This is a genomic window from Pseudomonas sp. (assembly GCF_050739655.1).
Lineage (GTDB): Bacteria > Pseudomonadota > Gammaproteobacteria > Pseudomonadales > Pseudomonadaceae > Aquipseudomonas.
Genome location: NZ_JBOIBY010000701.1, coordinates 1 through 53,515, shown reverse-complemented (window position 1 = coordinate 53,515; position 53,515 = coordinate 1). Strand labels below are relative to the sequence as shown.

65 protein-coding genes, 1 tRNA gene and 1 pseudogene (1 of these 67 cut by a window edge) are annotated in these 53,515 nt (G+C 57.6%); 18 read left to right on the top strand and 49 right to left on the bottom strand.

Annotation, left to right across the window (positions count from 1 at the left end; genetic code table 11):
- The 5 genes from ACRESJ_RS33430 to ACRESJ_RS33410 form a co-directional block, all read right to left on the bottom strand.
- Positions 1-828, bottom strand: partial view of a LysR family transcriptional regulator gene (locus ACRESJ_RS33430; RefSeq protein ID WP_431761697.1) — the 5' portion only. 99 nt of this gene lie to the left of the window's left edge; the window shows 828 of its 927 coding nt (coding positions 1-828); the start codon lies at positions 826-828; its stop codon lies beyond the left edge, outside the window.
- 477 nt (positions 829-1,305) lie between these two features.
- Complete coding sequence (locus ACRESJ_RS33425; protein ID WP_431761696.1) at positions 1,306-2,601, bottom strand: hypothetical protein; 1,296 nt, start codon at positions 2,599-2,601, stop codon at positions 1,306-1,308.
- Positions 2,598-3,674 carry a nucleoid-associated protein gene (locus ACRESJ_RS33420; RefSeq protein ID WP_431761695.1) on the bottom strand — a complete coding sequence of 359 codons (1,077 nt, stop codon included), beginning with the start codon at positions 3,672-3,674 and terminating at the stop codon, positions 2,598-2,600. The genes ACRESJ_RS33425 and ACRESJ_RS33420 overlap by 4 nt, the downstream gene beginning before the upstream one ends.
- 81 nt (positions 3,675-3,755) lie before the next feature.
- Positions 3,756-5,033 carry a translesion error-prone DNA polymerase V subunit UmuC gene (gene umuC / locus ACRESJ_RS33415; RefSeq protein ID WP_431761694.1) on the bottom strand — a complete coding sequence of 426 codons (1,278 nt, stop codon included), beginning with the start codon at positions 5,031-5,033 and terminating at the stop codon, positions 3,756-3,758.
- Entirely contained in the window at positions 5,026-5,451 is a 426-nt protein-coding gene (locus ACRESJ_RS33410) for a LexA family protein (RefSeq protein WP_431761693.1), read from the bottom strand. The genes umuC and ACRESJ_RS33410 overlap by 8 nt, the downstream gene beginning before the upstream one ends.
- Positions 5,452-5,544: 93 nt before the next feature.
- Between ACRESJ_RS33410 and ACRESJ_RS33405 the strand changes: the two are divergent.
- Positions 5,545-6,220: pseudogene (locus ACRESJ_RS33405) on the top strand (SOS response-associated peptidase family protein).
- A 650-nt stretch (positions 6,221-6,870) separates the two neighbouring features.
- Here the strand turns inward: ACRESJ_RS33405 and ACRESJ_RS33400 are convergent.
- The 28 genes from ACRESJ_RS33400 to ACRESJ_RS33265 form a co-directional block, all read right to left on the bottom strand.
- A complete protein-coding gene (locus tag ACRESJ_RS33400; protein WP_431761692.1) occupies positions 6,871-7,665 on the bottom strand; it encodes a DNA adenine methylase in 795 nt (264 codons plus the stop codon).
- 150 nt (positions 7,666-7,815) lie between these two features.
- A complete protein-coding gene (locus ACRESJ_RS33395) occupies positions 7,816-8,358 on the bottom strand; it encodes a lysis protein (protein ID WP_431761691.1) in 543 nt (180 codons plus the stop codon).
- The gene (locus tag ACRESJ_RS33390) at positions 8,340-8,903 is read right to left on the bottom strand and encodes a glycoside hydrolase family 19 protein (RefSeq protein WP_431761690.1); all 564 of its coding nucleotides are present in this window, start codon (positions 8,901-8,903) and stop codon (positions 8,340-8,342) included. The genes ACRESJ_RS33395 and ACRESJ_RS33390 overlap by 19 nt, the downstream gene beginning before the upstream one ends.
- A 54-nt stretch (positions 8,904-8,957) precedes the next feature.
- Positions 8,958-10,004 (bottom strand): phage late control D family protein, encoded by a 1,047-nt coding sequence (locus tag ACRESJ_RS33385; protein ID WP_431761689.1) that lies wholly within the window; start codon positions 10,002-10,004, stop codon positions 8,958-8,960.
- Between the two features lie 82 nt (positions 10,005-10,086).
- Positions 10,087-10,293 (bottom strand): tail protein X, encoded by a 207-nt coding sequence (locus ACRESJ_RS33380; RefSeq protein WP_431761688.1) that lies wholly within the window; start codon positions 10,291-10,293, stop codon positions 10,087-10,089.
- Entirely contained in the window at positions 10,268-11,113 is an 846-nt protein-coding gene (locus ACRESJ_RS33375) for a phage tail protein (RefSeq protein ID WP_431761687.1), read from the bottom strand. The genes ACRESJ_RS33380 and ACRESJ_RS33375 overlap by 26 nt, the downstream gene beginning before the upstream one ends.
- Positions 11,114-11,125: 12 nt before the next feature.
- Positions 11,126-13,585, bottom strand: a complete 2,460-nt coding sequence (locus ACRESJ_RS33370; protein ID WP_431761686.1) for a phage tail tape measure protein — start codon at positions 13,583-13,585, stop codon at positions 11,126-11,128.
- A 151-nt stretch (positions 13,586-13,736) separates the two neighbouring features.
- Positions 13,737-14,042, bottom strand: a complete 306-nt coding sequence (locus tag ACRESJ_RS33365; RefSeq protein ID WP_431761685.1) for a phage tail assembly protein — start codon at positions 14,040-14,042, stop codon at positions 13,737-13,739.
- Between the two features lie 12 nt (positions 14,043-14,054).
- On the bottom strand, positions 14,055-14,558 hold the full coding sequence (locus ACRESJ_RS33360) for a phage major tail tube protein (protein WP_248693294.1): 504 nt from the start codon (positions 14,556-14,558) through the stop codon (positions 14,055-14,057).
- Positions 14,559-14,570: 12 nt separating this feature from the next.
- Positions 14,571-15,734, bottom strand: a complete 1,164-nt coding sequence (locus ACRESJ_RS33355) for a phage tail sheath subtilisin-like domain-containing protein (protein WP_431761684.1) — start codon at positions 15,732-15,734, stop codon at positions 14,571-14,573.
- Positions 15,735-15,835: 101 nt separating this feature from the next.
- Positions 15,836-16,246: a phage tail assembly chaperone gene (locus tag ACRESJ_RS33350; RefSeq protein WP_431761683.1), complete on the bottom strand. Its 411-nt coding sequence runs from the start codon at positions 16,244-16,246 to the stop codon at positions 15,836-15,838.
- On the bottom strand, positions 16,240-17,808 hold the full coding sequence (locus ACRESJ_RS33345; protein ID WP_431761682.1) for a phage tail protein: 1,569 nt from the start codon (positions 17,806-17,808) through the stop codon (positions 16,240-16,242). The genes ACRESJ_RS33350 and ACRESJ_RS33345 overlap by 7 nt, the downstream gene beginning before the upstream one ends.
- A complete protein-coding gene (locus ACRESJ_RS33340; RefSeq protein WP_431761681.1) occupies positions 17,801-18,409 on the bottom strand; it encodes a phage tail protein I in 609 nt (202 codons plus the stop codon). The genes ACRESJ_RS33345 and ACRESJ_RS33340 overlap by 8 nt, the downstream gene beginning before the upstream one ends.
- Positions 18,406-19,296, bottom strand: a complete 891-nt coding sequence (locus ACRESJ_RS33335; RefSeq protein ID WP_431761680.1) for a baseplate assembly protein — start codon at positions 19,294-19,296, stop codon at positions 18,406-18,408. The genes ACRESJ_RS33340 and ACRESJ_RS33335 overlap by 4 nt, the downstream gene beginning before the upstream one ends.
- Positions 19,293-19,619 carry a GPW/gp25 family protein gene (locus tag ACRESJ_RS33330; RefSeq protein ID WP_217871497.1) on the bottom strand — a complete coding sequence of 109 codons (327 nt, stop codon included), beginning with the start codon at positions 19,617-19,619 and terminating at the stop codon, positions 19,293-19,295. The genes ACRESJ_RS33335 and ACRESJ_RS33330 overlap by 4 nt, the downstream gene beginning before the upstream one ends.
- A 5-nt stretch (positions 19,620-19,624) precedes the next feature.
- A complete protein-coding gene (locus ACRESJ_RS33325) occupies positions 19,625-19,843 on the bottom strand; it encodes a hypothetical protein (protein WP_431761679.1) in 219 nt (72 codons plus the stop codon).
- 52 nt (positions 19,844-19,895) lie between these two features.
- Positions 19,896-20,489, bottom strand: coding sequence for a phage baseplate assembly protein V (locus ACRESJ_RS33320; protein WP_431761678.1), 594 nt, complete (start codon positions 20,487-20,489; stop codon positions 19,896-19,898).
- The gene (locus ACRESJ_RS33315; RefSeq protein WP_431761677.1) at positions 20,486-20,995 is read right to left on the bottom strand and encodes a hypothetical protein; all 510 of its coding nucleotides are present in this window, start codon (positions 20,993-20,995) and stop codon (positions 20,486-20,488) included. Before ACRESJ_RS33315 ends, ACRESJ_RS33320 begins: the two co-directional genes overlap by 4 nt.
- Positions 20,988-21,653 (bottom strand): hypothetical protein, encoded by a 666-nt coding sequence (locus ACRESJ_RS33310; protein WP_431761676.1) that lies wholly within the window; start codon positions 21,651-21,653, stop codon positions 20,988-20,990. The genes ACRESJ_RS33315 and ACRESJ_RS33310 overlap by 8 nt, the downstream gene beginning before the upstream one ends.
- On the bottom strand, positions 21,650-21,970 hold the full coding sequence (locus ACRESJ_RS33305; protein WP_431761675.1) for a head-tail joining protein: 321 nt from the start codon (positions 21,968-21,970) through the stop codon (positions 21,650-21,652). Before ACRESJ_RS33305 ends, ACRESJ_RS33310 begins: the two co-directional genes overlap by 4 nt.
- Before the next feature lie 2 nt (positions 21,971-21,972).
- Positions 21,973-22,968, bottom strand: coding sequence for a major capsid protein (locus tag ACRESJ_RS33300; protein ID WP_074877060.1), 996 nt, complete (start codon positions 22,966-22,968; stop codon positions 21,973-21,975).
- 62 nt (positions 22,969-23,030) lie between these two features.
- A complete protein-coding gene (locus ACRESJ_RS33295; RefSeq protein WP_431761674.1) occupies positions 23,031-23,375 on the bottom strand; it encodes a head decoration protein in 345 nt (114 codons plus the stop codon).
- Positions 23,372-24,526 carry a head maturation protease, ClpP-related gene (locus tag ACRESJ_RS33290; protein WP_431761673.1) on the bottom strand — a complete coding sequence of 385 codons (1,155 nt, stop codon included), beginning with the start codon at positions 24,524-24,526 and terminating at the stop codon, positions 23,372-23,374. The genes ACRESJ_RS33295 and ACRESJ_RS33290 overlap by 4 nt, the downstream gene beginning before the upstream one ends.
- Positions 24,523-26,004 carry a phage portal protein gene (locus tag ACRESJ_RS33285; RefSeq protein WP_431761672.1) on the bottom strand — a complete coding sequence of 494 codons (1,482 nt, stop codon included), beginning with the start codon at positions 26,002-26,004 and terminating at the stop codon, positions 24,523-24,525. The genes ACRESJ_RS33290 and ACRESJ_RS33285 overlap by 4 nt, the downstream gene beginning before the upstream one ends.
- Positions 26,004-26,210: a phage head-tail joining protein gene (locus ACRESJ_RS33280; RefSeq protein ID WP_217871482.1), complete on the bottom strand. Its 207-nt coding sequence runs from the start codon at positions 26,208-26,210 to the stop codon at positions 26,004-26,006. Before ACRESJ_RS33280 ends, ACRESJ_RS33285 begins: the two co-directional genes overlap by 1 nt.
- A 1-nt stretch (position 26,211) precedes the next feature.
- Positions 26,212-28,224, bottom strand: coding sequence for a phage terminase large subunit family protein (locus tag ACRESJ_RS33275; protein ID WP_431761671.1), 2,013 nt, complete (start codon positions 28,222-28,224; stop codon positions 26,212-26,214).
- A gap of 4 nt (positions 28,225-28,228) precedes the next feature.
- A complete protein-coding gene (locus tag ACRESJ_RS33270) occupies positions 28,229-28,831 on the bottom strand; it encodes a terminase small subunit (protein WP_431761670.1) in 603 nt (200 codons plus the stop codon).
- Between the two features lie 168 nt (positions 28,832-28,999).
- Positions 29,000-29,344 (bottom strand): phage holin family protein, encoded by a 345-nt coding sequence (locus tag ACRESJ_RS33265; protein WP_431761669.1) that lies wholly within the window; start codon positions 29,342-29,344, stop codon positions 29,000-29,002.
- A gap of 134 nt (positions 29,345-29,478) precedes the next feature.
- Here ACRESJ_RS33265 and ACRESJ_RS33260 point away from each other — a divergent pair, with 134 nt between their 5' ends.
- Positions 29,479-29,775 carry a hypothetical protein gene (locus ACRESJ_RS33260; RefSeq protein ID WP_431761668.1) on the top strand — a complete coding sequence of 99 codons (297 nt, stop codon included), beginning with the start codon at positions 29,479-29,481 and terminating at the stop codon, positions 29,773-29,775.
- A 150-nt stretch (positions 29,776-29,925) separates the two neighbouring features.
- Here the strand turns inward: ACRESJ_RS33260 and ACRESJ_RS33255 are convergent, their stop codons facing one another.
- The 5 genes from ACRESJ_RS33255 to ACRESJ_RS33235 all read right to left on the bottom strand — a co-directional run bounded on the left by ACRESJ_RS33255 (position 29,926) and on the right by ACRESJ_RS33235 (position 34,486).
- Positions 29,926-30,408, bottom strand: coding sequence for a hypothetical protein (locus tag ACRESJ_RS33255; protein ID WP_431761667.1), 483 nt, complete (start codon positions 30,406-30,408; stop codon positions 29,926-29,928).
- Between the two features lie 328 nt (positions 30,409-30,736).
- The gene (locus ACRESJ_RS33250; protein WP_431761666.1) at positions 30,737-33,436 is read right to left on the bottom strand and encodes a DUF5906 domain-containing protein; all 2,700 of its coding nucleotides are present in this window, start codon (positions 33,434-33,436) and stop codon (positions 30,737-30,739) included.
- Entirely contained in the window at positions 33,433-33,639 is a 207-nt protein-coding gene (locus ACRESJ_RS33245) for a TraR/DksA C4-type zinc finger protein (protein ID WP_431761665.1), read from the bottom strand. Before ACRESJ_RS33245 ends, ACRESJ_RS33250 begins: the two co-directional genes overlap by 4 nt.
- Positions 33,632-34,120 (bottom strand): phage regulatory CII family protein, encoded by a 489-nt coding sequence (locus tag ACRESJ_RS33240; RefSeq protein ID WP_431761664.1) that lies wholly within the window; start codon positions 34,118-34,120, stop codon positions 33,632-33,634. The genes ACRESJ_RS33245 and ACRESJ_RS33240 overlap by 8 nt, the downstream gene beginning before the upstream one ends.
- Before the next feature lie 138 nt (positions 34,121-34,258).
- A complete protein-coding gene (locus tag ACRESJ_RS33235) occupies positions 34,259-34,486 on the bottom strand; it encodes a YdaS family helix-turn-helix protein (RefSeq protein ID WP_431761663.1) in 228 nt (75 codons plus the stop codon).
- A 99-nt stretch (positions 34,487-34,585) separates the two neighbouring features.
- Here ACRESJ_RS33235 and ACRESJ_RS33230 point away from each other — a divergent pair, with 99 nt between their 5' ends.
- The 13 genes from ACRESJ_RS33230 to ACRESJ_RS33170 all read left to right on the top strand — a co-directional run bounded on the left by ACRESJ_RS33230 (position 34,586) and on the right by ACRESJ_RS33170 (position 41,700).
- The gene (locus ACRESJ_RS33230) at positions 34,586-35,335 is read left to right on the top strand and encodes a LexA family transcriptional regulator (RefSeq protein ID WP_431761662.1); all 750 of its coding nucleotides are present in this window, start codon (positions 34,586-34,588) and stop codon (positions 35,333-35,335) included.
- Positions 35,336-35,471: 136 nt separating this feature from the next.
- A complete protein-coding gene (locus ACRESJ_RS33225; RefSeq protein WP_431761661.1) occupies positions 35,472-35,678 on the top strand; it encodes a hypothetical protein in 207 nt (68 codons plus the stop codon).
- Positions 35,675-36,052: a hypothetical protein gene (locus ACRESJ_RS33220; protein WP_431761660.1), complete on the top strand. Its 378-nt coding sequence runs from the start codon at positions 35,675-35,677 to the stop codon at positions 36,050-36,052. Before ACRESJ_RS33225 ends, ACRESJ_RS33220 begins: the two co-directional genes overlap by 4 nt.
- Positions 36,053-36,062: 10 nt before the next feature.
- A complete protein-coding gene (locus ACRESJ_RS33215; protein ID WP_431761659.1) occupies positions 36,063-36,338 on the top strand; it encodes a hypothetical protein in 276 nt (91 codons plus the stop codon).
- Positions 36,335-36,718, top strand: coding sequence for a hypothetical protein (locus tag ACRESJ_RS33210; RefSeq protein WP_431761658.1), 384 nt, complete (start codon positions 36,335-36,337; stop codon positions 36,716-36,718). Before ACRESJ_RS33215 ends, ACRESJ_RS33210 begins: the two co-directional genes overlap by 4 nt.
- Positions 36,715-36,957, top strand: coding sequence for a pyocin activator PrtN family protein (locus ACRESJ_RS33205; protein ID WP_431761657.1), 243 nt, complete (start codon positions 36,715-36,717; stop codon positions 36,955-36,957). Before ACRESJ_RS33210 ends, ACRESJ_RS33205 begins: the two co-directional genes overlap by 4 nt.
- Positions 36,958-37,016: 59 nt before the next feature.
- Positions 37,017-37,367 carry a hypothetical protein gene (locus tag ACRESJ_RS33200; RefSeq protein ID WP_431761656.1) on the top strand — a complete coding sequence of 117 codons (351 nt, stop codon included), beginning with the start codon at positions 37,017-37,019 and terminating at the stop codon, positions 37,365-37,367.
- Between the two features lie 43 nt (positions 37,368-37,410).
- Positions 37,411-38,223, top strand: coding sequence for a DUF2303 family protein (locus ACRESJ_RS33195; protein WP_431761655.1), 813 nt, complete (start codon positions 37,411-37,413; stop codon positions 38,221-38,223).
- A 74-nt stretch (positions 38,224-38,297) separates the two neighbouring features.
- Complete coding sequence (locus ACRESJ_RS33190) at positions 38,298-38,813, top strand: hypothetical protein (protein WP_431761654.1); 516 nt, start codon at positions 38,298-38,300, stop codon at positions 38,811-38,813.
- Complete coding sequence (locus ACRESJ_RS33185; RefSeq protein ID WP_431761653.1) at positions 38,810-39,355, top strand: phosphohydrolase; 546 nt, start codon at positions 38,810-38,812, stop codon at positions 39,353-39,355. The genes ACRESJ_RS33190 and ACRESJ_RS33185 overlap by 4 nt, the downstream gene beginning before the upstream one ends.
- A 166-nt stretch (positions 39,356-39,521) precedes the next feature.
- Positions 39,522-39,737, top strand: coding sequence for an excisionase family protein (gene xisR, locus ACRESJ_RS33180; protein ID WP_431761652.1), 216 nt, complete (start codon positions 39,522-39,524; stop codon positions 39,735-39,737).
- A complete protein-coding gene (locus ACRESJ_RS33175; RefSeq protein WP_431761651.1) occupies positions 39,734-40,960 on the top strand; it encodes an Arm DNA-binding domain-containing protein in 1,227 nt (408 codons plus the stop codon). Before xisR ends, ACRESJ_RS33175 begins: the two co-directional genes overlap by 4 nt.
- Before the next feature lie 113 nt (positions 40,961-41,073).
- On the top strand, positions 41,074-41,700 hold the full coding sequence (locus ACRESJ_RS33170) for a hypothetical protein (protein ID WP_431761650.1): 627 nt from the start codon (positions 41,074-41,076) through the stop codon (positions 41,698-41,700).
- A 90-nt stretch (positions 41,701-41,790) separates the two neighbouring features.
- On the opposite strand, the gene ACRESJ_RS33165 is transcribed toward ACRESJ_RS33170, so the two are convergent.
- The 6 genes from ACRESJ_RS33165 to dapA all read right to left on the bottom strand — a co-directional run bounded on the left by ACRESJ_RS33165 (position 41,791) and on the right by dapA (position 46,268).
- Positions 41,791-42,486 carry a hypothetical protein gene (locus ACRESJ_RS33165; protein WP_431761649.1) on the bottom strand — a complete coding sequence of 232 codons (696 nt, stop codon included), beginning with the start codon at positions 42,484-42,486 and terminating at the stop codon, positions 41,791-41,793.
- A 91-nt stretch (positions 42,487-42,577) separates the two neighbouring features.
- A tRNA-Ser gene (locus ACRESJ_RS33160) sits at positions 42,578-42,667 on the bottom strand.
- 84 nt (positions 42,668-42,751) lie between these two features.
- Positions 42,752-43,465: a phosphoribosylaminoimidazolesuccinocarboxamide synthase gene (purC, locus tag ACRESJ_RS33155; protein WP_060541247.1), complete on the bottom strand. Its 714-nt coding sequence runs from the start codon at positions 43,463-43,465 to the stop codon at positions 42,752-42,754.
- A 28-nt stretch (positions 43,466-43,493) separates the two neighbouring features.
- On the bottom strand, positions 43,494-44,252 hold the full coding sequence (locus ACRESJ_RS33150) for an MBL fold metallo-hydrolase (RefSeq protein ID WP_431761648.1): 759 nt from the start codon (positions 44,250-44,252) through the stop codon (positions 43,494-43,496).
- Between the two features lie 4 nt (positions 44,253-44,256).
- Positions 44,257-45,372 (bottom strand): outer membrane protein assembly factor BamC, encoded by a 1,116-nt coding sequence (gene bamC, locus ACRESJ_RS33145; RefSeq protein ID WP_431761647.1) that lies wholly within the window; start codon positions 45,370-45,372, stop codon positions 44,257-44,259.
- 17 nt (positions 45,373-45,389) lie between these two features.
- Entirely contained in the window at positions 45,390-46,268 is an 879-nt protein-coding gene (gene dapA, locus ACRESJ_RS33140; protein WP_431761646.1) for a 4-hydroxy-tetrahydrodipicolinate synthase, read from the bottom strand.
- A gap of 328 nt (positions 46,269-46,596) precedes the next feature.
- On the opposite strand from dapA, the gene ACRESJ_RS33135 reads away from it, so the two are divergent.
- Both ACRESJ_RS33135 and ACRESJ_RS33130 read left to right on the top strand, forming a co-directional pair.
- Entirely contained in the window at positions 46,597-47,157 is a 561-nt protein-coding gene (locus ACRESJ_RS33135) for a glycine cleavage system protein R (RefSeq protein WP_431761645.1), read from the top strand.
- 10 nt (positions 47,158-47,167) lie between these two features.
- Positions 47,168-47,641, top strand: a complete 474-nt coding sequence (locus tag ACRESJ_RS33130) for a peroxiredoxin (RefSeq protein WP_008034924.1) — start codon at positions 47,168-47,170, stop codon at positions 47,639-47,641.
- A gap of 89 nt (positions 47,642-47,730) precedes the next feature.
- Here ACRESJ_RS33130 and ACRESJ_RS33125 read toward each other — a convergent pair whose 3' ends face one another.
- Together ACRESJ_RS33125 and ACRESJ_RS33120 are read right to left on the bottom strand one after the other, a co-directional pair.
- Complete coding sequence (locus tag ACRESJ_RS33125; RefSeq protein WP_431761644.1) at positions 47,731-48,801, bottom strand: AI-2E family transporter; 1,071 nt, start codon at positions 48,799-48,801, stop codon at positions 47,731-47,733.
- A gap of 31 nt (positions 48,802-48,832) precedes the next feature.
- A complete protein-coding gene (locus tag ACRESJ_RS33120) occupies positions 48,833-49,072 on the bottom strand; it encodes a sulfurtransferase TusA family protein (protein WP_431761643.1) in 240 nt (79 codons plus the stop codon).
- Positions 49,073-49,170: 98 nt separating this feature from the next.
- On the opposite strand from ACRESJ_RS33120, the gene ACRESJ_RS33115 reads away from it, so the two are divergent.
- A complete protein-coding gene (locus ACRESJ_RS33115) occupies positions 49,171-50,604 on the top strand; it encodes a M48 family metalloprotease (protein WP_431761642.1) in 1,434 nt (477 codons plus the stop codon).
- Between the two features lie 60 nt (positions 50,605-50,664).
- Here ACRESJ_RS33115 and ACRESJ_RS33110 read toward each other — a convergent pair whose 3' ends face one another.
- The 3 genes from ACRESJ_RS33110 to ACRESJ_RS33100 form a co-directional block, all read right to left on the bottom strand.
- Positions 50,665-52,092 (bottom strand): DegQ family serine endoprotease, encoded by a 1,428-nt coding sequence (locus ACRESJ_RS33110; RefSeq protein WP_431761641.1) that lies wholly within the window; start codon positions 52,090-52,092, stop codon positions 50,665-50,667.
- A gap of 178 nt (positions 52,093-52,270) precedes the next feature.
- Complete coding sequence (locus ACRESJ_RS33105; RefSeq protein ID WP_431761640.1) at positions 52,271-53,230, bottom strand: MucB/RseB C-terminal domain-containing protein; 960 nt, start codon at positions 53,228-53,230, stop codon at positions 52,271-52,273.
- A gap of 8 nt (positions 53,231-53,238) precedes the next feature.
- Positions 53,239-53,515 (bottom strand): anti sigma-E factor RseA C-terminal domain-containing protein (locus ACRESJ_RS33100; protein WP_431761639.1); only part of this gene is annotated, 277 nt, incomplete at its 5' end.

The window sequence follows — 53,515 nt, the reverse complement described above, 5'->3', positions numbered from 1 at the left end:
CACCATGGAAAGCTCAAGCATCGGTGTACTGAATGGAAATGGCTCTTTGAACAACTGTCCGGAGGCGGCCATCGCCTCGGCGGTGTAATCCGGCAGGCTGGCAATCAGGTCAGTCCCGGCAAGCAGCGCCGGTAATGAACTGTATTGCGGGACCGAGAGCACCACCTGCCGCGAACGTCCGATTCCCGCCAGCCACTCATCAGCGTAACCGCTGACGTTGGCGATATGGGACACCAGGACATGGGGGCGCGAACAATATTCATCGACGGTCAGCGGTGTATCGGACGCATCCGCGCGCAGCACGCAAGGACGAATATGCCGCAGCAACTTGCGCTTGGCATTGGCGGGCAAACCCCGCGTCTGACTGACACCGACTGTTATATCCCCAGAGGCCAGTAAATCGGGAATCCGCCAGTAATCGACGCTCTGCACCACGAACACCACCTTCGGTGCTTCCTCGCGCAATGCCCGTAACAGCGGCGGCAACAGGGCAAATTCGACATCGTCTGACATGCCGATGCGAAAGGTCATGGTGCTGCTACCGGGATCGAAATCGTGGGTCAGGCTCAATGCCACCGATAACGAATCCAACGCAGGGGATAAGTGCCGGAAGATCTCTTCGGCCCGGGCGGTCGGCTCCATGCGATGGCCGACGCGAATGAACAACGGATCGTTGAACATCGTACGCAAGCGATTGAGCGCCGAGCTGATCGTCGGCTGACCGAGAAACAGCTTCTTCGCCACCTTGGTGACATTGCGCTCAAGCATCAACGCTTCAAACACCACCATCAGGTTGATGTCGGCCTTGCGTAGCTCATTGCGATTCATCCATTGCCCCCGCGCCCAATCACTGCAGACAGTTTAGGGAGATGTCGCAATCGGCGTCTATGCGACCAACCGAGTGCTGCAAGGCTTTTTTGCACAGAACAAACAAAAAAGCCCCGCAGCTTATTCAGCTACGGGGCTTTTTCTATGTAATGGCGGAGAGATAGGGATTCGAACCCCTTCTTGCGTCCTCGCAGTCCGCAATAGGCCTGAAAATGCGGGACACTCGGCCCCATCTGGTGGTTTCTTGCGGTCTATACCGGCCCTAAATCTGCCCTAATTTTGCCCTAATTTTGCCCTAAGCTTGATCTCGGAGCAGTCTGCTGCTCAGCGCAAGAACATTACCCATGTAGCAAAATCAAGAAAACCTACCTTGTTTCACCCAAAAAACCTACCAGCGCAAGGTATCCTATTCATGGGGCTCAAGAAACTATGCGGGATCCATCAAACTACTTTTATTTCAAATAATTAGTTTGGCAGTTAGATATAAGACGAAAGGGTAGATATAACAACCTCAACCCAATCAAGCAACCATAAAAATCCAAACTTAGCAGAATGAAATATAGATAATAAAAAACAGTGCAGCGGAGGCGTTTTCAAAACATAAACATAAAAAGTCACAAAAAATAGAATACTGGCTAACCCCAGAATAACTTTAGACACTCTAATATTGAAAACACAGGACGCCTTGAGCGCCGTAAAAATCGACTCAACCTCATTAAATATTCTCGGCAACTCAACCTTAAACCTCTTTTCCTTCGATTCTATTTCCGACTTTATAGATGTCAACGCAGCTAATTGACTCAGTATCAACCAGACAATTATCAAGGTAAAAAAGGCAGCGGAAAAAATTATCGAAGCGTTGATTAAAATATAGTTTTGCTCGCCCACATTTTTCAGCTGACTGGTGGCCAGTATCGTGGACACCGGAATAGCTAACAACTTCCCCTGTATACCTGATAGCAATGCGTTTAGCTTTACATTAAACTCGCGCTTCTGCTCATAGAGTTTTTCTTGATCATTTTGAAAAGAAAAGCTAGCCACAAACAAGTCATAATTATTTCGCGCAACCAACACAATTTCTAAGGCATGTTTGAGAAGGTGTCGTAAGCGCATTTCTAAATCGCACGAACGCATAGCCTCAGCTATGGCATTACGTACTATCCGTTCTTTTTCACTGGAATGAATGCTATCACTAAATAACTCAGTTAGAATTTTTAGCGCTTCCTGAATTTCCAGCGAGACACTTTCCAAGTACCCAGCTTCGGACTTAAAAGGAATGCATGTTTTCCCATTATGAGTGCGAACTACATAATTCCTAGTACTTCCGTCACGCTCGACTATGCGGTGCTGATCGAGTGATATCACAAACTTGTTCGCAAAAATCAACCTTTCTATGACCGCAGGCTGTTCAGTTCCGCTTACGTCCCAGGATTTATACAATGGTTCCGCAAAAGCATAGTTTTCAGGCAACGCATGTAGATTGTAAAAATGGAGTAGATCGCTCGGAGTCCGCACAAGACAACAGTGAGCACCTTTTGGCAAATCTATAGAAACTTCGAAGACATCATTGCTATTCAAATCTGCAACATGCTGACCTTCTTTCTTAAGACTCACCTCCGTATGCGCACTATCAAATAGCGCCTTAATCAGATCAACCGCTTTCTGACTGAAAGCCTGCTCGCAAGATATACAAGATGGGTGCCATTCAAAAGCGGCCAAACCCAACAGCTCGAATATCCTATCAATGTCTTTCAGTTCTTCTGAGCTGGTCATTTTATTGGTATAAGTTTCAAAGTTGCAGCAGGAGCTTCGGCAATTTCGATATTACCATTATCATTCTGAAAAATCAGTCCATCCTCTATTGCAGACTGCTCAAAAGATAATGTGTATTGTTTCTTTGGACCGACAACTTTGTACTTCATCAACGATTTCAAAAACTGAGTAACTGGAATAAATTCGGCTGGAATCTCTAATTTGTTAACTTTAAGATACTCAATAAACTTCTCAGGCGAGTCTGGCTCAATCAAATTAGCCACAGCACTTAGAGTTATCGAAAGACTATTAGCCGCTTGGCTTTCAGCCCAATCCTGAATTGCTCTTCTTGCAGCTAATGCGCCATCCTCATCCTTGAAGGAATCACAATAGCTTTTAACCGCCGCAACAATCTGCTTAGTGTGTTTTGACGGATCGTGATACTGGGTCTCGTCGATATTCAAAAGGCTTTTAAAATAACCAACAACTGTATCGAGTCGGTTTTTTCCTTTTAGAAAAGCGACGTGTCGCTCACGTTCAACCTCATCTTCTGATAACCAACGTCCGACGTGAATATCAGCGGCAAAATGTAGCTTGTCCGTCCCAAGAGTAACGACCTCTTCAAGTTCCATATCCGCATTAATACCAATACCTTTCTGGTCCTTGATGAGAACAAGCATTAAATGTCGTCCTCCCTCTATCATGTAATCTATAATCGTCAAGTACCCGCCAGTGGAGAGTGGAGCTTCTTCCATTTTATCAGCGAGCTTTTCCATCATCATTATAGAATAATCATAGAAAACCGAGTTATCCTCTGGCTTAACTGTCTCATCCAGGTACTTGCGTGTTTTGGTTTCAAACCAGCTATCCGTTTCGATACCTGCAAAAGCAACACTTGCTTCGCCGTTGAAACTCTTGAGAATGCTCGCAGCCAGCGTATTGACCTTCTCATCCGGTAAGATCATAGCTTCGTGCCTTGGCGATGTCTGCACAAGCTTCTGGCCCTGCACACTAATAAGCTTGTGAAAAACGAACCGCTGCACGATAGGATTAATGTCCTGAGTGCTCGATTCTGGTTTTTTTTCAGTAGCCATTTGAATTCACGTTCCTTGTTCTTTATGTAGAGGCATTAACAAACTCTCCATTTATACCTCATATCTGGCTGATTGCTACCATCAGTTGCATCCCACTGACCAAAGCTGATCGAGTTTGGTCGTATAGCTTCGGCTCATCATCTCGCGCCTCATACCCCATCCAGGATCCACTGGCATACTGGCCGAGCGCAGCGTACCTCTGCCCCATCGCTCATTGATCTGGTCCATCACCGTCATGACACGTGTTGCCTCAGGCGGTTGTGACTTATCAAACAAATCATCGGTGTACTCACCGGGCTGGCAGAGGTTAAGCAACATAACCTCTGCCTTGCTGTACTTAAAACCTGGTTGAAATACCCGATCAAGCGCAGCCACTGCCGCTTGCGTTAGCAACCGCACATCGTCGGTGGGGTATGGCAGGCTAATCAACACGCCGTTGCCATACTTCGCCTCCTCTGGGTTGAACATGCCCGTGCGAATGCTGACACGGATTTTCTTGCACAACGACTTCTGAGCTCTGAGCTTTTCCGAAGCACGCATCATGTAGGTGGCCACCGCTTCCTTGATCGGCGCCAATTCAGTGAGCCGCTTACCGAACATCCGGCTGCAGCAGATCTCCTGCTTCGGCGGGTCCGGCTCATCCAGCTCCAGGCATGGCATGCCGGCCAGCTCGCGGGCCGTCTTCTCGATCACCACGCTGAACTTCTTGCGAAGCATCCAGGGATCGGCCTTGGCCAGATCCATGGCCGTCTTAATATTCATGGCGTCCAAGTGCAGTTTCATCTTGCGGCCGACGCCCCAAACCTCACAAACGTCTGTATTGCGCAGCACCCAATCACGCTTGAACGGGTCGCAAATATCGACCACACCGCCCGTTTGTAATTGGAGCCGCTTTGCCGTGTGATTCGCCAGCTTTGCCAGGGTTTTGGTGTGAGCAATCCCTACCCCGACCGGAATGCCGGTGCAACGCAGCACATGGCTGCGGATCTTGCGACCGAGGGCGTCGCGGCCACCGATGCCGGTCAGAACCGCGAAGGCTTCGTCGATGCTGTAGACCTCAATAGCCGGCACCAACGATTCAATCAGGGACATTACGCGCTCGCTTATGTCGCCATAGAGCGCGTAATTTGACGAGAACGCGACGATGCCGTGCTTCCGCAGTTTTTGCTTGATCTGAAAATATGGCTCCCCCATTTTCACGAAGGGTTTTGCGTCATAGCTCCGTGCGATAACGCAACCGTCGTTGTTCGAAAGCACCACAATCGGGACTTTGGCCAGATCCGGGCGGAAGACCCGCTCGCAGCTGGCGTAGAAGCTGTTGCAATCAATAAGGCCGAATACCGGCGTTACTTTAGACATGGCTGCGCACGCTGCCGATAATTACGCCCCAGATGGCTAGCTCATCACCTTCCAGCACATAGCGAGGCGGATACTTGGGGTTCTCAGACAAAAGGATCACGTCCTTTCCCCGAATGCACAGTCGTTTGCACAGCGGATCGTTGTTCAGCAGCGCCACGACGATGTGGCCATGGGCAGGCTCCAACGAACGATCTACAACCGCTAGGTCTCCGTCAAAGATGCCCGCGCCCTGCATGCTTTCCCCGGTAATTTTCACCAGGTAGACATGCGGGGCACGGATGTTGAGCACCTCATCCAAGGAGATGTGTGCCTCAATGTGATCGGCCGCCGGCGAAGGAAAACCAGCGGGCACCTGGAATAAACAAAGAGGCAGCTTCAGGCCTACCTCGGCAATTGGGCCTAAAATTGAATAGTTCATGACGCACGACTTCCAACACTGTACGAATGTACAGTTAACTTTCAGAAACGCTCGCGGTCAATTTCTGTAGGAAATATCTGATAGGCGGGCGATATGTGCGGGCGACTTTCACAGTACGACGGCATCCACGACTTTGTAGCGGCGTTGAGCATGTCCAACGCCTTGATCAATAACACCGGCGACCAGCCCTTCAAGCGCTACAACACTGCTCCCACTACCCAGTTGGCGATTTTCCATCAGGAGGGTCAGTAACTGCACGCAGACATGGTCCGCTGGGGATGGCGTCCACATTGGGCAAAGGACCGCACCGATCAACGCCCGGGTAGAAAAAGTGGCCCATGGCCCATTCTTTCGCGCGATCTGGCCGCACCGTGCAATCAATGCGATCAACAACTGTTTTGAATGGGTCGATGAAGGCGGCCCCAAGAAGCAACCTTACCTTATTCGCCGGCGAGACCGGGCGCCGATCCTGTGCGCCGCAATAGGCCAATACCCAACTGCCGAACAACCACTTAGTGAGCACGACGGTTTCGTGATCATCACGGCCGACAGTGCCGGTGGCATGGTGGATATCCACGACCGGCGCCCGGTGACGCTATCTCCGGAATTGGCTCGCGAATGGCTTGACCCGGCTACGACTAAAGAACGCTCTGAGCAGATTGCGTTGCTTCAGGGTGAGCCAACAGAGGCGTTCGAATGGTTCAAGATTGACCGTGCAATTGGAAACGTTCGAAACCAGTGCGCCGATCTTATAAATCCTACTCAATAGTGCGTGCTATCTAGCCATACCTACGCTTTTTTCGAAGCGTTACGCGTAACGATAATAACTATGTCTGTTTACCTGAACCATTTTCCGAAGCGTTACGCGCAAAGATAATAACTATGTCCGTTTACCTGAACCATTTTCCGAAGCGTTACGCGTAACGACAATAACTATGTCCGCTTACCTGAACCATTTTTCGAAGCGTTACGCGTAACGATAATAACTATGCCAAATTACCTACGCATTCCCTGAAGCGTTACGCATAACAATAATTAATATGCGATCCCCGCCGGCGCCAACAAAGTCTTGGCCCATTCCCAGAATCGCTAGTAAATTGATTTATATGGCATTTTTTACAGCCAATCTCAGGCATGAGAAATAATGAGTTCTCAGCCTCTTAACCCCTAAACAAAAATTGCATTGAATTTCATTAAAACTTCAACTCAAAGCTTGACGCGCGATCCAAGTAACAACTAACTTAGATACAGCACCACTCGACCCCACGAACACCGCGCAACTCGGCACGGCACGATTCTTTGCGAGATTGAAAAATGAATATAGTTTTTCTTTTGACGACAATATTTGAACTCCTTATCAAACTCACCGAACTTTTACAGCTCTGGGGAACAGGCTGCCCGGGGATTACACCTTGGTAGTCAAAACAGCCCCCCCAACGATTCTGGCGACCAGTTCATGATCACCAGCTCACCGCTCACTTCGGCTTTGCCTTGCCGCTGGTTGGTATTGGAGTAACGGATGTCCAGTGTCTCGAAGTGGAAGCCTTCGAACACACGGCGGATGTCTGGGTGGTCGTTGATGCTGACCATCACCTTCCCCTTGCAGCGGCGCATGAAGTCGGCCATCCGCTCGTAGTTCTCGAACGGAAAGTCCACGCCGTAGCCTGCGGTCTGCCAGTAAGGCGGATCCATATATTGGAAGGTATGGGCACGGTCGTAACGTTCAGCACACTCAAGCCATGGGAGGTTTTCGACGTAGGTGCCGGACAAGCGCTGCCATGCAGCCGAGAGATTTTCCTCGATCCGCAGTAGGTTGATGGCCGGGCCAGTGGTCGCGGTACCGAACGTTTGCCCAGTGACCTTGCCGGCGAAGGCATGGTGCTGCAGGTAGAAGAATCGGGCTGCTCGCTGGATGTCGGTGAGAGTTTCAGGGCGGGTCATTTTCTGCCACTCGAACACCTGGCGTGAGCTGAGCGCCCATTTGAATTGGCGCACAAACTCTTCGAGGTGGTTTTGCACGACGCGATAAAGCGTTACCAGGTCGCCGTTGATGTCGTTCAGGACTTCGACCGGCGATGGCTGGGGCTTCATGAAGTAGAGCGCGGCTCCGCCGGCAAAGACTTCGACATAGCATTCGTGCGGCGGAAAAAGCGGGATGAGGCGATCGGCCAGGCGGCGTTTGCCGCCCATCCAAGGGATGATGGGTGTAGACATAGAAAGCAAGACCTTTACTGTATGGATAAACAGGTGCTAGGCTCGCCGCGCTTCGTGCACGGAGTAAGAGCCTTGGCTGGACTTGCAGGGACCATCTGCGGGGACAGCGACCGGATTGGATGTTGACGCATCCACCCCGGTCGCTCTTTTTCACTTCGCTGTTGAGACTTCTTTGGCGTATGCCTGACAGGCCGCCAGGGCGATTAGCCCCCGGTCGCCGTCATCGGTGACGCCGATAATTCGTTGAGCATGCGCTGGGTCAAGTTCGGCTCTTGTGGGGCCATGAACCACGCCGCCGGTGGCGGTGGTGGCTGACACCGATCCGTTGCTAGCGCCAGTGGTGGCGTCGAGTAGGACTGACAGGCGCAGATCAGCAGTGGCAAGGCGGTCGCGCAAGCGACCTTGATCACGTTGGACATCGCTCAAGGCTCGATAATGAGTTTGTTCACTGGTTGCCAGGCGCTGCTCGAGCGCGAGGCGTTTGTCTTGTTCGGCGCGCTGCTGCGCGGCCGACGCAAGGGTTATCTGATTGAGCGTTTCGGTGTGCAGGCGGCCCTGTTCGGCTAGCTGGTTGCCATATCGCCAGTCCTGGACTTGCCAGGTAATGGCTGCAGAACCACCGACCAAGACGACCATCAGCACGCCTTTTGCCAGCAGCCGACACGGTGCCGGAATCAATTCGCCGATACGCATAACACCGCCCTCGCCCGCCCCCACAAATCCAACCGATCCTGCAGGCCATTGAGGCCGCCGTTGATCCTGCGGGTGATCGTGTTGAACTCGTTTTGATCGGCCAACGCGTTCAGCCCATTCACGGACCAGAACCACGCGGCCGATTCAGCGGCCCACTGCGGCAACTCCAGCAGCTCAGGGGTGCGCAGCAATCGCTCGTCGCCGAACAACGCCAAGCTGCAGCGCAGATAATTGTCGTGGCCAGTGACCTGGATCAGACCGCGACCGCGATAGCGCTGGCCATCTCCATCTGCCGCCGGGGTGTTGCCCAGTTTTGCTGCCAAGTTACCGGTGTCGTACTTGCTCAGGTATTGATCACCGCCCAGCTCCCGCACGTACTGCAGCTGACCGGATTCATGACCCACTTGGGCGAGGAACGCCGCTTGACGTATCGGTGTGTTGATCTGCCGATTCGCCATCGCGGCATTCAGTGCGGATACAAAAACGCCCGCTTGGCGGCGGGCGTTGGGCATGATGCGTTGCAGCTGTTGCTCGGTTAAGGGCATACAAACTCCAGACATAAAAAAGCCGCACAGGGCGGCGATGAGTGTTTTGTTGCGTTACGCGAGGCTGACCACCTTGACCGGTTTGTCGGCTTTCTTTTTCTTGCCTTTGGCTTTGGCCTTGCCCTTCTTGCCGCCGTTGCACTCGACTGTGGTCGACCAGCCGGCTTGCGTGTAAACCTGCTCGACCGAGTCAGCCAGGTACTCGCCATCGAGCCCGACCTTGAAGCCCTGGGCATTGATTGCGCGCTCGGCAAAAATGTCGGTGCGCCCGGGCATTTCAAACCGCACGCCGGCGGTCGATCGGTTGAACGCCGCCAGGCGTGCCTTGGCCGCTGCCTCGGCGGCAGTCTTGTTCGGGTGAATGTGTCGATCGGTATGCACCGCCGGCAGGCCGTCCGGCACGTCGTCGTTGTCCAGGGACACCACGGCGAGCTGGCCGGTCTTTTTGTCCTGATGCGTGGCGGCCACCGACTTGTGCGCGTTGCGATCGCCGAGGCGGAATTGCCAGCGGCTGACGTCGCTACGCGTGAGGGTGATCACCCCGAAGGAGTTGCCGCTTGCACTCTTGCCACCCTGGCGTGGCATTACCAACAGCTTGCCGTCGGCGACCTTGGCCGTGCAGTCGTATTGCTTGGCCAGACGCGTGATGAAATTAAAATCGGACTCGCTGATTTGATCGGCGCGCTCTACCTTGGTGGCCACCGGGCACACCGGCTGCCAGCCGTTACGCGCGGCGATATCGGCGACGATCTTCGACAGCGGCACGTTTTCCCAACTGCCGCTACGAATGGTCTTGCCACTGCCGCGCATGTCGCTGGCCTTACCTTGAATCACAATCGTGTCGGGAGGACCTGATACGGTGATTTCGTCCACCACGTAACGCCCCATGCGGGCCAGTGACGTCTCCGCGTAGCCCAGATAGACCTCGATCCCCGCGCCACGGCTCGGCAGCGTCACCAGGCCGTCTCGGTCGTCAATGCGCAATTCGAACTCGTCTGACTCCATGCCCGTCTTGTCGGTGGTACGAAGCTGAATCAGCCGATCATTGATCAGGCTGGTGATATCGGCACCATCGGCCACGATGCGAAATACAGGCGTCATGGATTTTTTCCAAAAAAAAGCCCGCACAAGGCGGGCCAGAAAGTAAGGAGCTTAATAAATTAAGCGAGGCGATTGTAGACCATCAATCCCAGAGCGTGACCTGCTCTTCGATCGGCTTGGGCAGATCCGGCAGCACGATCAGCACCCCGGCGCGGTACGGCTGCACCTCATCGGCCAGCCCCTGATTGGCGTTCAGGACCGCCTCCACGCTGCCGACCAGATGGCCATAGAAGTTATGGCAAATGGTGTCCAGCAGATCCCCGTCAGACGTTCTGCATGTCGTCGCCATAGCGCACAAACTCCAGAGTGAACCCTTGTTTACGCGGGATGCCGCCTTGCATCAGTGCGCTTTGCTCTTCCTCAAGGCTCTTTAGGCACCAGGTGCCCAGCACGTCGCCATAACCGGTGGTCAGGGTCAGCGGCTGAAGCTGGGCGCCGAGCGTGCGCAACGTGTCGAGCTGTTTCAAACCACCCTTGAGGCCGGGAATGATCGCGCCCTTGAGGGTGATTTTCTCGTCGCCCATGCCGACCGCTTGCTGGGCCGGGCGCCGCAACAGGCGCTCTTGCGAGGCCCAGCGAAACTCGGTCGAGCGGCGCAACTCATCAAAGGCGGCCGTGTCGAGGTTGAAGAAATACGGCGGCGTCTTGGGGTCTTGCGGCTGGATGATCAGCAGGTGCGGAAACGGTTTAACCGCCTCCGGCGCCGGCGTCTGATCGGTGGCAAAGGCGCCCGTGGGCACGATGTTGGCCAACGCCGGGCTGGCCTTGCCGGCAATCGTGTTAATCGCCGTCGCCGCTTTCCCGGCCTGTTCCTTGAGCGTGCCCAGGCGTTCGTCCATCCCCGACAGCGCCCGGGTGGCTTTGTTGTAGGTAGCCACCACCGCGCCGACCTTGGCTTGCGCAGCGTTCACCCCGCGCATAACCCGTTGAAGCTTGGCGCCGACCACCGGGCCGACAAAGGGCAGATCCTCCAGCTCGGACGCGGCGCCGGTGATTTCGCTGATCGCGCCATTCATCGGCCCCAGCATGCCGTCCAGGCTGCGCCGTCCGGTTTCCCCCGCCGAGGCCAGGTATTTCAGCCCCGACTGTAATTGCTCCAATGCAGGCATAAGCCCTCCGCGTTAAATGTTCGGCGTGTCGTACAACTTGCGGCTTTCCAGTTGCTGGGCAAATTCGCGCTGGTGTTGGTCCAGATACGGCTTTATCTGCGCATACAACTGCGCGCCGTCTTTGACATCGCCGTGCACGGTCAAGGTAAACGGCGCCTGGATATCCACCTTGGAATCGACCTTAATGCCCGCGGCCTCGGCCTTGGCCGGCGATGGCGCGGCCAACTTCGCCGCCGCCGCGTCGGCACTGGCCGGCGGCAACATCATAGCCCGCGCCGCATCGCCAGGCTGCGCCTCGACCACCGGCGCCGCTCGGCCGGGAGGGGCCAGCAGCGACACCCCACCAGCGCCAGGCGTGGCGAACGACTGCGCAATGTTGCCCAGCACCGGCGGGATGTCCTTGCCGGCATTGGCCATCATCAGCGGCCCGGCCACCGGCAGCGTTTTTTTGGGATCGTCGCCGCCAAACATCGTCTTACCCAAGAAACCGCCCAAGGCATCGCCGCCTATGCTGCCTAGCGCGGCACCGATCGCGCCACCCACCAGCGTGCCGATCACCGGCACCACCGAGCCGATGAAAGCCCCCGCCGAAGCGCCGGCGATCGCACCGGCCAAACCGCCCGTCGCACCGCCGTAGCCCTCGGCCTTTTCGTCCCGCGTTTCGGCGTTCTGGTACGTGTCATAGGCTTTGTAACCGGCCTCAGCTACCGCAATCACTGCCGCGCCCTTGACCACAGAACCAACACCAAATCGACCGCCTTTGCCGCCCTTCTTGCCTTTATCGTCGGCATCGACGCCGCCATCCAAACCACCTGCGCCGCCGGCCGGCATGTTGGTGACGATCACCTTTTGCGGGATGTTGGGATTGCCCATCAGCGAACCGCGCCCGATGTTCATCAGGCCCTTGGCGATCTTGAAACTGCTAAGCGCCGTTTGCGCGGCGATCACGGCCGCCACGGCCGCACCGATCCCCGTCACCAGGCGCGGCGATTCATCCGACAGCTTGCTCAGACCTTGGGCGACCGAGGTCAAACCACCGGCCACGGCATCCGTCACCGGGCGAAAGGCATCGCCGATCGCGCGCATGGCGTCATCCATGCCCTGGGCCATTTCTGCCCACTTCTGCGCCGAGGACTGGCGACGCTCTTCCATGTTCCTATCCAAGATCCCGCTGGCATTGGCCGACTCGCTTTTCAACTTGTCGTACAGACCCTTGTTCTGCATGTACGCCGTCAGCGCGCCCTTGACCTGCATGTCGGCAAACAGGTCGCCGGTGCGCAATGCTTGCTCCAGGGACGCGATCATGGCCTTGGCTTTTTCCGGATCGGTTTCCTTGCTGATCTTGGCCGTGGCCTCGGCCATGGCGGCGGCCTTCTTCGGATCGGTCGCGGCAATGTATTTCTGCGCCAATTCAAAGCTGGATTCAAGGGTCGACTTGCCATTCTGCAGGCCGGTGTTCATCGACGCCTGATAGTCGATCCCGGCCTTTTTGTAGGCTTCGACCGTGTCGCCCGAACCGATTTTTTCCATCCAGTTCTTGAGGTTGTTCGCCGCCTCATCGGAACCGCCGGCGGTCTTCATTTGCACTTGAAGCATGGCGCCCAGTTGCGACACCGAATCCATGCCGGTGATGCCCAGCTTGCCCATGCCCGCCAATAGTTCAGGGAACCAACGGGCCATGTCGGCCGCCTCAAAGCTGCCCGCCTGGCCTTGGTAGGCGATCGCCTCCAGGGCCTTTTGCATCTGCGCCGGGTCGGTGATCTTGGCGTTCTGCCCCAGGGCATTGATCATGCGCGCCGTTTCGGTGCCGTCCGAACCCTGGCCCACGGCAAACTTGGCCGCGGTCGGCGCGTACTTCAGCGCCTTGTCCAGCTCCATGCCGGCACCGACCAGCGCATTAACCACCTCGGCCACCTGATTGCGCGCCATGCCGGTATCGCGCGACGTGCCGATAATCGTCTTGGACAGCTGCGCCTCTTCCGGTTTGTTGGCAATGTTGGCCTTGATCGCAATGTCCCGAATGATCGCGCCATAATCCGCGCTGACCTTGGTCGGGACCGCCATCGCCAGCGTGGCCGCCGCGGCCTGGCCGACGCTGATTTTCAGGTTCTGCTTGCCCTCATCGAGCTGCATATGACTTTTGGCTTTCAGTTCGGCCTTGGCCGCCACGGCGCCCAAGCTGGTGTAAGCCTTGGTCAGATTGCGGACTTCAACACCCTGTTTTTTCAGGCTACTGAGATTAGACTCAAGCCGTTTCAGCAGTGCGCCTGCTCCCTGCTCACCGGCCAGGTGCGCCTTGCGCCACTCATCACGCAAACGGATGGTGTCGCCGATGGTTTTCTCCAGCACCCGGGCTTTGTTGCCTTCGGCTTCCAGCTTCTTGATGCGCCCGGTGACATCCTTAAAGGCGTTGCCCACCGAGGAACTGACCGCCCCACCGATGACCAGGCCGAGCGCGAGTTTGTTCGCCATGTGCGTGCCCTATGCGTCGTCGAATCGATCGAAGGCGGCTCAATCCGTGAGCCACCACACCATCCGATCAAAAGTCATGGCCTCAATCTCGGCCGCCGAGAACCCCGTCTCTTTGGCCAAGCGTTTAGCCGCGATCTTGAGCGTGGTTGCGTTACACGTCGTCCTCTTCGACCAGGCGAAAATAGCCGGCCTGCAAGCGGTTGTAGTCCTTGAGTTTCAGGGCCAACAGATCCGCCTCGGCGACCGAAAGCAAGGAGCAAAACAGGTGCAGCTCCATCTTTTCCATGTCGCCGGCGGCGATCATTTTCGCGGCGTTGAATTCCTTCACGCTGGGCGCGCGCATGGTCAACTTGTCGACCAGCACGCCGTTAAAGCTGGCCTGATAACGCAGCGTTACGGTAACGCCTTCATCCGTGACAGCGAGCCAGGCCGGCGACGCTTGAATAACTAGGGTCATGTGCTTTTATCCTTAAAGGCCAACGGCCGAACGTTCGGCAGCGAGTTGATCAACGCCATCGATCACCTGAATCATGTTGAGCGGATCGATCTCGTACATCACACGCCCGTCGATTTCGAGCTTGTAGTAAACGAGTTTCACCGCGTGTTTGATTTCGGCCTGATCGCCCGGCTTCCAGTCGCCCATGTCGACCTCTTTCACACCGCCGCGCATGGTCACAACCACCGGTGTGACCGCGCCCTTGAGGCCCTTGTAGGCACCGCGAAACACCAGATTGCAGGCCGTCTGGTCGGACAGACCCAAATACTTCAGCGTCTCGCGGCGCACGCCGTTGGTGGTAAACGCGGACTCCAGCTTTTCCATGCCCACCGCGAACTCAATCGGCGCCGACATGCCGCCGCCCTGATAGTCGAGGGTCTTTTGCGTCAACTTCGGCAGAGTCAGGCTTGGCACTTCGCCGGACAGACTCACGCCGTCAATAAACGCGACGCAGTTGGTCAGTACTTGAGGAATCATTGAACGGCCCCCTTAGGCTGTTTCGAGAACTTCGGTCAGCCACTCGTTGGTGACTTCGATAAGGAAATTCGGGTTTTCCGCCGGCGGCACGTCGGTGAAACGGATGCGCCAGAAAATTTTGCCCTGCTCGATTTGGCTGGCCGTGTTCATTTCCTTGTCCGCGTAGACTTCGAAATTGATCACCGCACCGGCATTTTTCTGATCGCGCATGAATGCTTGCAGACCTTCGGTCACGTCCTGCACGTAGGTCTTGGTGATCGAGCGATCCACCGCCCACTTGTGCCCGGCCTGGATCGCATCCATGAGGATGTCGCAGGTCCGCACGCGGGTGACAAACGACCACTTTGCATCCGCGGAACAAGTGCGGTTGCCCCACAGGCGATACCCGCCATCGCGAATGATCGTGGTGATATTGGCGTTGTTCAGCAGGTTGGCCCGGCAGGTGTCGTCGCCGTCCAGATACTCGATCGGGCGACTGGTGCCGGTGATGCCGACAAATTCTTTGTTCGACGGGGACGCCCAATAGCCGTAATTGGCATCGGTCCAGGCGAACAGGCCGGCGACCCAGGCCGAGCTTGGCGCATCCACCGTCTTGCTTTGTGCGGTGTCCCAAAACTGCACGCCAGGATCGACCAGATAGACCCGCTTACTGCCGAAGTTTTCGGCGTAGGCCAGCGCGTCCTCATCGGTGGTGTTCGGGCCGTCGACAATCGCGATCGCGCGCAACTTGCCGGCCAGGGCATCCATGGCGGTGGCCACCGCTTGCGTGGCGGAATGCCCTGGGGCGATCAAGAGTTTCGGTTGTGCGTTGTGTTTGCTCTTGCCGTCCAGCAGCGCTTGCAGGCCGGTACGCTGGCCATTGGCGAGAACGCCGCCGATGATGGCCGAGGTTTGCAGCGCCTCGTCTTCCAGCTTGGGCACGCCGATGGCGACGATCACCGCTTTGGCGCGGACATAGATCGCCTGACAGGCCCGGGTGATCGCCGAATCGGCGCCGAACGCGGCAATGGCCTCGCGCTCGGTCGTGATCAGCACCAGTTCGCCGGCCTTGGCCGTGGCCAGAAGGCCCGGGGTGAAGGTGTCACACAGACCAATGATCGACGACGACGGCAACGAAATGGTGCGCGCGCCGGTATCAATCAGCGTCGTGGTGACGCCGTGAAAAAAGCCAGCCATAGATCAATCTCCAGAAACGAAAAAGCCCCGCGTGAGCGAGGCTGTGAGGGTGTTGGTGTTACACGTAACGGAAAAGAAAACGCCCCGTCAGTGCGGGGCGTTTATTGCGTTTGGGCGGCGATCCAGCTTGGCGCTACCGGGCGCTCGCCGGCGCTGGGGAATCCCGGCTCCATTGGCCAGTCTCGCAAAGCCTGGCGGTAGCTCAGCAGCTCGGAGAATTGTGAGGCCGTGAGCGAAGTTGCTAAAGAAAGATCAAGCTCGTCACGGTGACGCATCACCAGCCACTCACTGGAACTCACCTCTGCATCACGCCAAATCCGCTCGACTCGGGCCAGATCGTCGGCATCCACCTCAGGGGCACTGAATACCCCTTCTGCAAACAACCACCGCTGCCCAACCTCAGCGCCGCACGGCACCCACTTTAAACCCGAGTGAAAGCGCCCGGCAGGATCAATATCGGTAGTCTCCAAAACGGCGCCATTTTGAATAAGTGCCCACGTATTCATCACCATGAAATCTCCACAAGACCATTTGCCCCTGGTGCACCAACAGTCACGACCCTGCCACCGCCACCATAACCGGCCTTAAATGGCGCAGCGTTATCAGCTACCGCAATTGAGCTCATGGCGCCGCCACCGAAGCCGCCGAAAATAGAACCCCCAGGACCTGATACAGCCGGACAACCATTTCCAATGCTGTAGTTGAGATCACCGCCGCTCCCAGTGCTTCCGCTAGGCGAGTTTCCGTTAAATGCACCACCAGAACCCCCAGGCCCCGAGCAATAGCCGCCGAACGAGGTCGCGCCACCTGCGGAACCGTTTTGCCCATCGCCGCCCCCACCTTGGCCACCGACTCCCACGGTCACAGTTACGGTCGCCACCCCGGCGAGATTAATCCGCTTTTCTGCCACCCCACCACCGGCACCGCCAGCAGGACCAGGGGAAACCGTTCGGCACGCGCCGCCACCACCGGCACCGGTCACTTTAACCTTGGCCCACCGCCGACCAGAACGCAGCACAGGCGGAACGGTGTATGTTGAAACCCCTGTCGCCCCAATAGGCGTAAACCCTGTAGCAATGCTCCCCGGCAAATCAGCCTGGCCAACGCACCACCACTTGCCGGCGCCGTCGCTACGCAAGCGCAAAAAATCACCAGCAAACAGCAACTCAGTCGAGGCCTGTCCCGCCGCTTGCGCAGTGGTGTCCAGTAGAATTTTATCGGTCCCGGCGGCAGCGATTACCAGAGCATTTACCGTCACGTCGACGCGGCGCAGAACGACCTCACGCACGCCCAGCCCAGCGTTTGATGCAGGCAACGTAACCGTGACCGCCGCAGCGGCAGCGTCGATCAGGACAAGCCCGAGATCCGCCGCCACAAGACTTTTCGTCGCGGCCACGCTAACCAGCGGAATGGCTACTGCGGAGGCCACCACGTTTTGGGTTTCCACCTTGGTGAAGGCATCACCGATACCCATCTCGGCTAAGGTGGCCGGGTTGTCGCCCGACGCCACTACCCCGCGATTGTTGACCTTAACCCGGGTGAACTCACCGGCTGTTTTGTTCGCCGGTAGGACTTCCAGAATGGCCGCGTCGACGTAGGCGCGTGAAGCCAGCACCACCGCCGGGTCAATCTTCAGCGTGATGTTGCCGGCGTTGTTGACGATGAAATTCATCCGCACCACTTGCGTGCGGCCCGAGCCCTGCGACAACAACGGCTTGTAGCTCGGCGCGCAGTTGGCCACCGCCACCAGATCGCCAGCGTCGTCATACAGTCCGATTTCACGAATCCAGCGCCCGCCTTCATCGGCAGGGATAATCTGCTCGGCGATGATGATTGCCGGGTTGGCCGGGTCGATCTTGAGCTGATTCAGCGGCCGGCGCCGCCACTCATTGATTAGCTTGGTTTGCGAGGGAGAAGGGACCGGATTAGGTGGATCAGCCACCCCGGCAAGGTTGGCATCCCCCAGGCCCATGTCGGTTATCTTCCAGGGAATGCCGAGCGCGTCGGCGTTCGCCTGTTTGGCCAGCCCCACGTTGGTAAGGATGGCGAAAAACTGCGAATTCGCGTCAATCATAATAAACGTCCAGAGTGTCTATGGTGTGTTCACGGCCGAGCACGGCAAAGCTGCCCGTGACCTCGATGTCACGCATCACCGGCGGGTATACGTCGATTTCGTCGCCTTCATAGAGGCAGGCCGCGATATTCAAATGGCCTTGCGTTTCCAGGCTGATCGCCAGCCCGGTCAGCTTGCGGCTGACAGGTTTCGCGTCGTCGATCAGGCGCTCAAGCTCCTGATACATTTCCTCGGTGATCCCGGTGTCCAGCACGCCAACCTTCAGCGCAAAGGTGCCCGGCTCGCCTTCGGGCACCGTGTTCAACCATTCGATGATTTCGATCAGGTAGCCCAGTGGCTCGACCACGCGACGCAGGGCGCCGATCGTGCCTTTGTGGGCATGGATGTAATACGACGCCTTGATGGCCGCGCGCTTGGTCGCCTCGGACCACCGATAATCCCAGCGATCGACCGACCAGGCCCACGCCAGGTGGGGCAGCAAATGCACCGGACAGGTATCGGCGTTGTACAAGGTGCGCAACGGCACAATGGTTTTGTCGTAGAACGACGCCTCCAGGGCGCGCTCCAGTGGCGTGCTATTGCTCGGCAGTAGGCTTCTCATGTCGCCCCCGCCAGCACCACGCTCCACTCGGTGCAATACGCCGCCTGTGCCTTGGTCGGAGCCAGATCAACCCACCCGACCAGCTCAACCCGGGACACGCCAGCAACGTGCAATTGCGCATCAACCCCCGAGCGCGCCACCTCGACGCCCAGGCGCTTGCGTGGATTGACCCAGGCCCCCAGGCGTTTTTTGGCTTCGGCCAGGCTAGCGTCACCCTCCGGCCCGGCGCTGCTCATGTGCAAAATGGCTTCAATGCGATAGTCGATAATCTCAGCGCTTTGCACCGTCACCCGATCGCCCACCGGCCTGACGTCATCGTCATTCAACCCATCGGCGACGATCGTCAGCAGCTCGGGACCGGCCTCACCTTTTCCTTCCGTACTCAACACCGTTACCGTTACGCACGCGGGGGATGGGCTTTCCGCCGAGGCATCCATGACCAGGCCCGAGGCGTTACGTGCATGCAGGATGTAGCTGTTACGCGGGCCGGCCGTGGTCAACCCTTCAAAGGCCAACTGGATACGCTCGCGGTAAGGGTCGTCCAGCTCCATGACCTTCGGCACCGGCGGCACGGCCAGCAGATCCTCGGCCTGGATCACCAGGCGCGGCAGATTGACGTTGGCCCCCAAGTGATCCAGATCCGGACCGATCGCGTGGGCCAACAGCAGGGCCTTGGCGGCATCGTTGACCCGGGCACGATTGCCCACCTTGTTATAGGCTCCGACCTCGATCAGCTTCACCACCGGATCACTCTCCAGCGGCGCGCTCCAGTTTTCGCCCATGTAGCCACGAAAGGTGGTCAGCCCTTCCTCATACGTCGCCTCAAAGTCCAACGGCTCCAGCACATCCGGCGCCGGCAGTTCCGACAGATCCACGATGCTACTCATACGCTCACCTCTAGCAGAAAGCGGTCGCCGAGGTAGTCGCCGGCAATGCTCAGATCGATCTTCCCGCCCAGCACCGCCAGCACGCGGACGCTCTGCAACTTCAGGCGCGGCTCCCAACGGCCCAAGGCGCGCACGGCCTCGGCTTGCACCGAGCTTTTCCAGCCCTCGTTAACCGGCAGGTCGACATAAGCGCGCAACTTGCTGCCGTACTCCGGCCGGTGCCGCCGGCTGCCCAGCGGTGTGCCGAGGATGTCGGCCATGGACTGACGCAAGTGCTCGATACCGGAAATGGGCTGCCCGGTGTGGCGATCCATTCCGATCATCGACATCACTCCTTCAGCGGTTCGAACTCAGGGTTGGCTTTCAGGTAGCTGATTGCCTGCTCATCAGACGCCGACACCTCGACTCGCCCTTTGATCACGGCCAGCGAACGCTTGCTTCGAGGGAGGATCAGGGTGCGCGAGGTGTAGACCTTGTCGCGAAAGGTCAGCAACAGATCAGGCGCTGACGATGGCTCGTCAACGGATACATCGGAAGGCTTGGCCATGTTATCTCCAGGCATAAAAAGGCCCGCACTTGGCGGGCTGGATGACTGCGGGTTAATGCGAGTGATGGTTGTCGCTATTGCCAGTGGCGAGAATATCGGCGCCGCTGGTGATGCTTCCCACCGCGTGCAAGGTGCCGCCAATTTCGACGCCTTCTGTTACGCGTAACGGCCCTTGTATTTCCACGGCCGCGACAAACTTCATGTTTGCCGTCGTCACGGTGATATTGGTGTCGGTAGTGATGGATTCGGTCGCCCCCACCTTGGTGATCACTTTCCCCGTGGGAAGTGTGATGGTGTAGCTATTGGCCTCCCAGTCGTAGACCAGGGAGCCGCCGTCGTCGAAGCGCCAGGCCTCGACATGATCACGGTTATCAGGGGGTGGCCCGGCGTTGCCGTACAGCCCCGGGATAAACGTGCCCATGCCTGCTTGGCCGCTCGGGTTGAACAACACCCCTTGCTCGCCCAAGCTGGGCGCCCGCCAGTGCCGCGCCTTGCCGGCTGCGAGACTGTGCCAGCGCACCCAGGCGCTGGTCCATGCACCATTGGAGACGCGCACCGTCGCCGCCGGCAGATCAACACCGACCACCGCGCACGGCATCAGCATGGAGGCAATCATCCGATCATGTTCGGCCAGGGCGTGGCTCATAGATCCTCCGGACTCACCGGGCCATCGCCGGGCTCGATATCGAACACCAGCGAGCCCGGCGGTTCATCGGGCCACGGCCACTCCTCAACACCCAGGTAAATCTGGTGCGTCCACTCGACCAGCCAGACGGTGTAGCCATCGAGCTCCGGCTTGGTCCAGTCTTGCAGTGCCTGGACAAACTCGGCGGGCTCCACGGCCAGCCCCCAATTTTGCATGCGCAGCAATACCGCGAGTTGGGCCGCCAATTGTGCGGCCTGTTGGCAATGTTGCGGGCGGATGGGATCAACAATAATCCGTGCTTCGAAACGACAAATTAGGGTGGTTTCACCGGTACCAATATCCTTGCCCGGTTCAATCTCGGCCATCTCGATGAACACCACCGGCAACGCGATGCGGTCCTTGATGCTCGGCCAGGCCGTGACCGCTTTGATGCCGGGTAACTGGCTGAACAGGTGTTGCTCAATCGCCTTGTACAACTGATCGAGGCTAAATGGTTCATCAGACATTCGCCGCCCCCTTCAGATACTTCTGCAGCTCAAAGTTGAACTCTTGCTTAAGGATTTCCAGCAAGCGCGAATTGGCTCGTTTGACCCATTCATCAAAATGCGGCCGGGCCTGCTCCAGCGACACCTTGGCCTTGGCCAACGGAAAGCGATTGCCGTGTTCCGCCACCCAGCCAGAGCTGGCTCCAGCAGCACCTGACACGGTGCTGTCGGGGTAATCGTCGGCGTTGAAATGCTTGCTCGCGGTACGAATCCAGATGTCGGGTTTGTTGCCATAAACCTGCTTGAGGAAGGCACCCTGATAGCGCCGCCCCGCCACCGAAACACCTCGGCCGGACTGCCGTGCACGACCGATGCGACTGGACTCGATGGCATTGAGACCGAACCACAATTTGCCGCTGGTTGCGCCGCCGGAGACCGGGTATGCCCGCAGACGCTGACGGACTGCCGCGACGGCGATCCGCTCCTGGCGACTGACCGCCCGGGCAATATGGGTGCGCAGCCAGCCCAACGTTTTGTTGATCGCTCGGCGCTGGGCCGAAGCGGCGGCTTTGGGTACCAGGCTGGCGAAGTTTTCAAAGGCTTGCAGATCTGCGGTCGACGCCTGGATGGAGATCATCCCGCCGTCTGCCGAGGGTTTGTAGAAGCTGCCGATACTCATGCGCGCATCCTCAAGATCAAAGCGACCAGACCGTCACCGCTCGGTTCGAGCTGCAGCAAGTCGTAGTCGCCGCCACCGTCCAGCTCGGGCAGATCGATGCTTACCAACATGCCCTGCTCCAGCCCCTGTGAATCGCTGACGCGAATCTCGAACCGAGGCTCACGCAGGCCGGTGTTGAGTTTGCCGATCTTTGGCTGCAGCCAAGGCGCCGAGAACATGCCGAGCACGGGCTCCTCGCGACCCTCGATCCGCGCGGTGTCGCCCAGGCTTTCGAACACCACCGCGTCGATGTCGGCGATCAGATCGCGAAAGCCCATGATCAGAGCTCCAGCAGAATCTGCGCCAGAGGCCGGGTGCAGAGGTGCAACGGGTTGGACTGCGCTTCACCAGCCATGCCTTTATTGAACGGCATCGGCTCGATCTTGCTGTAGTACGGCACGCCCTCGGTGTTGACCGTTTCCATATAGTCGGCCGGGGCAAACACCGAGATGTACAGGTCCGGTACGCCTTCGGGAATCAGCAACGCTTTGTCGTCATGGATGAAGGTCACGCCGGCGATTTTGCCGCGATAGCGCTCCCAGACAATGCCACCGAATTCGAAGCTTTCACGGGCATCACCGCGCAACGCAGCGGCTTGCTGACTATTGAGAAAGGTCTCTTTCACCGACTTGTGAACGATCAGCTTGTTCCAGAAGTTTTTGCCACACAGGGCGCGCGAGCCACTGCTGGTGATGCTACCCAGCGCATCTTCCTGCAGGTCCAACGCTTCACCGCATTTGACGCGCAGCTCGGTCTCAGCATTGGCGAGCCCCATGGACATTTTCTTGCGGGTCACGCCGAAGGTTTTGTAGATGTCCAACAGCACCGTCGACCCGTCGGCATCGAGAATCTGTCCGTTCAACGCGCCCATACGCTGAAATTCGTGAGTGGCATCCAGCTGCCGACGCGCTTTGGCCAGGCGCTTATTCACCACGTCCTGGACCGCCTGCAACTCGGAGCGCGTTCCGAACGCGCGGATACCCTGAATCTCATCGGCCTTGATCGCAAAGCGTTGCGGCAGGTGCACGGTATTGAACGGGATCAGGTTGCGCTTCGTGCCACTGACCACCAGGCCAGACGTACCGCGCTCACCGGCTGGCACCAAAGCCAGGATGTCGCCATCCTTTTCGATTTGCACGGTCAGGGTGGTGATGCCTTCTTCCTGGAACAGACCCAGGCTGCTGATGCGGCCCGGCAGGTATTCCTGTTCGTTGATGGCGGCGGTCAACGAAGAGACCGAAAACGCGTCATCGTTAAAGATTTCAATATCAGCCATGAAGCAATCTCCAGAAAATAAAAAACCCGCACTCGGCGGGCTGGAAAAACAGGGGGATCGTCTTAACGGACGATCAGGAAGTGAGTGGCGAGCGCCTTCTCGGCAGCAGGGTCCAGCCCCGAGAGGTGGGCTTCGCTGACTTCAGCCAGACGCACCACCGCGCGGCCACGTCGGACCACATCCGACTCGCCCAGCGGGCCGTAGAGGATCGCCACGGCATTTTCGCTACCGTCTTCAGCCGTCGGGCTGTACGGGGCGAACTCGCCGGTCAGGCTGACCAGACCGAGGATCTGCCCAGGCTCCAGTGCAGGGCCTGCGGCGACGTTGATCGCTTCGCGGGAAATGGTGCCGGCTGCTTCAGACAGGAGAAATTCGCCCGCATGCATTGGCTCACGTTGGATGGTCATCGTCTTACTCCTGAAGCAGGTTGGGATTTACCGGTCTGAGCAGCTTGGCGTGCGGACCAGATGGAAGGTTGATCGATTTTTTTGGCCTGAACCTTCAGCGCCGGGTCATCGTCCAGCGGCAAGCTGTTGTCGATTTCGAAACCCTTGCCACTGCTGACGATCTTGTCGAACAGGCGCGCCCGTACCGCTGCGACGTCCAAGCCAGCGGCGACGTACTCGACACTGAACTCGGGCAACCGCGCCGCCACGCAAAGATCGTTTACCGCTTTGGCCCGAATCAGGCCGGCCTGGACGATGGCTTCGCTTTCGAGTTTGGTGGAGCTGAGCAGTGGCTCAATCAAATTGCTGATGCCCGACTCGGCACAACGCTGGGTGATCATCAGGGCCAACTTTGCTGAGTCGACCACGGGAGGCGTCAGCGGCGGTTCATCCGGTTCCAAGTCCGGATCAGACTCTGGCGGTTCGTCGAGCAGGGCCAGTAGCTCGGCCGGTGCGTGCTGATAACGCTGCAGCACGGCACCTTGGCCGACACAGGCCTTAACCGTGACACCGTCACCCACTTCGTCCGCCAGCCCCAAGGCCACCGCCTCATTGGCGGTGAGCCAGGTTTCATTGGCCACCAGACGCCGCAACTCGACCTCATCAATGTCCGGCGCCTTGGCCTTGTAGGCCGCGATGATCGCCTCCATGGTTTGGTCCAGGACATCGGCCACTTTGCGGAAGTCTTCGGCATCCCCTGCCGCGTACGTCCAGGGGTTGTGGATCATCAGCATGGCGTTGGAAGCGATGACCACCCGATGGGCCCCACACACCGCCACGCTGGCAGCACTGGCGGCCAACGCATCCACCCGGCCGGTGCAACGCTCGCCCAAACGCGACAACGCGTTGTGCATGGCCAGGCCGTCGAACAGGTCGCCGCCAATGCTGTTGAAGGCGGCGATCACGGGCGAGACGCCATCGTCCATGGCACGCAGATCCTGCACAAACTGATTGGCGGTGATACCCCAGCCACCGATCTCGCCATAGACGAAGACTTCGATCACCCGCTCGGTGGCTTCACCGCTCGCGTGTACCGCATACCAGGTTTTGTCTTGCACCGGCACGCGCTTGCCCGCCCGGTTGTAAACGCGAGGTCGCGCTTTCTTGCTCATGGTTGCTCCTTGTCGTCGATCGGGACGAAAGCGTCGAGGGTGGTGTAATTGAGGCCATGGGCGGCGGCCCGGGCCAGATCGGCTGCGTTTTCCGCGTCGACCGTTTCCGCGTCGTAACCGGTGCGCAGGACCATCTCGCTGCGTGAGGCGAAGCCGGCCTGCACTTCCATCCGCCGAGCTTGCACGTCCTGCACCGGCTGGATGTAGGCCCAGCCTTGGGGGACCCAACGTGTCCGCAGGTACTCACGACGCCGTTGGGTGTAGTCGTCCAGCACCAGAACACCCGACAACACTGCCATGTCCATCCAGGCCGCACGGACCGGTCGGCACAGCTGATGCACGTAGACGCCGAACTGCAGTTGCTCCAATCGACGCCGAAACTCGTTGAGCACTACCCGCAGCGCCCGGTCGTTGACCTCGCGCATGTCGCCGGTGAGGATCTCGTACGGTGTGCCGGTACCGGCAGCAGCTGCCATCAATTGCTGTCGCATGAAGTCGGGATAGTTGTTGCCCGCATCCGGCGGTTTGGAGAACTCCACCTCTTCACCCGGCCCGAGTTCCTGCATGGTGCCAGGCTCAAGCGCCACCATCGGCGTGAAGCCGTCGCGATCCAGGTTCAACGGTTGGCCGGTGACCGGGTCCCTTGGCGTGGGGCCAGAGTCCGGTGCCGGTCGACTGATAAAACCGGCGAACAGGTTGGCGACTTCCTGGCGAAATAACACCGCGTCGTCGTAGTTGTCGAGGCTACGCAGACGCTTCAATACCGGCGACAAACGCGGCACGCCACGCAACTGGCCTGGCTCGACCGGTTCGAAAATATGCAGCACCTGCGCGGCTGGCACTCGCACCAGTTGGTTGTAACCGGCATTCAGCGAAGAAGCATCACGCGGGTGCGAGAGGTACATCCAGTACGCCACGCGCTTGCCACCCGGTGTGAACTCGATCCCGGCGCGGATGAAGTTGCCGTCGCGAGTGGTTTCGAACTTGTCGTGAGGAACAAACTCGGGGGCCAAGATCTGCAACTGCAACGGCACCGCGAGACCTTCGTCCAGGCCACGCGGGCGCAGCCGGATAAAACATTCGCCCGAGGTTTCCACGGTGCGCGCGGCCAACGCCTGCTGGCCGTTGAAGTCGGTGCGCTCATCGGCGTCCGACTCGTCGACCCAATCGTCCCAGAGTTCCTGCAGTAATTTACGCAGCGCTTCGTCGTCGGTTTTTGGCCTTGGCGTAATACCGGTGCCGATCAGGTTACTGACGCGTTTGTCGATTACGTTGTAGGCATAGGGGTCGTTGCGAACCGCTGCCCGAGAGCGTGATCGCAGATTGCGCAGCGCCGGGGTGTTGATGCTGTTGATTCCGTTGTCGGGAGCATCCCAGCCAGTGGAACGTCGGCCCTCCCCGGCGCCTTCGTAACTGGCCTTGATGTTCGACGGCAACACGAATCCGTTACGGGTGAGCGTCGGAAAGTGGCGGGCCATTAGAGTCCTTTGCCTCCGTGATACAGCCGGACCACACGGGAGCGCGGTCCGGCTGCGCTGATCAGCGACGTGCGGATTTCCTCGCGTGCCTTGAGCAGTTCGTCGACGGTGCGGTATTCAACGGTGCGGTCGGTGTAACGAACGACTTTTTCACCGCGAGCGATGGCCGCCTCAACCGCGTCGAGGTGCTTCTGGGTAAAGGACATATCAGCGTCTCTTCAGGTAACCGCTGGTGGAGCTGCGGCGTTGAGGGGGTGGTGCTGCCGGTCGCGGTTGCACGACCGCAACAGTGGATTGCGGTGCCGGTTGAGCAGCAGCTGGTGGTGTTGAAGCGGTGACGCGTTCACCTTGAACCGGTTTGATGCCCAAGGCGTCGTCAAACAGACCCGACTGCGCCAAGGACTGATGCACGCGCTCCCAGTCGTGTTCCTTGTAACGGTTGAGCCCCAGGTAATGCGCCATGGCCAGGCAATACACCATCAAGTCGAGTGCTTCGTTGCGCTCAGCCTTGCCCTTGACCCATTCGATACGCTTGTGGCCGCGTATGTAGCGTGCGACCTTGCGTTCCGCGACGCACTGGTCGAAGAAGTCGTCGGGCAGGTCATTGGCAAAGTGCAGTGCACCTGGACCCGTGTCGAATGGATAGCGGTTGTAAATCCAGTCCTTGGCCGTGTCGGTACCGACGAACCAAAGCTCGGCACCGTTGCGTTCGGTCTGGCCTTTCCAGGTTACGTCGACCATGGAAGGACGCTGAGCAATCACCGGTTTGCCCGGTTTGCTCGCGCCCTTGATGGCGAACACATTGCGCCAGCGCCGCACGCGACAGAACTGGTAAACCTCGTCGGTGTGGTGGCCACCGGAGTCGACCGCGACGGCGAGAATCCCCAAGCCCACGCTACACGGATGGCGATATTTGGCTTTGAGCAATTCGTCCAGTGCCGCCCAGGTGCGCTCGTCAGCGGGATCGCCCGAAACGATCTGATAGTCGACGACCCAACGTTCCATGCCGACGCCCCAACCCATCGCCATGAATTCCAGGCGGTTGGCCTGGACGTCGACGGAGCCGGTGATCATCAACACGGCAGCTGGCAGCGTACCGAGGGTGAAGTCTTCCAGTCGCGCCCGCTGCCTCAGTACATCGGCTTTGGTTTGCTCTTGAGCGGCGTCCCATACCTTGGCCAGACGGGTGTTGTAGAACACCTGCATCGGTTCAAGATCGCCCTTCGCCTGCGCTTTTTTCGCCTTCTCGAATTGCTTGGCCAGCGACTTCCAGTCCATCCAGCCGAGCGGCGAATAGAGCGCGTTGAGGTGAAAGCCAATCGTCTCACCGTCGCCTTCCGCATGGGCACGCCATTCACCCTGTGCGAGCATTTCACCCTTGTGATATTCCTCTATCAGAACGTCGCAGTCGGGGCCGGCGCACTGGTAATGCACCACGCTGTAATCTTTCGAGTAATGCAGGCGCTCCCATTCAAGGGTCTGCATGTGACCACAGCTCGGGCACGGCACGTAGTAGTAACGCTGGTCGCTGCCGTCGAACAGATCGTTGATCCGTGAGGCGCCCTTGATGGTCGGCGAGCTGGAAAAGTAGAACTTCGCGTTGCGCCCAAAAGTACTGCCTCGGGTTTCGGCCAGTTCAATCGGGTCACCCTCTTCACCGATGTCCACTTCCCAGCGATCGATCTCATCGCCATACACGTAGCGCGCCGAGAGCTCGGCCAGGTTGGCCGCCGAGCCGGCAGTCGTGACGTACAGCGAACCGCCTTCGAATTCCTTGGTGTCCATGGTGTTGCGCGAATCCCGGGATCGGCTGGACGCTACTCGCTCACGCAGTACAGGCGTGGCCTTGATCGTCTTGCTGATCCGCGACGAGACCCGCTTGGCCAGGCCAAGACTGGGCAACAATGTCAGGATGTTGGACGGCGCCATGTGGATCAGGCCGCCAATCCAGTTCAAGGCAATCTGCGTTTTCATCAGCTGCGAGGCCACCATGGTGACCACGCGTTTGCAAGGGTGCGCCGGCGACAGGCAACGCATGGGCTCGCGGGCATACGGCGTGCGCGAGGTGCGGTACTTGCCGGGCTCAGCGGCGCCGGTGTCACGCGGGATCCGCATGTACTCGTCGGCCCACTGATCGATCCAGACATCCGGGTCGGGCCGTAGCCCACGGAAATACTCCTCGCGATACACCTCTGCACCGTCAGGAAATTCCGTGGACATAGGCTTAACTCGTGGTCAGTGCGTGTTCAAGGTCCGCCGACGACATGCGTTCAGCGTCTTCCAGGGAGCGACGAATCGCCGCCGTCAGATGCTTTTCGATTTCCCAAGGGTCGGTCATAGACGCCAGCTCGGGAGCGAGCTGGGGAGGCATGCCAAGCAGTTGGTCGCGCAGCATGCGGCCGGCGTTGTAGGCACCAGTTTTGACTGTTGCCAGGGCGACCAGCGAGCCCTTTGCTTTGTGCAACTCGATCTCGGCAAGCTGGGCCAGGTTGTGTTCGCGCAGGGCCCGGGCCTTCTGAAAATCGGGCAACTGCCCCGCAGGCATAATTGCGGGCGGCGGCGCAGCCGTTGAAGTCGGCTCGACGTGGCTGGCGAGCTGGCTGTAAACGTCACGCTGAAGCCGGTCGTGGTGATGGCGATCGGCGACAGCGGCCTTGCTCGGGTCAGCGGTGTCGCGAATCAATGCTTCGCTGGCCGTGACATCGACCTGTTTACCGTCAGCGGTGAGCACCAATCGGTTGTTGTTTTTCAACCAGGTGATGTAACTGGGCGCCCTGCCGATTCGAGCCGCGAAGGCGCTTTTAGACAGGTACATTGGTTCTGTCATAAGCCCTCCTTTTCAACGGCTTTTCAATGGAAACCTTTCAATTTCAATGGATTGAATTTCAATAAGCTGGTGACCCTGCCGCTAACAACTTCCCGCGGGTTTCCGACCCCGTACCCCACGAATAACCCCAGGGTCCCCGGCGATTTTCGGCGCTCCTGGTCCGATGCATCATCCTTGATCGCCGCCGGCGGGTGGCACATCGCAGACGCCGATCCGTTTGGCGGCCCAACGTTCGTAGAGCCCGATTGCGACATCGGCGCCGGCCATGGCGGTGAGGCACCCAAAGGCGCCTGCTGTCCAGACCGACATCCCCGCACCGATCATCAGCATCATTGCCGACACTCCACAGACAATGCAGGCCCCGGACCGAAGTGCAAGGCGTCGCAACAATGCCCAGCCTCGCGCCCCGTCCTTGTCGGCTCGCCACATCTCTCCCGAAACGCCACCGACCAAAGCCAGGACGATCACCAACCAGATCGGCATTTCTGCCAGTGCTTGCTGCTCGTTCGTCATTGCTACTCCAATACCAATGCGTAGATTCGATTACTAGTTAACGCAGGGGTTAACTCATAGTCTGTATTTTGATTTGTTGCCGATCGTGGGTAGCTTTAGGCTGAGAGCTCAACCCGACTTCAAAGTGGATCCCAATGAACAAAATCGAAGCAGCCCAGCTCATCCTCCCTCTTGTTGTTGGTTACTTTTCGGTTAGTGGCGAGCGACTCGTCGACTTGAAGGTATTCGGCTTGTGGTGCGCCCTGACAGTGCTAATTACGAGCCATATTCACAGCATCTACTTGCTTGCAACGAACAGTGAGATGGAGTTTTGGGTACGTTACGCCACGCTGAACCTTGCAGCAGTGGGCTTGCTCGTGCTTTTTGGCGTCGCTTATGTCTTCAAGAAATATCTTCGGGGCGAGTTGTTGAGCAAAATGAATCGCGCATAGAAAACCCCGCCGAAGCGGGGTTGGGTGACCGGCTCAGGGAAGGCCGGGTAAAGCTGCACAGCACGTGCGAGGTCAGCGCCAAGGCGCAAATTCCATATCGTGGTGACTTTTTACCCCCTCAGTACGGAACCGAAAAGGGGGCATTTTCGGTTATCCAACTTGACGCACCTTTGACGCAACTTTGAGGAGACTTTGAGGCATTCCGCCCCGACCAGTGGCGAGCCACTTACGAGCATCAGCACGCTCAGTAATCACCGTCAGCAGCCGTTCGTGAAGACCGTGCACTTGGTCGTAGTAAGTCTGTTTCGCCTTGGACTCCAATCCCAGCAAATGCATCTGCATCAGCCAGGTCGGCGCCGGATCATCGCCATAACGCAAAGCCGCCAATCGCTGCAACCGCTCACCCCGCTCATCCTGCCGAGCGATCTCCGACAGAGCCGCACCGATCTCCTGAGCAACAGCATCAGGGCCAGCTCCAGCACCGAGGATGATCCGCGACCCGGGCGTGCCGCGAGGCGCACAACCACCCCACTCCATGATCGTCGCCATTGGGCTGCCCATGCCGCCGGATTCGCCATTGTTCCGAGTTTGCTCGCCCCAGTGCTTCAGCAGTACTTCCATTTCCTCGATCATCGTCCTTCCCCCCGAAAAACCGAACCCGACACAAAAAACACACGACCCGACACAAACCCCACACAAATAATTCTCTTTAAAATCAATACCTTTATTAACTTTGAGTTGAGTGTGTTGGGTTGGTTGGGTTTATCGATCCTCGCATAAGAAAAAATTACAGCCTCTGTTTGCCGTTCGAATAACGTCACGCATGCGCGTGCGCGACGACAAACCCAACACACCCCACACAACAGGCGGAAACCCGCGTAACTCAGGGCCTTGCACTGTGTGGGGTTCGAAAAACCAACCCAACACACCCCCGACACACCCGACACACTTTTAGACGCACTCATGCTGCAACCGCCTTAACGTGGTCCCAGTTATCCACGTTCCAGCCCGCCAGCTTCGCCTGCGCTCGCCAGGCGCTGACCGTCTTCCCCAGCTCGGCCGCTTTCAGTGATGGGGGCTGGGAAGCGTCAGGATCGTTCGGAAAGAAGAACGCACCGAACTTCCTGTTACTGCCTTCAGTCCATGGGATCGAGCGTGTTTTGTCGACTTCAGAGCCAATGAACAACGAGAACTTCGTCTGACTCATCACATGCTCTTTGTTGCGGTGACACCACTCAAGGAACAATGAATACAAATCGGTCGAGAGGCACACACCCCACAAGTCGCGCCCCAGCTCGCCGTACTTCCAGAGGTTCAGGAACGTTTGCCAACCAGCTCGACTTAACGCCACCAGGCGCTCGCGCGCCGCAGTGCTTGGCGGTCGCGTGCGCTCATCGAAGTCGCCCAGATCGACCGACAGTAACCATCCATAGAGCGCCGCGACCCCACCATTCTTCAGCTCATGTCCGATGGCTTTCTGACGAACTTCGGGCAGGGTCTGCTCGGGCCACATCACCAACATCCGCCGATCGCTCTCGCTGATGGGCCACGGCAGAATCTCGTTACTCAGGAACACCGCGTTCATGTGGTTGGCTTCCTCCCAGCCATTGATGAACTTGGACTCCATGCGCACCGTCTTGCCGGTGATCAGGTGCTTGATCTTGCCCACCTGGTTGTATCGCTGATCACGGCTGACAACTTCCTCAAACACCGACCAGAGCTTTCGGCTTTGCCAGGCGTTAAAATTGCTTTCGAGCTGCGTCTGGCCGACCGTGGCAGCGTATTGGCCATAAAGCATCCCCAGCGCATCAGCGAACAACAGGCTTTTGCCCGAGCCCTCCATGATCGAGTGCATCAACACTGCCGTGTCCATCTTGGCACCCAGGTGCTGAAGCGGGTATGCCATCCAACGAATCAACCACCGCGCTGCATCCTCATCGTGGTTGCACAGGAACGAAATCAACCACCGCAGGTTTGCGCAGGCGTCATCGTTCCTGACCGGTTCCAGCGGCAGGCCGTCGAAGGTGTTGATGTAAACGCTCGGGTCTTTCGTCATCGTCGGGTCAAAGACGATATGGTCAACGTCCACCACCCGCCGCTCACTGCTGTTCAACCACAACGGATACGTGTCACCCAAGGCCATCTTCACAGCACCTTCGGCAACGCGGCGTTTCTTCTCGCGATCCCAAACATCCTTTGTGCCGTCGATGTACACGTAACGCTCGGTCGGCGGCATCCCGAAGGCACCGCCCTTTTTGCCCGCCATCCGCCGCGACTGCTCAATGTCGCGCACGTGGTCATCCGAAATCAGCTTGCGGCGCTCGGTGTCCTCTAACCACTGTTTCGCCAGCGGCTTACCGACCCGCGCTTCAAATGCCGACTTCTTCATCACCCTGGACTGGTCGAAGTCCCACACATGCGTGGTGCCTTCCACCAAGGCAAACCGCCGAAGAAGATGGTCAAGCGTCAGCACCTCCCCCGCGCCCCCGTCAGAAGCCGGAGCGGCCTCGCTGGCGTTGTCAGGCGCGTGGCTCTGCTCGCTCAGGTCACTGGATGGGGTCGGGGGAAGATCACGCGGATCTGGTCGTGCTGAATGCTGCATACCCAGCATCCGGGCAGCATCCTTCACCGCCTTCGACTGGTCGCCGCCGTGCTCAAGTAAACAGAAGACTTCGAAGGCATCGTTCTGATGCCCATTCGCGAGCGGATCGGCGCCGTGGTGCGAATAGACCTTGCCGTCGCTGATCGTCACACCCGGCAGGCCGGTACTGCTCTGTGGATAAAGCCACTTGCTGCCACGCTTGATATAGCCGTGTGCGCGCAGCAGCTCTTCAATGTCATGACTGCGGTTGAATTCATCGATCACCGAAGGGGATTTTCCCGCCGGCGATATGGTGCGTTTGGCGACCTTTGTCGTCGGCGCTGTAGCTTTGATCGCCCACGGGCACGCCGCCTCAGCATCGCGCTTGAAGATGTCCCAGTTTTGCCAAATGGCAAGTAGCTCGGTGGTCAGCGTTGGCAATCCGTCGGCGGCGTTTGGCGGGGTTTTCCAGGTGTAAGGCTTACCGGTACCGGGATGAATCGACGGTGGGAATACATCCTGCACCAGGCCTGCACGCAGTTCAAATACGGTGAAGCGTTTGAACGGGTCAGCTTCCGCACGTGCAGCAGCCTCCCCGGCAACATCACCCTGCTCTTTCGCAGCCTTGGCCTTGTCCATCAGGCCTTTAAAAATCGAACCGTCAGGGTCATTTTCATTCGGCCATGAAAGAGAATGCCGGGTCAGGTCAACGCCTTCTGGCAATTTGAACACCACACGAAACCGCAGCGGGTTGCCCACGATGGTCGGGTAAACCACCGCCATGGCATCCAGATCAACACCCAGCAGCTCATACAGCACGTACCGCGTCCACTGAACGTCATCCACGTCAAACGAACAGACGCGGCTCGGCCCAAGCACGACGCCGAGGTTATGGTTTGGGTTTCGCTGCCAGAATACTTCAGCCGCAGCAGCATCGGTGATGTAGCCGCCCGGCTTGTTCCACCCCATGCCTTTTGGGGCTTTCTCACCCGGCTCAATGGAGACTAGGGCGAGGTTGAAAGTATTGATGTAACGTTTTGCCCATGTGGCGATGGCTATTCCTTTGGCCGGTTCACTCATCGCCGAGCCTCCCGCAACCCCTGACAGTGGACACAGGTCTCGCAACCCTCGATCGTCTGCTGTCGAAGCAACGGGATAGCGTCGTCGCAGTCCTCGCAGAACTGCGCACTGACACGACTTGTTGGCACACGACGATTGCGATGGATGGCTACGTCGAGCAGGTATTGCGCCTGATCATTGGCGCGGTCGATATCGTCAGCCATCTGCGCGGTCCTCCATCGCCTGGCGGGCACCCGCCATGATGCCGAGGATTTCGCGGATCACGTCCATGCCCTGTTTTTCAAGGTCGAGGACTTCGTGAAGCTCCCAAACGTTGTCGGCAGCGCCATCGTGCATTGCGGCCACAAACTCACCGGTCTCGCCGAGCAACTTGCCAACCGCTTTCAAGGCATCACGTGTTGCCGGTACCGGTACCGGGCGATACCAGACAGCGCCCGCCGGACGCATCAGTGCATCAAGCAACCGAGCATCGCCAGTCAGTCTGATCAGCTCTTCCAGCTCATCAGGATTCAGCCAGCGGCGCTCTTCGTCGAGTTTGAGTTTCTTTTGGAGGGTGTCGTTCTCCAACACCATGTCAAAGGCAAGGGCGGTGATTCCGCCCTTGTAGTCACGACCAGCACGATAGATCGCCTGGCGCAGTGGAAGGACCGGACCAGCGTCCGGCAATAGATCTGTTCGACTCATAACCGTAAATCCCCTGTTTACGGTGTAGCCATAAAACAGGGTAGTCCCTATCCTACAACCACGACCGATGTGCATGTGCTGTGTGTCGTCGTAGCTGAGCTGGGGGATTCTTTGGTGAGAGGTCCCAGCTCGGCACCTTTAAGCAGCCTTGGAACCGCGGAGATAAGCCCAGTCAATGTCAGCACGAAGCTGCTCACAAATAACTGAACCCGCCGATTCCCGTTCAATGCCGACTGCAAGAGCCGCCCCCGCTCTGCGATTTCCGTAAGCAACCTGTTTCAACTGGCCCACAGACGTACTGCAACGAGCCGCAAACGCCTCCAAAGCTGCCTTATCAAGACTTTTCAAATACTCGTGCAAGGTCATAAGCACCTCCTTCTGAATGCCGAGATTAGCAATTGCTAATGCTTTGAGCAATAGCAAACCGTAATTTACTGTTTGCTAACGGAAAGCGATCATTGGTGAATGGATATCAAAAAAATGCGACTTCAAGCTCTGCGGGACTTGATGGGTGAAAAAACCCAGAAAGAGTTCGCCGACCAATACAACCTCGACGCCTCATACCTTTCGCAATTGCTGAATGGGCATAGGTCATTGGGCGAAAAAGCAGCGGCGAATCTGGAAGCTAAGATCGGACTTCCTGAGGGCACCCTCAGAGTTCCGTTTGCCCCGTTGCGCGACGCAACGACGGCGACACCATTGACCCCTGCAGACGGCCAGACCATCGAAAGCAATGCCCAGTATCTGGGCCCCATTGATGTGTGGGACGACGACACCCCATTGGATGACGACGAGGTCTATGTGCCGTTTCTTAAGGAAGTAGAACTATCTGCGGGAAGCGGGCGGACCGCAGTTCACCAGTCGCACAAACAAAAGCTTCGATTCGGAAAAATGACGCTGAGACGCCAGAACGTTCAGCCAAATGAAGCAGTGTGCGTAACAGTGAGTGGTAACAGCATGGAGCCGGTCTTGCCACACGGAAGCACGGTGGGGGTTGATCAGGGCTGTACAAGTATCACAGACGGGAAAATGTACGCTCTGAATCACGGGGGTCAGCTGCGCGTGAAAACGCTGTACCGGATGCCTGGTGGCGGCTTGAGAATGCGAAGTTACAATCGCGAAGAGCATCCAGACGAAGAGTACAGCGCCATGGAACTAGTCAAAAACGAGATCATCGTCATCGGCAAGGTCTTCTGGTATTCCGTGTTGTTGTAACTCCGAGCTGTCCGAGAACCCGCCACTGAGCGGGTTTTTTTCGCTCGACGAAAACTAATTTAGCATCTGCTATTGCATATTGAATTAGCTATTGCTAATTTTTATCTCGTAAGCCTCTCACCAAAGAGAACGAGATATGCAAACCACACAGCACAGCAACACACGCTGCCCGGTCTACCTGCATCCTTCAGCATGCAGCAGCCGAGCCGCCGTTGAAGCAATCCAACAACGCACCGGGCTTCTGGTCATCACCACCCCTAAAGGCCGCACCGCCGCCATCAAACCTATGGACGTCGCCGCTTCCAGCGACTGCACCTGGCCATTCGGTGGTGACGCAGCATGAACGACTACCTGATCCCTCTCGCCCAACAAGAAGTTTTACACCACCTCCTTCAGGTGGGCGGCGCTGCCGTGTGCCCCCTCCAGCGGCCTGAGCAAACCATCCATGCGCGCTATGAAGTCGAGCTGACCGACCACCACGCGGTCATCAGCGTCGACTTCGGCAATCACTCCGGACAGCTGACCCTCAAACGTTCGGATCGGGCCAACCACCTGCACCTCAGGGAGTTCATTCAAGACATCGCCAATGGGCGCATTGAGTCTGCGCAGCCATCAGCCCCAAACCCGGAACTCGTGCACCTGGCCGGCCAGATGAACCAAATGCTGGATGAGTCGGAAGCGTTGATTAATGGCATTCGCAAACTGCTCGTAGCCTGAGGACAGCGCCATGAACCGCACCCTGGACGAAACGGCCGCAGTGCTCGGCCTCAAGCCCCGCGCCTTCCGCACAAGGTTGCGGGAGCTGAGCATCTTGAACAGCAGCGGTGACCTTGCAAGTCAGCACCGCGACCGCGGCTACCTCTATTCGGACCCACGCAGCACCCTGATTCCGTCACTCAACAAATGCCGTCATTACACCGTGGTGATGGTGAAGGAAGCCGGAGTTGATTGGCTGGCAAAGAAGCTGGGAATCACCATCACTAACAAGGACGCCGCCGCATGAAAACTAATCAACTCAACGCCTACACCCAAGCGCTCGGCGCCTTGAAGCTGATTCCAATCTACCTGACGTGCCCGGGCGTGATCAGCCGAGCCACCATCTTGGGTGCCTCAAACGAAGCAATCCAGCTGCTGGAAAGTATGCCGGCGCTCAGCACCGAACTGGCCGAAGTGTTCCGCTGCGTCAACAACGTGATTCACGAAGGCCAAACCGCCTACGTCACCCCAACAAACTCACCTGAATATCCCTTCGGCGCCGTAGTCGCTGACGCAGCTGGCCACATCTGCGCCGCCGGCATAGGCAAGAGCAAAGAAGGCCTGGCCGAATTGATCCGCCTCAAGTTGGTGCCCCCATCGGAGGGGTTCGGGGAGGATGCCGCGTGAGCGACACCCTCAATCAACTACGCAAACAGTTCGCCACACCCTGCCCGACCTTGTCGGCAGTGCGCGAGCAGTACTTCGCACACATCCGCACCGACCGATACCTGCTAGCCGAGATCAAGGCGGGACGCATCGCGCTGGTCGTGACGCGCCTGCACTGTTCGGCCCGAGCAAAGCCGGTGGTGTACCTGCACAACCTGGCTGACTACCTCGACGCTCAAGCGACGAAGGCAGCAGCTTGACTCAACGGTAGCCCCTGCCGAACAGGGGCAAACAACTCGCACTCAACGAGGCACAGCACATGAAACCTACAGACACAGCCGAATTCATCGGCGAACTCAACGCAGGCGTATTCGCAAACCAGATCGGTCACGCCCTTTCCGAAGTGGCATCAGGCGTTGTTGATAACGGCAAGGTCGGCTCCGTCACGCTGACATTCACCCTAAAGCAGATCGCCGACAGCCACCAGGTCACCGTCAACCACAAGCTCGCCTACAAGGTGCCAACGAAGCGCGGCAGCCGCAGCGAAGACACAACGCTCGACACGCCGATGCACGTCAACGAAGGCGGCCGCCTGACGTTGTTTGCCGAGGCACCCCGCGCTGGCCAGTTGTTCAACCGCGACGACGCACCGGTTCACGCCAGGTCCTAACTTAACCTCACTCCATGCTTCTCACCAAAAGGAAATCAATCCAATGGAAGCCAAAGCAATTCAGCTGATTCAAGACACCGCCGTTCTGGCGTATGCCAAACCACTGGGCACGTTCACGCCTGCGTTGGTACTTCCGTCTGACCAAAAGGTCCACAGCATCGAGAAGTTTCAAGCCGCACGCAGCCGCTTCCGTGGTGCGCTCACCACTCACTCGTTGCTGGACTTCGGCAACTACGTGATGGAGCAGTTCAGCGATGTCACCGCTTCTGGCTTTGTCGACGCAGAGGCCATGTCCTGCACCGTGATCTTCAACTTGGGCGACACCAAAGCTCCAGGGCATGGCGACTTCACCGCCACCCTCAACCTGAGAAAGACCGCTGCATTCCGGGCGCTGGAGCGTGCTGCCTCCATCAAATTCGCGCAGAAAGAACTGAGCGATTGGATTGAAGACTGGTCGTCGAACCTCCAGGCCCTTGCAGCAGATGACACCCACATCGACTTGCGCAGAGCGGCAAGCGCAATCCGTTCCATCAGCATCGAGCAAGCACGCAAGAGCGAACACATCGTCGGCGACCTGAGTTCATCCCGTTCGGCGATGGACCAGATCGAGGCCAAGTCCTCGGAGGGCCTCCCGGCTGAATTCCTGTTTACCGTCGAGCCTTACGAGGGACTGAAGGTCCAGATCATCCGACTTCGCGTTGCGGTGCTCACCGGCGGTGAAAAGCCCCTGCTCGTCCTGCGCTGGATCGGCGAAGAACAACTGCGCGAAGACCTCGCCCAAGAGTTCAAAGAGGTCGTTCAACAAGAAGTTGGCGGCGCCGCGAAGCTGACCATCGGCAGCTTCAACCTGGGCTAATCACAACTACAACAGCCCGGCGCCGGCCTCTCACCAAGAATCCCGGCGGCGGGCTCTAATGGGGAACACAGCACATGACAACAGAAATTTATATCGCACTGCTTGGCCTGCTCGCGGGATGGACAGCAACGACGCTCTATTTCTTGAAGGCCTTCAAACGTGCCTATAACCGCGGCCTAGCAGAAGGCTTGCGCACGCTCGATGACCAACACGCAACACGCATACGCTGCCTGGAGCTTGACCTCAACGGCCTGAGACATTCGCGTGAACGTGATCAGGATCTGCACGAAGCCGCCTTGCTACAAAGCAGGCAACACTATGCGGACATGTGCAAAAAGATGATCCATCTCCGCTGTCCTTTCACGCACATCGACCATAGAACACTCATTTCGGCCGCCGACACCCTGCGCTTAGCCCAGGAAACGTGGCAAGCCTTCCCAGGTACAGACCACGTCCGGAACAGAGCTGCCAGCCAGCAAAACCAGCTTCAAAAAACTGCCGCGACAGTTATTCAATTGATCCATCGTGCAGAGCAGATGAATGAGCGTGCCCTTCCACAGGCACCTGCACCGGTAGAGGTGCAGGTATGAACTGGATACTCACCCACAGCGGTCTCCAGTTCGATTTTTTGAACCCTACCGCAGCCATGATCAGCCCCCGCGATATCGCCCACTCGCTGGCTCGGCTATGCCGTTTTAACGGCCACACGCACACCCATTACAGTGTTGCTCAGCACAGCTTACTAGTGTGCGAGCTGGTACCAAGAAAGGATCAGCTACCCGCCCTCATACACGACGCCACCGAAGCTTATCTGGGCGATATGACCAGCCCACTCAAGGCCTTGGTACCCGAGTATCGCAAGATCGAACAGCGCGTTTGGTATGCCATCTGCGAACGCTTCGATATCGATCCGGTTCTGCCAGAAAGCGTCAAACGTGCCGACATTGTGACCCTGGCCACCGAACGCCGCGATTTGATGCCACTGCACCCGGACAAATGGGAGTGCCTGAGGGGCATTCCAGCAATGCCCGACCGGATTACCCCTCTACCAGCCGAAGTGGCCAGCATGCGGTTCTTCAGCCGCCTGATGGAACTGATGCAGAGGGATCACCGGCAGAGGATGAGCTCATGACAGCGCTTCGCCGAACGGTCCGAATCCGGCGTGGGCAAATGCCGCCACTCGATCTAGTCACTATCTGCGACAAATGCAATAAGTCGCGGGCCCACGGCAACCACCACAAATGCAGCAAGCAGCGCCAGGCCGAAGGCATCGCGCGGCGCACAGGGGAGCAAACACAATGAGTGCAGCTGAGAAACTCGACTTTCAAATCACACCCGGCGCTTGGTTCCGTCAAAACCTGCTTTTCCCAGTGTTCGGCCTTAGCACCGAAGCCGTTCGCAAATACCGCACCCGTGGGCTCTGGCTTGAGGGCAAGCACTGGCGTTATGACCCGGCCAACGTGATCGTCTACAACCGTGCAGCAATCGAACGCTGGATGGAAGGGAAACCATGATCGACAAGATGCCGACCGGCGTTGAGATGAACGGTAAGCATCTACGGATCTGGTTCATTTTCAACGGCCAACGGTGCCGGGAGCCACTGGAAGGGATCTCGAAAGTAAACAAGTCCGCGATCGCTTATGCCGACAACAAGCGCCGCACCATCCTCGCAGAGATCAAAGAGGGCCGCTTTGACTATGCGGCCCACTTCCCCAACTCACCCAGGGCCGCCATGTTTACCGGTACCGGCGGGCCTTCACTCAAACGCACCGTGAAGGAAGGCATTGATCGATGGTTGGAAGTTCAGCGCGCGCTCAAAGCATCGAGCACGGTGGTCAACTACGTGAGCAAGGCTGGGCACGTCGACAACAAGTTCGGTAAACGTCGAATAGTCGACATCAGTAAAAGCGACATCGAGTTGTTTCAGGCGCAATTGCTCAAGCATGGGCTGGCCCCAAAGACAGTGAACGACATCTTTACCGTCGTACGTGGGGTTTGGGCCGATGCCTTCGGCGATGGCATCCTGAAAGCCAACCCGCTCGACAGGATCACCAACGTCGGATCGGACGTCGACTTAGAGCACGCCGACCCATTCAGCCGCACCGAGATCGAGTTAATCGGCAAAGCGGATCCCGTCCGGCGGCCTGATGCCAGGATGATCGAGTTCAACTGCTGGGCAGGGCTGTCCTTATCCGAACTCATCGCACTTGCCACTGAAGATGTCGACCTTGACGCCGGCTTAGTGCATGTCCGACGTGCGCTGGTCGTTGGTGAGTTCAAAGTCCCCAAAGAGCGCTCCAGGGTGCGAACCATCGAGCTGATAGACCCAGCCCTGGAACTGATGCGGGAGATTGTCGCCGCTGCAAAAGAAACACCTGCTGTTGATATCACGGTGATTCAGCGCGACAACATCACTTCAAAGAAAATGAAAGTCAGATTTCTTTTTCACAGCTCGACCAGTGGTCTCCTCTGGAGCGGTAAGACATTGAGCAACTGGTTCACTGCCCATTTGAAAAAAGCGGAGGTCCGCCATAGAGGAGCTAATCAGTGCCGCCATACCTTTGCCAGCCAGATGCTGTCGAGCTATGTACCCGTTGAATGGGTAGCCCGGCAGCTCGGCCATGCTGATACGACAATGGTGAGAAAACATTACGGAAGGTGGATACCGAAAGACACCAAGAGCATGGCGGGTATCGTTTCGAAAATGCTTGGCTTCCGAAATGGCGGTGGTGCGTAACGCTGAAGCCTTGCTTCAGATACTCGCCTAAGACGATTTTTATTTTAAACATCGCCAGTTGTTTCTTTCGGTGTTTCGTGTGATGCTTCACCCATCAAAACAGGAGATGCCTCATGAACGACATTGTTTCGCTAATCGAAAACTCCGCCAAGGCCAAGAGCGAAATGGCTTCGGCAACCGTAAGAATGCCTAAAGAGCTGTACGCTTTTATCGAAGGACTTGCAGACCACATTGATATCTCTAGGCAAGAGGTCATGCTAAAGCTGCTTGAGAAAGGAGCAGAAATCGCAAAGCAGACACTTAAACTGGATGATGTGGTAGTGGCTAGAGAAGAACTCGAAGCTCCTCTGCCGGCAAATTTTCATGTGTTGAACACAAATAAACGTCACAGCATCGAAGACCACGAGATGATGCTGAATGACAAAAGAGCAGCGGCTTTTTACGACCCGTGGAAGCGCAACATCAACCGAATCAAAGCCGGTGACATAGTGTTTTTATACGAAAACGGCAAAGGGATCGTTGCATTCGGGAAAGGAACGGGCGAGACACTCAAAGCCACTCACCATGGCCTTCTCGAAGAGTGTCATTACCAAGATCTGCAGGATTTCAAATTGCTCGACAAGCCTCTCACTGCGGCAGAGATCAAGAAGGCTCTGGAGAGAAACGTTGTTTTGCTACGCACAATGTCAGGGATGCCTGACGGCCAAAAATTGCTGGATCTGATTCAGAAAAAGGCCTAATGACCTAAATCGCTTAGCCAATTTTGATTTCCTCAGAATAAGGTCTCAGACCACTAAGTTGGCTGAGCGGACACCGGGGCAGAGTTGCAATCACTTAACCGTATCAACCGGTGTTACAGCCAGCTCGTCGAAGCCCATAAGCCCGATAGACGTAGGAAGACCTTTTATCGGGCCGATCACGAGTTCGTCCATCCCATTCTCACGCTTGAAGCTATAGATATCCTGGCCGATCCACTTGGTGGTCTCTGGTAGCATTTGCCCGTCATGTTTCGCCACCCACTGCGCTCGGTACTTGCCATACAGGGAAGGCGAATAATTGACCCTGAGAGCCCCGTCGACTTTATCCTTCAACTCTTCTTGAGAGCACTCAGTCGTCGGATTGAACAAACCGCGCTTCTGGCACGACATCCTAAAAAGGATGGGAGCGAATTTCACGGCGTCGACTGTCACGCGAACAAAGTAAGCATCTTGCAAATTGAAATGGTATTCACTTTTTGGAGTCCCAGGACTGTACAGGAGAGAGCAACAGTTCTCGGAATACTTCATAGGCTCTGCGCCCTGAGCTAGTAACTGCTTGTACGTCAAGAATTCAGCCGAGCGAATTACACCCGCAGCTCCTTCCGCAGGTGCAGCAGCGTGGCTTGCAGTGGCTGTAGAAAGAATGAGCATAGAGGTGAGAGCAAATTGCAGGGATCGCATCATCAAATCCTTATGAATGATTGAAAGGAGATGGGTTAGTAGCTCAGCACGTCCGCCCGGCATTGATGGCACATTGGAAGCCGCCATTTATGCCCTAAAAATGCCCTAAAATAAACCTCAGAAACGAAAAAGCCCCTGTAATCTTCAACGATTACAGGGGCTTAGTCTTATTCAATAATGGCGGAGAGATAGGGATTCGAACCCTAGGTACCGGTGAAGGTACAACGGATTTCGAATCCGTCCCATTCGGCCACTCTGGCATCTCTCCAACGGCGCGCATCATAACAACACTTTTGCCGGAAGCGAACCCCCTAAAGCAAATTTTTTCCGTGCTATCAGATGCTTGCGTCGATTAAAGCGGTACACCCAGACGATTGGCGACTTCTTCGTAGGCTTCGATCACATCACCGAGGCCCTGACGGAAGCGGTCTTTGTCCATCTTCTTCTTGGTGTCCTTGTCCCACAGGCGGCAGCCATCCGGGCTGAACTCGTCGCCCAGCACGATGGAACCGTCGCTGAACACGCCGAATTCAAGTTTGAAGTCGACCAGCAGCAGGCCGGCGTCATCGAACAGTTTGCTCAGGATTTCGTTGACCTTGAGCGACAGTTCTTTCATGCGAACCAGCTGCTCGGCGGTGCCCCAACCGAATGCCACGACGTGGGATTCGTTGATGAACGGGTCGCCCTTGGCGTCGTCCTTCAGGAACAGCTCGAAGGTGTAAGGGTTGAGCTTCATGCCCTCTTCAACGCCCAGACGCTTGACCAGGCTGCCGGCTGCGTAGTTACGCACAACGCATTCAACCGGGATCATGTCCAGCTTCTTCACCAGGCACTCGTTGTCGCCCAGCAGTTTGTCGAACTGGGTCGGCACGCCGGCAGCTTCGAGTTTCTGCATGATAAAGGCGTTGAACTTGTTGTTCACCATGCCTTTACGGTCGAGTTGCTCGATGCGCTTGCCGTCGAACGCCGAAGTGTCGTTGCGAAACAGCAGGATCAGGCGGTCAGCGTCGTCGGTCTTGTAAACCGACTTGGCTTTGCCGCGGTAGAGTTCTTCACGTTTTTCCATGATGGGCTCCGCTTGCTAAGTAGATGGGCTAGGCGATATATCGCCAGTCGAGCCCTGAATCTTGATCGGCCAATTGCAGCCAGTCCGGGTCGCACCCGAGGGTGTCGACAAAACATTGCCGGGCCAGCTGCGGCAGGTTGTTCTTACTGCTCAGATGGGCCAGGACCAGGTGTTGCAGGCCTTGCCAACCCAACTCGGCCACCAGGAATGCCGCCTGATGGTTGTTCAAATGTCCCAGTTCACCCCCTACCCGCTGCTTGAGAAAATACGGGTAGTGACCGCGAGCCAGCATGTCACGGCAGTGATTGGACTCGATCATCAACGCATCGAGGTCCCGGTAGCCGTCCAGCACCCTGTTGCAATACGAACCCAGGTCGGTCAACAGGCCGAAACGCCGTTCACCGTCACTGAAAACGTATTGCGTCGGTTCCTGTGCATCGTGGGCCACGGCAATGACACCAATGCTCAAGTTACCGACTTGCAGTTGCTCGCCGCCGGCCAGAAAGCCTGCGGGTTCAATGGGTTTGCGCATCCCGCGCAAGGTTCCGCGACTGAGGTAGACAGGCAGATTGTAGCGCCGAGACAGCAAACCCACGCCATGCACGTGGTCGGCATGTTCGTGGGTCACGAGTATCGCGCTCAACTGCGCCGGGTTCACACCCAGGCGCAGCAGGCGTTTTTCGGTTTCCCGAAGGGAGAAACCACAATCCACCAGCACGTACGTATCAGCGCTGGCTATCAGCGTGCCGTTCCCTTGGCTACCGCTGCCGAGAACGGCAAAACGCATGTGATCAGCCCAGATTGTCCTGAATAACGCTCAACACTTTGCGCGCTACATCAGCAGGCGCCACGGTGTTGATGTTTTTCTCGACGGTGACCTGGACGCTGTCGCCAACCTTGCTCAGGCGAACCTGATAGCGCTCGGCACGGGCTTCAACTTCTTCCTTGTTCGGCGAGCTGCCGAACAGGCTGCTGAAGAAGCCTGGCTTGTCGTCTTTCTTCTCGGCTTTTTCGGCCAGGTTGATGTAGTACAGGCCCAGGCTGCGGTTGATGTCTTCAACGCGCCATTCGCCCTGCTCCAGCGCACGACCGACGCTCGACCAGGCACGATCCAGATCGCTACCGACGTTCAGCACAGGGTTGCCGCTGCCGTCTTCACTCAGGCTGATACGGCTTGGAGCATCGAAATCACGAGAAGCCAGCATGGAGACCGAACCGCCCTTCTCCGAAATGCGGCTCATGCTCGCCAGCATGTCGTCTACCAGAGCCGCGTCCAGGCCAGTGTTGACCGAACGGTTGGTGAAGTCGACGTCGGCAGTGCTGCCGGCAGGGCGCTCGGCGCTGACCACATAGACTTCACTGGTATTGCGCTGCACGCCCGGCTCGATGCGCACACGCACGCGAGTTTCGCTGTCGGTGCTGACACCGGCTGCGCTCAAGCGCTTGGCCACGGCGGCGGACAACTCGTCGGAACGCTGCCACGTGGTGGTGAACTCACCGGTTTGCGGACGTTGTTCGTCCAGGCGGAAACCGTTGTCCTGGAAGAACTGCACGGCCACAGGCCAGACTTCGGCTGGAGGGTTTTGCGCCAGGATCGAGCGCGTATCGCCGCTCTTCTGCAGGGAGTAGGCACTGGCATCGGCAGCGGCCGACAACGGCTGTGGACGAGGAACAACGTACTCGCCCCTGGCCGTGTCATCGGCGACGTTGCGCGGGATCGGCAGCAATGGATCGAGACGTTTGGCGGTGCTGACGTCAGGTGGCAGTTGCATCGGTGCAGTCTGTTGCGCTTCCAGGTAATCACTACCACGGTCACGGAAATAACCTTCCGGGCCCCAGATCCATCCACAGCCACTGGTGCTGGAGATGATCAAGGCAAGTGCGGAAAGTCCGGCCATTCGCTTCATGCGTAGTACTTCCTCAATTAAGCCAGGACGCCGGACAGGCGCATGGCCTGACGCAGCGGTTCGTGACAATCGGCGCTGAGCCAGGTGAGCGGCAGACGGATACCGTCCGGCATCAGGCCCATTTCATGCAGCGCCCATTTCACGGGAATAGGGTTGGATTCGATAAACAGGGTTTTGTTGAGCGGCATCAGCTTTTCGTGAATGGCGCGCGCCTTCTCGGCCTCGCCATTGAGGGCAGCGATGCACAGGTCGGACATTTGGCGTGGCGCAACGTTGGCGGTCACCGAAATATTGCCCTTGCCGCCCAGCAGGATCAGCTCGACCGCGGTGGCGTCGTCGCCGGAGATCACCAGGAAGTTGCTGCTGACACCGTCGATGATCGCCTTGGCACGCGACAGGTCGCCGGTGGCTTCCTTGATGCCGATGATGTTTTTGACGGTCGACAGACGGATTACGGTCTCGGCCTGCATGTCGCACGCGGTACGACCAGGTACGTTGTAGAGGATCTGCGGGATGTCGACGGCTTCGGCGATGGCCTTGAAGTGCTGGTACAAGCCTTCCTGGGTCGGCTTGTTGTAGTACGGAGTCACCAGCAGGCAGGCATCGGCGCCGGCGTTCTTCGCGTTGGTGGTCAACTCGATGGCTTCGCGAGTCGAGTTGGCGCCAGTACCGGCGATCACCGGAATGCGACCATTGACCTGTTTTACTACGCGACGAATCACTTCGATGTGTTCGTTCACATCAAGGGTGGCCGACTCACCTGTAGTGCCGACCGCCACAATGGCGTGGGTGCCGTTTTGCAGGTGAAAGTCCACCAGTTTGCTCAGGCTATCCCAGTCGAGATTACCTTGTGCATCCATGGGTGTGACCAGTGCCACCATACTGCCCGCAATCATGCAACCGCTCCTGCCGGAAAAAGAGAGCCGTAATGGTACTGGCGCCAAGATGCTTGCACAAGCGAAGTACTGCGCTGCCGCCATTCCCCTTGGCGTCGCTTTTCGCTACCCTTCAGACTTTGATCGATACTGACAAGCTCGTACATCGGGTTTGAGCCTCCAATTTCGACATCACAAGCCCCATCCCAGCGTTGCCAGCCCTCGCTCCTGCTGCACCGGAGCATGTTGCAACCCGTGCCTGGGGCTTTCTGAATTGGCATTCGCGCGCTCAATCCCGGGAAAACAAGCCGACAGAAGTACCGACCGCTCATCGCTTTAGGAATGCTGCATGTCCACCCCCACAGTTCGCGAACAATTCCTTGTCATCAGTGCCCTCGGCGCCAACCCCATGGAGCTGACTAACGTCCTGTGCCGTGCCAGCCATGAAAATCGCTGCGCCGTAGTCACCTCCCGCCTGACCCGTCATGGCGAATGCAGCGCGCTGATCCTCGAAGTCTCCGGCAGCTGGGACGCCCTGGCGCGCCTGGAAGGCAGCCTGCCAGTGCTGGCCAAACGGCATTCATTCACTGTCAACGTAGTGCGCAGTGCAGCCCTGGAAAATCGCCCCCAAGCCCTGCCTTATGTGGCCTATGTCAGCTCGGCTTACCGCTCGGACATCATCAACGAACTGTGCCAGTTCTTCATGGACCACAACGTCGAGCTGGAAAACCTGACCTGCGACACGTATCAGGCACCGCAAACTGGCGGCACCATGCTCAATGCCACGTTTACCGTGACCTTGCCGGCCGGTGTGCAGATCAGTTGGCTGCGCGATCAGTTCCTGGACTTCGCCGATGCGCTGAACCTGGATGCCCTGATCGAACCGTGGCGCCCACAAAACCCAATGTAAGGAAGCTTTCATGGCCGTTGCCATCGACCAACCAGTTGCCGACTTCGAAGCACCCGCCACCAGCGGGCAGACCGTCAGCCTCGCGAGCCTCAAAGGCAAACAGGTGGTGATCTACTTCTATCCGAAGGACAGCACGCCGGGTTGCACGACCCAGGGCCAGGGCTTTCGCGATCAACTGGACGCTTTCAAGGCCGCCAACACCGAAGTGTTCGGCGTTTCTCGTGACAGCCTCAAGTCCCACGAAAACTTCAAGGCCAAGCAAGCGTTCACTTTCGAGCTGATCAGCGACAAGGAAGAAGCGCTTTGCCAGCTGTTCGATGTGATCAAGCTGAAGAAGCTTTACGGCAAGGAATACATGGGCGTGGATCGCAGCACGTTCCTGATCGACAAGAATGGTGTGCTGCGCCAGGAATGGCGTGGCGTGAAGGTGCCGGGGCATGTGGATGCGGTATTGGCTGCCGCCCAGGCTCTCAATAAGGCCTGATATCTAAAAGATCGCAGCCTTCGGCAGCTCCTGCATTGGATTGAGAAGGAGCTGCCGAAGGCTGCGATCTTTTTTGTGCCGCGCACAATCTAAAGCAGCGGCGCCACCATCGGCTCCTTGCGCGGCCACGCATCCAGCACAGCCTTGAACAGCGTCGCCAGGGGAATCGCAAAGAACACTCCCCAGAACCCCCACAACCCGCCGAACAACAATACCGCGCAGATGATCGCCACCGGATGCAGGTTAACGGCCTCAGAGAACAACAGCGGTACCAGCACGTTACCGTCCAGGGTCTGGATGATCCCGTACACCGCCATCAGATAGATGAACTGATCACTCCAACCCCATTGGAACAGCGCAATCAGCAACACTGGTACGGTCACCACCACGGCACCGACGTAAGGCACCACCACCGAAATCCCCACCAGCAATGCCAGCAGCGCTGCGTAATTGAGCTCCAGGACAACAAAGGCGATGTAGGTCACACCACCGCAAATGAAAATCTCGATGACCTTGCCGCGAATGTAATTGGCGATCTGCCGATTCATGTCATGGGCGACACGGGTGATCAGCGCTCGCTCACGTGGCAGATAACCGCGCACCCACTGACCGATCATTGCCCGGTCCTTGAGAAAGAAGAACACCAGAATCGGTACCAGCACCAGATAGATCATGATGTTGACCAACAGCGGCAGGCTCGACAGCGAAAACGTCAGCGCCCACTGGCCGAATTTGCCGATCTCGCCCCGCGCCACTTCTATGGCCCGTAGCACCTGCTCGTCGGACACCAGATGCGGATAACGCTCCGGCAGCAGTAGCAACAGTGATTGCCACTTGGCGAGCATGCCTGGCAACTCATTGAACAAGGTGATCAATTGATGCCAAAGAAGCGGCACCACGACCACGATGAACACCAGCAACACGCCCATGAACAGCGCAAAAACCAGTCCCACCGCCACTGCGCCAGGGACGCGCAGGCGTTCCAGGCTCAGCACGAGCCCCTGCATCAGGTACGCCAGCACCATCCCGGCCAACACGGGTGCAAGCATGCCTCCCAGCGTCAGGACGACGGTGAATGCCAGAAAGAGGAGGACGGCCAAAACCACGGCTTCCTCATCGGAGAAGTAGCGCTGAATCCAGTCGCGTAACACTTTGAACATCAATAATCCTTAAGAACAAACGCCGCGTGTTTCAGGCCTTTTTCAACCAGTAGCGGTACACGCCCGCCTCATCGTCTTCACGAAGCAGCGTATGACCCGCCAATCGGGCAAAGGTGCGAAAGTCGCGCTGCGAGCCAGCATCGGTGGCGATCACCTTGAGCACTGAACCACTGGCCATACGATTGAGTTCCATCTTGGCCTTAAGCAACGGCAGCGGACAATTCAGGCCGCTGGCGTCCAGTTCAACGTCATGGGCTACAGCATCGATCATTGCATCACTCCGGGTCACGTAGTCGAGTTGCCTAGAATATCTGGTCGCAAGGCTGGTGTCCGGCTACAGTAAGCTCTTTGTCGACTAAGGCATTGTGCATGACTTTTTTGCGCCCTACCCTGCTGACGCTCGCTTGCCTGCTCGCCTCACCGGGCTTCGCCGACGACCTGCCGTCACTCGGCGACGCCAGTTCTGCCATCGTCTCGCCGCAGCAGGAATACCAGCTGGGTCGCGCCTGGCTGGCGCTGCTACGCGGCCAGGTGTCTCAACTTAACGACCCGCAACTCAAGGACTATGTCGAATCCAGCGTTTATCGACTGGTGGAGACCAGCCAGGTCAATGACCGGCGCCTTGAATTCATCCTTATCAACAGCCCGCAGCTCAACGCCTTTGCGGCACCGGGCGGGATTGTCGGGGTCAATGGCGGCCTGTTCCTCAATGCTCAGACCGAAGGCGAATACGCCTCGGTACTGGCGCACGAATTGGCTCACTTGTCCCAGCGCCACTTTGCCCGCGGGGTCGAAGCCCAACAGCGCATGCAGGTGCCAATGATGGCCGCGCTATTGGCCGGCATCCTGGTTGCCGCCGCCGGTGGCGGTGATGCGGGTATCGCTGCGATTGCCGGTACGCAAGCGGCAGCGATTCAGGAACAACGGCGCTTCTCTCGCCAGAACGAACAGGAAGCCGACCGCATCGGCATCCTGAATCTGCAAAAGGCCGGCTACGATCCGCGCTCGATGCCCACCATGTTCGAACGACTGGGGCGTCAGTACCGTTTCGATGCCAAGCCACCTGAATTCCTGCTGACTCACCCGGTGACCGAATCGCGGATCGCCGACACTCGAAACCGCGCCGAACAGGCTCCCCAAGGCGGCATAGAAGACACCCTGCGCTATCAACTGATTCGCGCCCGGGTGCAATTGATCTATGAGGAGACGCCGGGATTGGGCGCCAAGCGCTTCCGGGCACAGCTGGAGGAAAACCCGAAAAACGATGTCGCGCGCTACGGCCTGGCCATCGCCCAGATCAAGGGCGGCCAACTGAACGAAGCACGGGAAAACCTCAAGCAGCTGCTGGCAAAGGCACCGAACGAGATCATCTACAACCTCGCTCAAATCGATCTGGACACTACCAACAACCGTCTGGCGGATGCGCAGTCTCGGGTTGACCGGATGCTGACTCAGTATCCCGGCAACTATCCGTTGAATCAGGTGCGTGTCGACCTGCTGCTCAAACAGAACCGTGCCCCCGATGCGGAGAAGGCGCTGGAAGGTCTGCTCAAGTCCAGACCGGACGATCCGGACGTGTGGTATCAAGTGGCAGAGACCCGTGGGTTGTCCGGCAACATTATCGGCCTGCATCAGGCACGAGCCGAATACTTCGCATTGGTCGGCGACTATCGTCAGGCGATCCAGCAATTGGATTTCGCCAAGCGCAAGGCCGGCAGCAACTTCCCGCTAACGTCCCGAATCGACGCCCGCCAGCGAGAGCTGATGGAGCAGGAACGCATGATCAAGGACATGATGGGGTAACTTGTTTGCGACATGAAAAACGCCTCTTTCGAGGCGTTTTTTATTTAGCCGACCAACGATTTACTCAGCCAGCTTGAACGTGATGAAGCTGGCTCGACCCTGGCGCAGAACCCGCATCGATACCGAGCGATTCTTCGGCAGCGCTTTGGCGATGTCAGTGAACTGCTTGGTGGATTCGATGGCCTGATTGTTCAGGTGAGTAATGACATCACCCGGTTGCAAGCCGATCATCGCAGCAGGACCGTCCTGCACTTCCTTGATCACCACACCACCCTTGAGGTCGTAGGCTTTCTTCTGCTCGGCGGCCAACTCGACGACCGAAACACCCAGGCGGTTGCTACTGCTCTCCGCGCCCGATTTCGGCAAGGCATCAAGCTCTTTGTCTTCGTCAGGAATAGCGCCGACCGTCAGCTCGATGTTCTTGCGCTTGCCCTCACGAATCACTTCCAGATTGGCTTTGGAGTCAGCTTTCAGAGCACCCACGAGATGTGGCAGATCGGCAGACATGACGATCGGTTGACCGTTCATGCTCAGGATCACGTCGCCAACCTGCAAACCACCCTTGGCGGCGGGACCGTCATCCTGGATCTGGGCGACCAGCGCACCGGCGGGCTTTTCCAGACCAAACGACTCAGCCAGGTCCTTGTTCACTTCCTGAATGACTACACCCAACCAGCCACGGCTGACTTTGCCACCGCTTTTGAGCTGATTGGAAACATCCATGGCCACATCGATAGGAATCGCGAACGACACGCCCATGAAACCACCGGAACGGGTGTAGATCTGCGAGTTGATCCCGACCACTTCACCATTGAGGTTGAACAATGGACCACCGGAGTTACCCGGGTTGATCGGCACGTCGGTCTGAATGAACGGCACATAGTTTTCGTTCGGCAGACTGCGACCGACGGCACTGACGATACCCTGGGTCACCGTATGGTCAAATCCGAATGGCGAACCGATTGCCACAACCCATTGGCCGGCCTTCAGATCCTGGGATTTGCCCAACTTCAGCACCGGCAGATCCTTGCCTTCGATTTTCAGCAGCGCCACGTCGGAACGCGTATCTGTACCAACCAGCTTGGCTTTCATTTCACTGCGATCGGAAAGACGCACCAGAATCTCATCAGCGTCCGCGATTACGTGATTGTTTGTCAGGATGTAGCCGTCAGACGAGATGATGAAACCCGAACCCAGGGATTGGGCTTCACGCTGGCGATCACCGCGAGGCGAACGCGGCTGTGGCGGCATGCCTCGCTCGAAGAACTCACGCAGCATGGGGGGCAAGCCTTCGAGGTCAGGCATCTGCTGGTTCACTTTGCGATCCGGCAGTTTCTGAGTGGTACTGATGTTCACTACCGCAGGCGAGGCCTGCTCAACCAGTTGCGTGAAGTCAGGCAATTCGACTGCTTGCGCAGCAACTGACTGGCCCAGCACCAGTACGGTGGCAAAAATGGAAAGATAAGTCTTCAAACGTGGTATCGACATACGGCTCCCGTTACGACGAGCATGGTTAAGCGATATGGATCAAGGAACACCGGGAAAGATACGCCGGTATTTTTGTTCCGGGAACAACAAACAAGGCCAGAGCCGAGGGGCTCTGACCTATAAAAAATTCTAGGGGGATTTGCAAACTGAAATGCTCACGAAACATTTCGATTTCGGCTCACTGCTTGGTTGCAGCGGCGTCGGTGCGCATGGACAAGGCGATCCGTTCAGCAGTGCCAATCGGAATCTCACCCACAACTGTCACCATCATTTCACCTTGCGGGGTGGTCAGTCGCCGGGAGACAGCAACCGTTGGCCCCAACTGAGTGCGGACATCGAGACCTGTTTCGCCACCCAAAGGCTCAAGGAACACCGAAAAACGCGCCAAACCATCGTCATACATCAGGCTACTGACCTGGGTTTTGGTCTCGGGATCCTTACGAGCCGAACTGCTGGTCAGTTCGAATCCTGGCGGCAACCAGTCCGAATGCCAGACCTGGGCGACTTTGGTCGCCGAAGGCTTGTCATTTTCGAGGCTGACCGTTTTGCAATCGTTGCCCGGCTGCAGATCGCTTTCGGACGGAACGTCCGCAGTGTCCAACCGGGTGAACTGGAATCGCTCAAGCAACTGCCCTTTGTCACTCAACAGCAACGATTTCAACGGCAGACCGGTTTCCTTGTCCAGATGCAGTTCAAACCCGTAGCGATGCTGGTCACGAGGCGTGAGTGAAACGATCACTGCCGGACGCCCGGCGACACGCGACTTGCCAATGACAGCAAGGTCGTACCAGTTCTTGAGTTTTTGTGGATCGAGTGCACGAGCGGCGGAACTGGAAGAATCACCAAGCCCTGCTATCAAGCTGCCGCTGACACATTGAGTACGGCCATCGACGCGCACCACCTCCTGAGCGGATCCGTCGAGCTGGAGCAATCGCTCGCGGACCTTGCCATCCTGGACACGGTGCCAGATGTTATGGGTAGAAAAACTACCGTTACGCTCGTAGACGAAGGTACCTTGAAAGCTTTGCTGTTGCTCGGCCTGACCAAGACGTGTCAACCAGTCCTGAGCCTCATCGGCGTGGGCTGGCACGACAAACCAGCCACCAAGCAGAAGCGAAAGTAGAGGTATGGCGCGCATGATCCTCCTTAACGGTTTTCCAGACTTGCCGCACGAGCGTAAGGCAGAGCGCTCTCAGTCCCTTTCAGTGCAGCTTGTTGTGCATGTTGGCGCAAGTAACCCGGCAGACGCTGATCGTGCCAGCCTGGCTGACCTTGCAAAACGCCATTGGCCATTGGGCCTGTAGCTTCCGAACTCTCATTGTAGCCTGCCAGAACAGCAGGGCCTTTTACTTGAGGAACGGCCAATGCGGGCTGACTGGATTGCTGGGCCAGTTCGACACCGGCGATCTCATCCTGGTTGTAC

Excerpts from the sequence above, each read along its gene's own strand:
- ACRESJ_RS33425 (WP_431761696.1), bottom strand. The coding sequence starts at position 2,601 with ATGACCAGCTCAGAAGAACTGAAAGACATTGATAGGATATTCGAGCTG.
- ACRESJ_RS33420 (WP_431761695.1), bottom strand. The coding sequence starts at position 3,674 with ATGGCTACTGAAAAAAAACCAGAATCGAGCACTCAGGACATTAATCCT.
- umuC (WP_431761694.1), bottom strand. The coding sequence starts at position 5,033 with ATGTCTAAAGTAACGCCGGTATTCGGCCTTATTGATTGCAACAGCTTC.
- ACRESJ_RS33410 (WP_431761693.1), bottom strand. The coding sequence starts at position 5,451 with ATGAACTATTCAATTTTAGGCCCAATTGCCGAGGTAGGCCTGAAGCTG.
- ACRESJ_RS33400 (WP_431761692.1), bottom strand. The coding sequence starts at position 7,665 with ATGTCTACACCCATCATCCCTTGGATGGGCGGCAAACGCCGCCTGGCC.
- ACRESJ_RS33395 (WP_431761691.1), bottom strand. The coding sequence starts at position 8,358 with ATGCGTATCGGCGAATTGATTCCGGCACCGTGTCGGCTGCTGGCAAAA.
- ACRESJ_RS33390 (WP_431761690.1), bottom strand. The coding sequence starts at position 8,903 with ATGCCCTTAACCGAGCAACAGCTGCAACGCATCATGCCCAACGCCCGC.
- ACRESJ_RS33385 (WP_431761689.1), bottom strand. The coding sequence starts at position 10,004 with ATGACGCCTGTATTTCGCATCGTGGCCGATGGTGCCGATATCACCAGC.
- ACRESJ_RS33380 (WP_431761688.1), bottom strand. The coding sequence starts at position 10,293 with ATGGCGACGACATGCAGAACGTCTGACGGGGATCTGCTGGACACCATT.
- ACRESJ_RS33375 (WP_431761687.1), bottom strand. The coding sequence starts at position 11,113 with ATGCCTGCATTGGAGCAATTACAGTCGGGGCTGAAATACCTGGCCTCG.
- ACRESJ_RS33370 (WP_431761686.1), bottom strand. The coding sequence starts at position 13,585 with ATGGCGAACAAACTCGCGCTCGGCCTGGTCATCGGTGGGGCGGTCAGT.
- ACRESJ_RS33365 (WP_431761685.1), bottom strand. The coding sequence starts at position 14,042 with ATGACCCTAGTTATTCAAGCGTCGCCGGCCTGGCTCGCTGTCACGGAT.
- ACRESJ_RS33360 (WP_248693294.1), bottom strand. The coding sequence starts at position 14,558 with ATGATTCCTCAAGTACTGACCAACTGCGTCGCGTTTATTGACGGCGTG.
- ACRESJ_RS33355 (WP_431761684.1), bottom strand. The coding sequence starts at position 15,734 with ATGGCTGGCTTTTTTCACGGCGTCACCACGACGCTGATTGATACCGGC.
- ACRESJ_RS33350 (WP_431761683.1), bottom strand. The coding sequence starts at position 16,246 with ATGGTGATGAATACGTGGGCACTTATTCAAAATGGCGCCGTTTTGGAG.
- ACRESJ_RS33345 (WP_431761682.1), bottom strand. The coding sequence starts at position 17,808 with ATGATTGACGCGAATTCGCAGTTTTTCGCCATCCTTACCAACGTGGGG.
- ACRESJ_RS33340 (WP_431761681.1), bottom strand. The coding sequence starts at position 18,409 with ATGAGAAGCCTACTGCCGAGCAATAGCACGCCACTGGAGCGCGCCCTG.
- ACRESJ_RS33335 (WP_431761680.1), bottom strand. The coding sequence starts at position 19,296 with ATGAGTAGCATCGTGGATCTGTCGGAACTGCCGGCGCCGGATGTGCTG.
- ACRESJ_RS33330 (WP_217871497.1), bottom strand. The coding sequence starts at position 19,619 with ATGATCGGAATGGATCGCCACACCGGGCAGCCCATTTCCGGTATCGAG.
- ACRESJ_RS33325 (WP_431761679.1), bottom strand. The coding sequence starts at position 19,843 with ATGGCCAAGCCTTCCGATGTATCCGTTGACGAGCCATCGTCAGCGCCT.
- ACRESJ_RS33320 (WP_431761678.1), bottom strand. The coding sequence starts at position 20,489 with ATGAGCCACGCCCTGGCCGAACATGATCGGATGATTGCCTCCATGCTG.
- ACRESJ_RS33315 (WP_431761677.1), bottom strand. The coding sequence starts at position 20,995 with ATGTCTGATGAACCATTTAGCCTCGATCAGTTGTACAAGGCGATTGAG.
- ACRESJ_RS33310 (WP_431761676.1), bottom strand. The coding sequence starts at position 21,653 with ATGAGTATCGGCAGCTTCTACAAACCCTCGGCAGACGGCGGGATGATC.
- ACRESJ_RS33305 (WP_431761675.1), bottom strand. The coding sequence starts at position 21,970 with ATGGGCTTTCGCGATCTGATCGCCGACATCGACGCGGTGGTGTTCGAA.
- ACRESJ_RS33300 (WP_074877060.1), bottom strand. The coding sequence starts at position 22,968 with ATGGCTGATATTGAAATCTTTAACGATGACGCGTTTTCGGTCTCTTCG.
- ACRESJ_RS33295 (WP_431761674.1), bottom strand. The coding sequence starts at position 23,375 with ATGACCATCCAACGTGAGCCAATGCATGCGGGCGAATTTCTCCTGTCT.
- ACRESJ_RS33290 (WP_431761673.1), bottom strand. The coding sequence starts at position 24,526 with ATGAGCAAGAAAGCGCGACCTCGCGTTTACAACCGGGCGGGCAAGCGC.
- ACRESJ_RS33285 (WP_431761672.1), bottom strand. The coding sequence starts at position 26,004 with ATGGCCCGCCACTTTCCGACGCTCACCCGTAACGGATTCGTGTTGCCG.
- ACRESJ_RS33280 (WP_217871482.1), bottom strand. The coding sequence starts at position 26,210 with ATGTCCTTTACCCAGAAGCACCTCGACGCGGTTGAGGCGGCCATCGCT.
- ACRESJ_RS33275 (WP_431761671.1), bottom strand. The coding sequence starts at position 28,224 with ATGTCCACGGAATTTCCTGACGGTGCAGAGGTGTATCGCGAGGAGTAT.
- ACRESJ_RS33270 (WP_431761670.1), bottom strand. The coding sequence starts at position 28,831 with ATGACAGAACCAATGTACCTGTCTAAAAGCGCCTTCGCGGCTCGAATC.
- ACRESJ_RS33265 (WP_431761669.1), bottom strand. The coding sequence starts at position 29,344 with ATGACGAACGAGCAGCAAGCACTGGCAGAAATGCCGATCTGGTTGGTG.
- ACRESJ_RS33260 (WP_431761668.1), top strand. The coding sequence starts at position 29,479 with ATGAACAAAATCGAAGCAGCCCAGCTCATCCTCCCTCTTGTTGTTGGT.
- ACRESJ_RS33255 (WP_431761667.1), bottom strand. The coding sequence starts at position 30,408 with ATGATCGAGGAAATGGAAGTACTGCTGAAGCACTGGGGCGAGCAAACT.
- ACRESJ_RS33250 (WP_431761666.1), bottom strand. The coding sequence starts at position 33,436 with ATGAGTGAACCGGCCAAAGGAATAGCCATCGCCACATGGGCAAAACGT.
- ACRESJ_RS33245 (WP_431761665.1), bottom strand. The coding sequence starts at position 33,639 with ATGGCTGACGATATCGACCGCGCCAATGATCAGGCGCAATACCTGCTC.
- ACRESJ_RS33240 (WP_431761664.1), bottom strand. The coding sequence starts at position 34,120 with ATGAGTCGAACAGATCTATTGCCGGACGCTGGTCCGGTCCTTCCACTG.
- ACRESJ_RS33235 (WP_431761663.1), bottom strand. The coding sequence starts at position 34,486 with ATGACCTTGCACGAGTATTTGAAAAGTCTTGATAAGGCAGCTTTGGAG.
- ACRESJ_RS33230 (WP_431761662.1), top strand. The coding sequence starts at position 34,586 with ATGGATATCAAAAAAATGCGACTTCAAGCTCTGCGGGACTTGATGGGT.
- ACRESJ_RS33225 (WP_431761661.1), top strand. The coding sequence starts at position 35,472 with ATGCAAACCACACAGCACAGCAACACACGCTGCCCGGTCTACCTGCAT.
- ACRESJ_RS33220 (WP_431761660.1), top strand. The coding sequence starts at position 35,675 with ATGAACGACTACCTGATCCCTCTCGCCCAACAAGAAGTTTTACACCAC.
- ACRESJ_RS33215 (WP_431761659.1), top strand. The coding sequence starts at position 36,063 with ATGAACCGCACCCTGGACGAAACGGCCGCAGTGCTCGGCCTCAAGCCC.
- ACRESJ_RS33210 (WP_431761658.1), top strand. The coding sequence starts at position 36,335 with ATGAAAACTAATCAACTCAACGCCTACACCCAAGCGCTCGGCGCCTTG.
- ACRESJ_RS33200 (WP_431761656.1), top strand. The coding sequence starts at position 37,017 with ATGAAACCTACAGACACAGCCGAATTCATCGGCGAACTCAACGCAGGC.
- ACRESJ_RS33195 (WP_431761655.1), top strand. The coding sequence starts at position 37,411 with ATGGAAGCCAAAGCAATTCAGCTGATTCAAGACACCGCCGTTCTGGCG.
- ACRESJ_RS33190 (WP_431761654.1), top strand. The coding sequence starts at position 38,298 with ATGACAACAGAAATTTATATCGCACTGCTTGGCCTGCTCGCGGGATGG.
- ACRESJ_RS33185 (WP_431761653.1), top strand. The coding sequence starts at position 38,810 with ATGAACTGGATACTCACCCACAGCGGTCTCCAGTTCGATTTTTTGAAC.
- xisR (WP_431761652.1), top strand. The coding sequence starts at position 39,522 with ATGAGTGCAGCTGAGAAACTCGACTTTCAAATCACACCCGGCGCTTGG.
- ACRESJ_RS33175 (WP_431761651.1), top strand. The coding sequence starts at position 39,734 with ATGATCGACAAGATGCCGACCGGCGTTGAGATGAACGGTAAGCATCTA.
- ACRESJ_RS33170 (WP_431761650.1), top strand. The coding sequence starts at position 41,074 with ATGAACGACATTGTTTCGCTAATCGAAAACTCCGCCAAGGCCAAGAGC.
- ACRESJ_RS33165 (WP_431761649.1), bottom strand. The coding sequence starts at position 42,486 with ATGGCGGCTTCCAATGTGCCATCAATGCCGGGCGGACGTGCTGAGCTA.
- purC (WP_060541247.1), bottom strand. The coding sequence starts at position 43,465 with ATGGAAAAACGTGAAGAACTCTACCGCGGCAAAGCCAAGTCGGTTTAC.
- ACRESJ_RS33150 (WP_431761648.1), bottom strand. The coding sequence starts at position 44,252 with ATGCGTTTTGCCGTTCTCGGCAGCGGTAGCCAAGGGAACGGCACGCTG.
- bamC (WP_431761647.1), bottom strand. The coding sequence starts at position 45,372 with ATGAAGCGAATGGCCGGACTTTCCGCACTTGCCTTGATCATCTCCAGC.
- dapA (WP_431761646.1), bottom strand. The coding sequence starts at position 46,268 with ATGATTGCGGGCAGTATGGTGGCACTGGTCACACCCATGGATGCACAA.
- ACRESJ_RS33135 (WP_431761645.1), top strand. The coding sequence starts at position 46,597 with ATGTCCACCCCCACAGTTCGCGAACAATTCCTTGTCATCAGTGCCCTC.
- ACRESJ_RS33130 (WP_008034924.1), top strand. The coding sequence starts at position 47,168 with ATGGCCGTTGCCATCGACCAACCAGTTGCCGACTTCGAAGCACCCGCC.
- ACRESJ_RS33125 (WP_431761644.1), bottom strand. The coding sequence starts at position 48,801 with ATGTTCAAAGTGTTACGCGACTGGATTCAGCGCTACTTCTCCGATGAG.
- ACRESJ_RS33120 (WP_431761643.1), bottom strand. The coding sequence starts at position 49,072 with ATGATCGATGCTGTAGCCCATGACGTTGAACTGGACGCCAGCGGCCTG.
- ACRESJ_RS33115 (WP_431761642.1), top strand. The coding sequence starts at position 49,171 with ATGACTTTTTTGCGCCCTACCCTGCTGACGCTCGCTTGCCTGCTCGCC.
- ACRESJ_RS33110 (WP_431761641.1), bottom strand. The coding sequence starts at position 52,092 with ATGTCGATACCACGTTTGAAGACTTATCTTTCCATTTTTGCCACCGTA.
- ACRESJ_RS33105 (WP_431761640.1), bottom strand. The coding sequence starts at position 53,230 with ATGCGCGCCATACCTCTACTTTCGCTTCTGCTTGGTGGCTGGTTTGTC.